General features: G+C 61.0%; 51 protein-coding genes, 2 tRNA genes and 1 pseudogene (2 of these 54 running past the window's edge). 19 read left to right on the top strand and 35 right to left on the bottom strand.

What is annotated here, in order from left to right; all coding sequences use genetic code 11:
- Together phoB and ABD847_RS05240 are read right to left on the bottom strand one after the other, a co-directional pair.
- On the bottom strand, nt 1-603 hold the 5' portion of the coding sequence (gene phoB / locus ABD847_RS05245) for a phosphate regulon transcriptional regulator PhoB (RefSeq protein ID WP_345010753.1). It extends 87 nt beyond the left edge of the window; the window shows 603 of its 690 coding nt (coding positions 1-603); its start codon is at nt 601-603; its stop codon lies beyond the left edge, outside the window.
- Nucleotides 604-706: 103 nt separating this feature from the next.
- A complete protein-coding gene (locus tag ABD847_RS05240) occupies nt 707-1165 on the bottom strand; it encodes a GNAT family N-acetyltransferase (RefSeq protein ID WP_345010751.1) in 459 nt (152 codons plus the stop codon).
- Between the two features lie 164 nt (nt 1166-1329).
- Between ABD847_RS05240 and rdgC the strand changes: the two genes are divergently transcribed.
- A complete protein-coding gene (gene rdgC / locus ABD847_RS05235) occupies nt 1330-2238 on the top strand; it encodes a recombination-associated protein RdgC (RefSeq protein ID WP_345010749.1) in 909 nt (302 codons plus the stop codon).
- A 104-nt stretch (nt 2239-2342) separates the two neighbouring features.
- Here rdgC and ABD847_RS05230 read toward each other — a convergent pair whose 3' ends face one another.
- Complete coding sequence (locus tag ABD847_RS05230; protein ID WP_345010748.1) at nt 2343-2744, bottom strand: hypothetical protein; 402 nt, start codon at nt 2742-2744, stop codon at nt 2343-2345.
- A 249-nt stretch (nt 2745-2993) separates the two neighbouring features.
- Here ABD847_RS05230 and trhP point away from each other — a divergent pair, with 249 nt between their 5' ends.
- From trhP to ABD847_RS05195, 7 genes and pseudogenes are all read left to right on the top strand, one after another.
- Nucleotides 2994-4361 (top strand): prephenate-dependent tRNA uridine(34) hydroxylase TrhP, encoded by a 1368-nt coding sequence (trhP, locus tag ABD847_RS05225; RefSeq protein ID WP_345010747.1) that lies wholly within the window; start codon nt 2994-2996, stop codon nt 4359-4361.
- 2 nt (nt 4362-4363) lie between these two features.
- Nucleotides 4364-4609 carry a YfhL family 4Fe-4S dicluster ferredoxin gene (locus tag ABD847_RS05220; protein WP_345010746.1) on the top strand — a complete coding sequence of 82 codons (246 nt, stop codon included), beginning with the start codon at nt 4364-4366 and terminating at the stop codon, nt 4607-4609.
- Nucleotides 4610-4632: 23 nt separating this feature from the next.
- On the top strand, nt 4633-4878 hold the full coding sequence (locus ABD847_RS05215; RefSeq protein ID WP_345010745.1) for a GrxA family glutaredoxin: 246 nt from the start codon (nt 4633-4635) through the stop codon (nt 4876-4878).
- A 64-nt stretch (nt 4879-4942) separates the two neighbouring features.
- Nucleotides 4943-5299, top strand: a complete 357-nt coding sequence (locus ABD847_RS05210) for a DsrE/DsrF/TusD sulfur relay family protein (RefSeq protein WP_345010744.1) — start codon at nt 4943-4945, stop codon at nt 5297-5299.
- A 96-nt stretch (nt 5300-5395) separates the two neighbouring features.
- Complete coding sequence (gene suhB / locus ABD847_RS05205) at nt 5396-6199, top strand: inositol-1-monophosphatase (RefSeq protein WP_345010742.1); 804 nt, start codon at nt 5396-5398, stop codon at nt 6197-6199.
- Nucleotides 6200-6346: 147 nt separating this feature from the next.
- Nucleotides 6347-6865 carry an RBBP9/YdeN family alpha/beta hydrolase gene (locus tag ABD847_RS05200; protein WP_345010740.1) on the top strand — a complete coding sequence of 173 codons (519 nt, stop codon included), beginning with the start codon at nt 6347-6349 and terminating at the stop codon, nt 6863-6865.
- A 99-nt stretch (nt 6866-6964) separates the two neighbouring features.
- Nucleotides 6965-7927, top strand: a pseudogene (locus ABD847_RS05195) (IS1595 family transposase).
- 48 nt (nt 7928-7975) lie between these two features.
- Here ABD847_RS05195 and pnp read toward each other — a convergent pair.
- The 14 genes from pnp to rlmE form a co-directional block, all read right to left on the bottom strand.
- Nucleotides 7976-10129 (bottom strand): polyribonucleotide nucleotidyltransferase, encoded by a 2154-nt coding sequence (gene pnp, locus ABD847_RS05190; RefSeq protein WP_345010738.1) that lies wholly within the window; start codon nt 10127-10129, stop codon nt 7976-7978.
- 185 nt (nt 10130-10314) lie between these two features.
- On the bottom strand, nt 10315-10584 hold the full coding sequence (rpsO, locus tag ABD847_RS05185) for a 30S ribosomal protein S15 (protein WP_345010737.1): 270 nt from the start codon (nt 10582-10584) through the stop codon (nt 10315-10317).
- 109 nt (nt 10585-10693) lie between these two features.
- On the bottom strand, nt 10694-11659 hold the full coding sequence (truB, locus tag ABD847_RS05180) for a tRNA pseudouridine(55) synthase TruB (protein ID WP_345010736.1): 966 nt from the start codon (nt 11657-11659) through the stop codon (nt 10694-10696).
- 2 nt (nt 11660-11661) lie between these two features.
- Nucleotides 11662-12063, bottom strand: coding sequence for a 30S ribosome-binding factor RbfA (gene rbfA / locus ABD847_RS05175; protein WP_345010734.1), 402 nt, complete (start codon nt 12061-12063; stop codon nt 11662-11664).
- 53 nt (nt 12064-12116) lie between these two features.
- Nucleotides 12117-14777 (bottom strand): translation initiation factor IF-2, encoded by a 2661-nt coding sequence (gene infB / locus ABD847_RS05170; RefSeq protein ID WP_345010732.1) that lies wholly within the window; start codon nt 14775-14777, stop codon nt 12117-12119.
- 16 nt (nt 14778-14793) lie between these two features.
- Nucleotides 14794-16293, bottom strand: a complete 1500-nt coding sequence (gene nusA, locus ABD847_RS05165) for a transcription termination factor NusA (RefSeq protein WP_345010730.1) — start codon at nt 16291-16293, stop codon at nt 14794-14796.
- A gap of 14 nt (nt 16294-16307) precedes the next feature.
- The gene (rimP, locus tag ABD847_RS05160; protein WP_345010728.1) at nt 16308-16766 is read right to left on the bottom strand and encodes a ribosome maturation factor RimP; all 459 of its coding nucleotides are present in this window, start codon (nt 16764-16766) and stop codon (nt 16308-16310) included.
- Nucleotides 16767-16952: 186 nt separating this feature from the next.
- A tRNA-Met gene (locus ABD847_RS05155) sits at nt 16953-17029 on the bottom strand.
- A 64-nt stretch (nt 17030-17093) separates the two neighbouring features.
- A tRNA-Leu gene (locus ABD847_RS05150) sits at nt 17094-17179 on the bottom strand.
- 10 nt (nt 17180-17189) lie between these two features.
- Nucleotides 17190-17528 (bottom strand): preprotein translocase subunit SecG, encoded by a 339-nt coding sequence (gene secG / locus ABD847_RS05145; RefSeq protein WP_345010726.1) that lies wholly within the window; start codon nt 17526-17528, stop codon nt 17190-17192.
- A gap of 289 nt (nt 17529-17817) precedes the next feature.
- Complete coding sequence (gene glmM / locus ABD847_RS05140; RefSeq protein WP_345010723.1) at nt 17818-19149, bottom strand: phosphoglucosamine mutase; 1332 nt, start codon at nt 19147-19149, stop codon at nt 17818-17820.
- Nucleotides 19150-19157: 8 nt separating this feature from the next.
- The gene (folP, locus tag ABD847_RS05135; RefSeq protein ID WP_345010721.1) at nt 19158-19997 is read right to left on the bottom strand and encodes a dihydropteroate synthase; all 840 of its coding nucleotides are present in this window, start codon (nt 19995-19997) and stop codon (nt 19158-19160) included.
- A gap of 54 nt (nt 19998-20051) precedes the next feature.
- Nucleotides 20052-22031, bottom strand: a complete 1980-nt coding sequence (gene ftsH / locus ABD847_RS05130) for an ATP-dependent zinc metalloprotease FtsH (protein ID WP_345010719.1) — start codon at nt 22029-22031, stop codon at nt 20052-20054.
- Nucleotides 22032-22074: 43 nt separating this feature from the next.
- Nucleotides 22075-22704: a 23S rRNA (uridine(2552)-2'-O)-methyltransferase RlmE gene (gene rlmE, locus ABD847_RS05125; protein WP_345010717.1), complete on the bottom strand. Its 630-nt coding sequence runs from the start codon at nt 22702-22704 to the stop codon at nt 22075-22077.
- A 94-nt stretch (nt 22705-22798) separates the two neighbouring features.
- Between rlmE and yhbY the strand changes: the two genes are divergently transcribed.
- The gene (gene yhbY / locus ABD847_RS05120; RefSeq protein ID WP_345010715.1) at nt 22799-23095 is read left to right on the top strand and encodes a ribosome assembly RNA-binding protein YhbY; all 297 of its coding nucleotides are present in this window, start codon (nt 22799-22801) and stop codon (nt 23093-23095) included.
- Nucleotides 23096-23159: 64 nt separating this feature from the next.
- Here the strand turns inward: yhbY and greA are convergent, their stop codons facing one another.
- The 4 genes from greA to grpE all read right to left on the bottom strand — a co-directional run bounded on the left by greA (nt 23160) and on the right by grpE (nt 27683).
- Entirely contained in the window at nt 23160-23636 is a 477-nt protein-coding gene (gene greA, locus ABD847_RS05115) for a transcription elongation factor GreA (protein ID WP_345010713.1), read from the bottom strand.
- 183 nt (nt 23637-23819) lie between these two features.
- Nucleotides 23820-24959 carry a molecular chaperone DnaJ gene (gene dnaJ, locus ABD847_RS05110; RefSeq protein ID WP_345010711.1) on the bottom strand — a complete coding sequence of 380 codons (1140 nt, stop codon included), beginning with the start codon at nt 24957-24959 and terminating at the stop codon, nt 23820-23822.
- Nucleotides 24960-25040: 81 nt separating this feature from the next.
- Nucleotides 25041-26960 (bottom strand): molecular chaperone DnaK, encoded by a 1920-nt coding sequence (dnaK, locus tag ABD847_RS05105; protein WP_345010709.1) that lies wholly within the window; start codon nt 26958-26960, stop codon nt 25041-25043.
- 144 nt (nt 26961-27104) lie between these two features.
- Nucleotides 27105-27683, bottom strand: a complete 579-nt coding sequence (gene grpE, locus ABD847_RS05100; protein WP_345010707.1) for a nucleotide exchange factor GrpE — start codon at nt 27681-27683, stop codon at nt 27105-27107.
- A 159-nt stretch (nt 27684-27842) separates the two neighbouring features.
- Between grpE and nadK the strand changes: the two genes are divergently transcribed.
- Nucleotides 27843-28727: an NAD(+) kinase gene (nadK, locus tag ABD847_RS05095; RefSeq protein ID WP_345010705.1), complete on the top strand. Its 885-nt coding sequence runs from the start codon at nt 27843-27845 to the stop codon at nt 28725-28727.
- A gap of 89 nt (nt 28728-28816) precedes the next feature.
- Entirely contained in the window at nt 28817-30484 is a 1668-nt protein-coding gene (recN, locus tag ABD847_RS05090) for a DNA repair protein RecN (protein WP_345010704.1), read from the top strand.
- A 133-nt stretch (nt 30485-30617) separates the two neighbouring features.
- Here the strand turns inward: recN and udp are convergent, their stop codons facing one another.
- The 6 genes from udp to ABD847_RS05060 all read right to left on the bottom strand — a co-directional run bounded on the left by udp (nt 30618) and on the right by ABD847_RS05060 (nt 39356).
- Nucleotides 30618-31388: a uridine phosphorylase gene (udp, locus tag ABD847_RS05085; RefSeq protein ID WP_345010703.1), complete on the bottom strand. Its 771-nt coding sequence runs from the start codon at nt 31386-31388 to the stop codon at nt 30618-30620.
- Nucleotides 31389-31593: 205 nt separating this feature from the next.
- Complete coding sequence (locus ABD847_RS05080) at nt 31594-33483, bottom strand: DEAD/DEAH box helicase (RefSeq protein WP_345010701.1); 1890 nt, start codon at nt 33481-33483, stop codon at nt 31594-31596.
- A gap of 137 nt (nt 33484-33620) precedes the next feature.
- Nucleotides 33621-34052, bottom strand: coding sequence for a hotdog fold thioesterase (locus ABD847_RS05075; RefSeq protein WP_345010699.1), 432 nt, complete (start codon nt 34050-34052; stop codon nt 33621-33623).
- 27 nt (nt 34053-34079) lie between these two features.
- Entirely contained in the window at nt 34080-35540 is a 1461-nt protein-coding gene (modF, locus tag ABD847_RS05070) for a molybdate ABC transporter ATP-binding protein ModF (protein ID WP_345010697.1), read from the bottom strand.
- 101 nt (nt 35541-35641) lie between these two features.
- Nucleotides 35642-38713 (bottom strand): D-2-hydroxyglutarate dehydrogenase YdiJ, encoded by a 3072-nt coding sequence (gene ydiJ, locus ABD847_RS05065; protein ID WP_345010695.1) that lies wholly within the window; start codon nt 38711-38713, stop codon nt 35642-35644.
- Nucleotides 38714-38846: 133 nt separating this feature from the next.
- On the bottom strand, nt 38847-39356 hold the full coding sequence (locus ABD847_RS05060; protein ID WP_345010693.1) for a GNAT family N-acetyltransferase: 510 nt from the start codon (nt 39354-39356) through the stop codon (nt 38847-38849).
- Nucleotides 39357-39543: 187 nt separating this feature from the next.
- Between ABD847_RS05060 and ABD847_RS05055 the strand changes: the two genes are divergently transcribed.
- The 6 genes from ABD847_RS05055 (at nt 39544) to ABD847_RS05030 (ending at nt 46521) form a co-directional block, all read left to right on the top strand.
- Entirely contained in the window at nt 39544-40464 is a 921-nt protein-coding gene (locus tag ABD847_RS05055) for an aminoimidazole riboside kinase (RefSeq protein WP_345010690.1), read from the top strand.
- A gap of 271 nt (nt 40465-40735) precedes the next feature.
- Entirely contained in the window at nt 40736-42220 is a 1485-nt protein-coding gene (locus ABD847_RS05050; protein ID WP_425568399.1) for a carbohydrate porin, read from the top strand.
- Nucleotides 42221-42300: 80 nt separating this feature from the next.
- Nucleotides 42301-43671: a sucrose-specific PTS transporter subunit IIBC gene (locus tag ABD847_RS05045; protein WP_345010688.1), complete on the top strand. Its 1371-nt coding sequence runs from the start codon at nt 42301-42303 to the stop codon at nt 43669-43671.
- Nucleotides 43671-45098, top strand: coding sequence for a sucrose-6-phosphate hydrolase (locus tag ABD847_RS05040; protein WP_345010793.1), 1428 nt, complete (start codon nt 43671-43673; stop codon nt 45096-45098). The genes ABD847_RS05045 and ABD847_RS05040 overlap by 1 nt, the downstream gene beginning before the upstream one ends.
- 8 nt (nt 45099-45106) lie before the next feature.
- Nucleotides 45107-46147 (top strand): LacI family DNA-binding transcriptional regulator, encoded by a 1041-nt coding sequence (locus ABD847_RS05035; protein WP_345010686.1) that lies wholly within the window; start codon nt 45107-45109, stop codon nt 46145-46147.
- Nucleotides 46147-46521: a hypothetical protein gene (locus ABD847_RS05030; RefSeq protein ID WP_345010684.1), complete on the top strand. Its 375-nt coding sequence runs from the start codon at nt 46147-46149 to the stop codon at nt 46519-46521. The genes ABD847_RS05035 and ABD847_RS05030 overlap by 1 nt, the downstream gene beginning before the upstream one ends.
- Here ABD847_RS05030 and ABD847_RS05025 read toward each other — a convergent pair.
- The 4 genes from ABD847_RS05025 to ABD847_RS05010 form a co-directional block, all read right to left on the bottom strand.
- A complete protein-coding gene (locus tag ABD847_RS05025) occupies nt 46518-46772 on the bottom strand; it encodes a TIGR02647 family protein (RefSeq protein WP_345010682.1) in 255 nt (84 codons plus the stop codon). The genes ABD847_RS05030 and ABD847_RS05025 overlap by 4 nt on opposite strands.
- A 185-nt stretch (nt 46773-46957) precedes the next feature.
- Nucleotides 46958-48034, bottom strand: coding sequence for a choice-of-anchor A family protein (locus ABD847_RS05020; protein ID WP_345010680.1), 1077 nt, complete (start codon nt 48032-48034; stop codon nt 46958-46960).
- 187 nt (nt 48035-48221) lie between these two features.
- Entirely contained in the window at nt 48222-48686 is a 465-nt protein-coding gene (locus ABD847_RS05015; RefSeq protein ID WP_345010678.1) for a GNAT family N-acetyltransferase, read from the bottom strand.
- A 19-nt stretch (nt 48687-48705) separates the two neighbouring features.
- Complete coding sequence (locus ABD847_RS05010; RefSeq protein WP_345010676.1) at nt 48706-49131, bottom strand: GNAT family N-acetyltransferase; 426 nt, start codon at nt 49129-49131, stop codon at nt 48706-48708.
- A gap of 126 nt (nt 49132-49257) precedes the next feature.
- Here ABD847_RS05010 and ABD847_RS05005 point away from each other — a divergent pair, with 126 nt between their 5' ends.
- A complete protein-coding gene (locus tag ABD847_RS05005) occupies nt 49258-50076 on the top strand; it encodes a shikimate 5-dehydrogenase (protein ID WP_345010674.1) in 819 nt (272 codons plus the stop codon).
- A 149-nt stretch (nt 50077-50225) separates the two neighbouring features.
- Here the strand turns inward: ABD847_RS05005 and ABD847_RS05000 are convergent, their stop codons facing one another.
- The 4 genes from ABD847_RS05000 to ABD847_RS04985 all read right to left on the bottom strand — a co-directional run bounded on the left by ABD847_RS05000 (nt 50226) and on the right by ABD847_RS04985 (nt 56491).
- Complete coding sequence (locus ABD847_RS05000; RefSeq protein ID WP_345010672.1) at nt 50226-51938, bottom strand: dipeptidase; 1713 nt, start codon at nt 51936-51938, stop codon at nt 50226-50228.
- A 19-nt stretch (nt 51939-51957) separates the two neighbouring features.
- Entirely contained in the window at nt 51958-54171 is a 2214-nt protein-coding gene (locus tag ABD847_RS04995; protein ID WP_345010670.1) for a pyridoxal phosphate-dependent decarboxylase family protein, read from the bottom strand.
- Nucleotides 54172-54456: 285 nt separating this feature from the next.
- Nucleotides 54457-55653, bottom strand: a complete 1197-nt coding sequence (fabV, locus tag ABD847_RS04990) for an enoyl-ACP reductase FabV (RefSeq protein WP_345010668.1) — start codon at nt 55651-55653, stop codon at nt 54457-54459.
- Between the two features lie 70 nt (nt 55654-55723).
- Nucleotides 55724-56491, bottom strand: coding sequence for a hypothetical protein (locus ABD847_RS04985; protein ID WP_345010666.1), 768 nt, complete (start codon nt 56489-56491; stop codon nt 55724-55726).
- A 55-nt stretch (nt 56492-56546) separates the two neighbouring features.
- On the opposite strand from ABD847_RS04985, the gene radD reads away from it, so the two are divergent.
- Nucleotides 56547-57671 carry the 5' portion of a DNA repair helicase RadD gene (gene radD, locus ABD847_RS04980; protein WP_345010664.1) on the top strand. The gene runs 645 nt beyond the window's last position, so only the first 1125 of its 1770 coding nucleotides appear in the window; its start codon is at nt 56547-56549; its stop codon lies beyond the right edge, outside the window.

Raw genomic sequence — 57671 nt, 5'->3', positions numbered from 1 at the left:
ACGTCGAATGTGCACATCCACGGTTCTGTCTTCCACGTAGACGTTGGTGCCCCAGACATTATTTAGCAATTGCTCACGGCTGTACACCCGCTCCGGGTGAGTCATGAAGAAATGCAGCAGACGGAATTCGGTGGGCCCCATCTCCAGCACCTGCTCGTTGGCGGTGACACGGTGGGAGACCGGATCCAGCTTCAGCCCTTGAACCTCAATGATCTCTTCGGTGCTGGTGGGCACGGCGCGGCGGATCACCGCCTTTAAGCGCGCTGTCAGCTCCTTGGGGGAGAAGGGCTTGGTGATGTAATCATCGGCGCCGGCATCCAGCCCCCGCACCTTGTCCTCCTCCTCGCCCCGGGCGGTGAGCATCACCACCGGGATCTGGCGGGTCACCTCATCCTGTTTGAGCTGCTTGATAAACTGGATACCGCTGCCACCGGGCAGCATCCAATCCAGCAGGATCAGATCCGGGAAGGGCTCCTTGAGGGCCGCCAGACCCTGTTGATAGTCCTCCGCCTCCATGGGCTCGAATCCCTTTTGCTCCAGCACGAAGCACAACATCTCCCGGATCGGGGCTTCATCTTCGACGATCAGTACTTTTTTTGACATGTTTTACGCCCTGGATAGCCTTTCCTTGATTTGCCAGCCGCATTATTAGAACTTTTTGTGACAGTTTTATGATATCGACAAGACAAACAGGTTTCAGCAGGCGTTAAGCCAGTGCGCAGACGGTGGCAACTAATTTCGGAGGGCACTCCATCAGCAGTTCAGGCAGCCCGGTGAGGGGATCTTTTTGCTCCCCGCAGCTGGTGAAGCCGTGATGGCGATAGAAGGCGATGATGTCGCTGTTACGGCTGCACACCCGCAGCCACAGGTAAGGATGGCCGGACTTGAGTTGCCCGAGCATGGCGGCGCCCAAGCCATGGCCCTGAAACTCCGGATGCACATACAGAGCCAGCAGTTCGTCGGCCTGCAGGGCGGCAAAGCCCTTGATCTGGCCAGCCTGCTCCAGCACCCAAATCTCGCTGCCAGCCAGGAAGCGATCCCGCATGGCCTCCTGATGGGGCCACCAGAGGGCCGCCGGCAACTCGTCATAGGCATGTAACGAGGCCTGCAGCCAGATCTCCAGCAGCACAGGCATATCCTCTTGACGATGCGGACGGATCACCATGACAGGCCCTCCTCCATGACTGATCCAAGTGTAAATTTGCCATTTGCCCCCCCGCCTGTTTCGCCCCGAGCCCCTGTGAGCCAGCTCCACTTTTTCTGTCCGGAATGCCGGGAGGATCACAAAGCTGATAGAATGGCGCGATTTCAACGAAAGCCGAGGCCGTCATGTGGTTTAAAAACCTGCAGATCTATCGTTTCACCCGTCCCTTCGAACTCACCGCCGAGGCACTGGAGCCCCTGCTCAAGAACCTGCTGTTTGTGCCCTGCGGCAGTCAGGAGATGAGCAAGTTCGGCTTCGTCAGCCCCTTTGGCCGGGAGTCGGATCTGCTGGTGCATGAGGCCCAGGGTCAACTGCTGCTGTGCGCCAAGCGCGAAGACAAGTTGCTGCCCGGCCCCGTGGTCAAGGAGGCCCTGCAGGAGCGCATCGATCAGCTGGAGGCCGATCAGGGCCGCGCCCTGAAGAAGAAGGAAAAGGAGGCCCTCAAGGACGAGGTGCTGATGCAGCTGCTGCCCCGCGCCTTCACCCGCACCAGCCAGACCCATCTGTGGATCAATGCCCAGGACAACTACCTGGTGGTGGACGCCGGCTCCGCCAAGAAGGCCGACGATGTGCTCAGCCTGCTGCGCAAGGCCATCGGCTCCCTGCCGGTGGTGCCCCTCTCGCTGACCGATCCCGCCGAGATCACCATGACCGAATGGCTCAATGCCGGCGCGGCCCCCGGCAGCTTCGTGCTGGAGGATGAAGCCGAGCTGCGCTCCGCCCTGGAGCACGGCGGCATCATCCGCTGCAAGCAGCAGGATCTCACCACTGAAGAGATCAAGGTGCACCTGCTGGCGGACAAGCTGGTCACCAAGCTGGCCCTCAACTGGGCCGAGACGGTGAGCTTCGTGCTGGGGGATGACCTGGGGATCAAGCGCCTCAAGTTCTCCGAGGAGCTGCGGGAGCAGAACGATGACGTGGTCTCCGAAGACAAGGCGGCACGGCTGGATGCCGACTTCAGCCTGATGACAGGCGAATTGGGCCGCTTCATCCCCGAGCTGATCACCGCCCTGGGTGGTGAAAAGGCCGAGTAAAGCCTGACAGCGGTGCCGGCCATCGGCACCGCTAGCCCCAGGCGATGGCATGACAATGCTAATCAGGAGACAGACAATGCTTTCCTAACCTCCCGCCGTTTATCCTACACCCGCAGCTGATTCAACCTATCGGCCTGCTGCGTCAGCAACTTACCATCACTTGCAAAACGAGACTTGACCACATTGACCCACTGCACGCCTGTCTCGTCAGCATGCCGATATTCAATTTGCAATACGACGCGGCCACAACGCCACCATCCCACCCCGACACCAATCACAGTCAAGCTGCAAGCCATGCTGATCAGCCACAGCGGTGCCCACTGTACCTGCTGCATCGCCAGCCAGATGGCGCCGGAAAACACCATCACCCAGAACAGGATCTGGCCGAGATTATCCAGCCATGTTAGCTGCTTAACCCTAGCGCCCCGAATCCTCGCCAGTGGGTAGCAATCCTTCCTAAAATGAAACGCCCTGTCATCCAGGGTAAAGTCGCAGGCTTTCAACATGCTTAACATTCCCATGTTTAATGATTGATGTGCCGGACTAGTCACGGCTTAAGTCATTGCCCCAGGCGCAAGACATCGCTGCCAAACAGCAAAAAAAACATCCTCTTATGGGTCCCACAAGCTAACCCACGGTGTGTCGCGGTGCAATGGCAAAAAGCTGGCATGGCCTAGCCCCTCGAGGCTACAATTCGCCGCCGGCCCCATCAGGTGGGGCCATCCTGACCTGTGATCAGACCCAAGAGAGACAATATGTTCAGACCCGAGTTGCTTTCTCCGGCGGGAACGCTGAAGAACATGCGCTATGCGTTCGCCTATGGCGCCGATGCCGTCTATGCCGGCCAACCCCGTTACAGCCTGCGGGTGCGTAACAACGAATTCGACCACGAGCACCTGCAGCTGGGCATCGACGAGGCCCATGCCCTAGGCAAGAAGCTGTACGTGGTGGCCAACATCCAGCCCCACAACTCCAAGCTCAAGACCTTCGTGCGCGACATGCGCCCCGTGGTGGACATGGGCCCAGACGCCCTCATCATGTCCGACCCCGGCCTCATCATGCTGGTGCGGGAGCACTTCCCCCACATGCCGGTGCATCTGTCGGTGCAGGCCAATGCGGTCAACTGGGCCACGGTGAAGTTCTGGGAGCAGATGGGCCTGGAGCGGGTCATCCTCTCCCGGGAACTCTCCTTGGATGAGATCGAAGAGATCCGTCAGCAGTGCCCCGGCATCGAGCTGGAGGTGTTTGTCCACGGCGCCCTGTGCATGGCCTACTCAGGCCGCTGCCTGCTCTCCGGCTACATCAACAAGCGCGACCCCAATCAGGGCACCTGCACCAACGCCTGTCGTTGGGAGTACAAGGTGCACGAGGGCAAGGAGGACGACGTCGGCCAAATCGTCCACAAGCAGGAGCCGATCCCGGTGCAGGTGCAACCCACCCTGGGGTTGGGCCAACCCACGGATCAGCTGGTGCTGCTGGAGGAGAAGAACCGCCCCGGCGAGTTCATGACGGCGTTTGAGGACGAGCACGGCACCTACATCATGAACTCACGGGATCTGCGGGCCATCGAGCACGTGGAGCGCCTCACCAAGCTGGGGGTGCATTCGCTGAAGATCGAGGGCCGCACCAAGTCCTTCTACTACTGCGCCCGCACCGCCCAGGTCTATCGCCAGGCCATCGACGATGCGGTGGCCGGCCGCCCCTTCAACCGGGATCTGATGAAGACCCTGGAGAACCTGGCCCACCGGGGCTACACCGAGGGCTTCCTGCGCCGCCACGCCCACAGCGACTATCAGACCTACGACTACGGCTACTCGGTCTCCGACAGCCAGCAGTTTGTCGGCGAGATCACCGGCCGCCGCGCCGACGGCCTGGTGGAGGTGGCGGTGAAGAACAAGTTCCTGCTGGGTAACCGCCTGGAGCTGATGACCCCGCAAGGCAATCTCACCTTCGATCTCGGCCAGCTGGAAAACCGCAAGGGCGAGCAGATCGAGGTGGCCCCCGGCGACGGTCACACCGTCTACCTGCCGGTGCCCCAAGAGGTAGATGTGAACTTCGGCATCCTGCTGCGCAATCTGGACGGCGACGCCAATACCCGTCAGCCCCACCAGAAGGCCGGCTGACGATGGCGCTGCTCATCACCGACAAGTGCATCAATTGCGACATGTGTGAGCCTGAGTGCCCCAATCAGGCCATCACCATGGGGCCCAAGGTCTACGAGATAGACCCGGCCCGCTGCACCGAGTGTGTCGGCTTCTATGAACACCAGACCTGCATCGCCGTCTGCCCCATCGACTGCATCATCTGGGACCCGCAGCATCCGGAAAGCCAGGAGGCATTGTGGGAAAAATTTGTTACGCTGCACCCCTAGTGCTGCAGCCTAAGGAGTAAACAATGGAAAAAGTCACCATCTACGGCAAACCCATGTGTCCCTACTGCGACATGGCCGTCTCTGTCTGCCGCCAGAAGGGCTTCGAGTTCGAATACATCGACATCTTTGCCAAGCAGATGAGCATCGCCGATCTGCACGACATCGTCGGCAAGCCGGTGCGCACCGTGCCGCAGATCTTCGTCGGCGACCAGCATATCGGTGGCTACACCGACTTTGCCGCCTGGCTGACCGAACAGGGACAAGCCTGAGATCAAGGTTTTACCCTGCCACGCCAGGCTATGCTTTGAGGCTCCTCTTCATGGAGCCTTTTTTATGTCCCAACAGATCCTGATCGTGGCCAGCGGCGCCCCTTATGGCAGCGAGGCCCTGTTTAACGCCCTGCGTCTGGCCATCGCCCTCAAGGAGCAGGATGCCGGCCTGACCCTGCGCCTGTTCCTGCTCTCGGATGCGGTGACCGCTGCCCTGCCGGGCCAGAAGCCGGCCGAGGGCTACCACCTGCGGCAGATGCTGGATATCCTCACCGCCCAGGACGTGCCGGTGAAGCTGTGCAAGACCTGCAGCGATGCCCGTGGCATCAGCAGCCTGCCGCTGCTGGAAGGCGTCGAGATCGGCACCCTGGTGGATCTGGCCCAATGGACCCTGGCCGCCGACAAGGTGCTCACTTTCTAGCCGCCCCTTGCCACTTAATCATTGTCATAGCTGCGGTCACTCCGTATAATGCGCCCGCCCACAAAACCCGTTCTTTAACATCTGGTGAGTCAATTTATGCATCCCATGCTGAACATTGCTGTGCGCGCGGCGCGCAACGCAGGACAAGTCATTGCCAAGAACTTTGGCGATCAAGCCAACGTCCAGACGGCTGAAAAGGCCAAAAACGACCTGGTTACCAACGTGGACCGCGAAGCCGAACAGGCCATCGTCTCCACCCTGCTCAAAGCCTATCCCGACCACAGCATCATCGGCGAAGAATTCGGCGTTCAAGGCAATGCCGACTCCGACTATCAATGGATCATTGACCCGCTGGATGGCACCACCAACTTCGTCAAGGGTATCCCCCACATCGCCGTCTCCATCGCCCTGCGCGTCAAGGGCCGCACCGAAGTGGGTGTGGTATTCGATCCCTTGCGCAACGAGCTGTTTACCGCCAGCCGTGGTAACGGCGCCCAGCTGAACGGCTACCGCATCCGCGTCGGCCAATCCAAGAGCCTGGACGGCACTGTGCTGGCCACCTCCTTCCCCCACCGTCACCGCCACTATCTGGACGCCTACAAGAAGATGTTTGATGGCATCTTCAGCGAGTGCGCCGATATCCGTCGTGCCGGTACCGCCAGCCTGGATCTGGCCTACGTGGCCGCCGGCCGTGTCGACGGTTACTGGGAAATGTGCCTCAAGCCTTGGGATCTGGCCGCCGGCGAGCTGATCGCCCGGGAAGCCGGTGCCCTGGCCACCGACTTTGTCGGCGGACACAACTTCTACAGCAGCGGTAACATCGTCTGCGGCAACCCGCGGGTGGTGAAGTGCCTGCTGGCCAAGATCCGCGAGGATCTGCCGGAGTCCCTGGCCAAGTAAGCCAAGCGACACTCGGCGCCAAGCAGTGAGGCCACCTTAGGGTGGCCTCACTTATTTCATATGGAAATTAAATAGTCATTTATTATATTTAATTTGCCTTATCACTTCAGGCAGACTGGTCGCTCATTCCAATGAGGGCCTACTGCCATGCATCATCTTCCCATACTGCTGGTTCCCGGCTACCAGGACAGCGGCCCAGACCACTGGCAAACCCATTGGCATGCCGCCCACCCGGATTGGCAGCGGGTGCACGACCAGGATTGGGAGACGCCGGATCTGGCGCAGTGGTGTCAGGTGCTCTGTCGGCATCTGGCCCAGAGCCCTGTCCCGCTGCATCTGGTGGCCCACTCCTTTGGCTGCCTGACCAGCCTGCAGGCCGCTGCACAGCTGCCCCACAAGATTGCCAGCCTGTTTCTGGTGGCGCCCCCCGATCCGTTGCACTTCGCCATCCCGGATGAGGCGCTATCCACACCACCTTGCCCCACCAGCCTACTGCTGTCGGATAACGATCCCTGGCTGGCCGCTGACCGCGCAGCGCAACTGGCCGGCCGCTGGCGGCTGACCCCGCAGCACCTGGGTAGCCAGGGCCACGTCAATGCCGACTCCGGCCACGGCCACTGGCCAGAGGGCCTGGCGCGCCTAGCGGCGCATCTGCGCGGCCTCTAGTCCACGACCGCGCCGCTACCGATGAAAAAAAAGGCTATGTCCCAGTTATATGTTGGAAGGCTAATCTTGAAGTAGGTCATCACCTTGAGGGCCTCATTCATGGATACCCAAGCCTTTCAACATTTACTGTCTCTTTTCCCGCAGCTCACCTTGCGTCAGCGTCGTCTGGCGCAAAATGAACTCTCAACACCCCATCCCGTCACCTCACTTGTCACCCAACTGCCGGCTTGCAGCTGTTGTCCCCATTGCCAGGCCGATGCTGCCCAATTGGCACCTTGGGGGTGGAGTCGAGGATTACGCCGTTATCGGTGCAAGCAATGCTTGCGCACCTGCTCGATTCTCACCAAGACGCCGATGGCCAGACTGCGCAAGACTGAGTGCTGGGAGGAGTATGCTCAGGCACTCATTGACGGGCTCACCGTCCGACAAGCCGCTGCCCGTTGTGGGGTTTGCAAAAACACCGCCTTCTTGTGGCGTCATCGTTTTCTGAAAGCCATGGCGAGCCATCAAGCGACACGGGAAGAGGGTATCGTCGAGGTAGATGAAACCTTCTTCCTCGAATCGTTCAAAGGCCAGCGAGGATTACCCCGCCCAGCACGCCACCGTGGGGGTAAAGGGCGAACCAGAGGAACTGGACCCGATTACATCCCGGTGATGGTGGTGCAGGACAGGGCCGGTCATTTGGCAGACTTTCAATTAGAACGACTGGATGCAAGGACAGTCAGGCGAGTGCTACAGCCGTTGATAGCCCCGGATGCGGTACTCTGCAGCGATGGCGCTGGGGTCTATACCAGCTTCAGCCAGCGACAAGGGATAACACATCAGGTCGTGCACAACCGGATAGGGGAACGAATCGTGGGCGCATATCACATCCAGCATGTGAACGGGTACCACAGACGGCTGAAAGAGTAGATGCAGCGATTCCATGGGGTAGCGACGCGCTATCTGAGGAATTATCTAGGGTGGCGGAGGATGCTGGAGCGCTATGGACGAAAGGCTGATATCCCCCATTGCTTGCATGAGGCGCTGGGACGCCCCATGCAACACGTAATTGGGACATAGCCAAAAAAAAGCCCATCCAATTGGATGGGCTTTCTTCATGCGGGAATATTACTCCTCGCTGGGGGCCTCGGCGGCCGCTTGGGCCTCTTCGGCGACCGGCGCGGCAGCCTGGGGATTTTCATCCCGCACCGCTTCCTTGATGGACAGACGGACACGGCCCTGGCGATCCACTTCCAGCACCTTGGCACGTACCACGTCACCCATCTTGAGGAAGTCGTTGACGTCCTTCACGCGTTCTTCGGTGATCTGGGAGATGTGCACCAGACCATCCTTACCGGGCAGGATGTTGACGAAGGCGCCGAAGTCAGCCAGACGCACCACCTTACCTTCGTAGACGCGACCCACTTCCACCTCGGCGGTCAGCGCCTCGATACGGCGGATGGCTTCCTTGGCAGCCTCACCGTCCACGGCGGCAATCTTCACGGTACCGTCATCATCCAGCTCGATGGTGGTGCCGGTTTCTTCGGTCAGGGCACGGATCACGGAGCCACCCTTGCCGATCACGTCCTTGATCTTTTCAGGATTGATCTTGATGGTGTGGATGCGCGGTGCGAAGGCAGAGATTTCGGCACGAGACTGAGGCATGGCTTCGTCCATCACCTTCAGGATGTGCAGACGGGCATCACGGGCCTGCTTAAGCGCCACTTCCATGATTTCCTTGGTGATACCTTCGATCTTGATATCCATCTGCAGGGCGGTCACCCCGTTGGTGGTACCGGCCACCTTGAAGTCCATGTCGCCCAGGTGGTCTTCATCACCCAGGATGTCGGACAGCACGACAAAGTCATCGCCTTCCTTCACCAGACCCATGGCAATACCAGCCACGGAGGCCTTGATGGGCACACCGGCATCCATCAGCGCCAGAGAGGAACCACACACGGAGGCCATGGAGGAGGAGCCATTGGACTCGGTGATTTCAGACACCACACGCACAGTGTAGGGGAACTCGTCCTGGCTCGGCATCACAGCGGCGATACCGCGCTTGGCCAGACGGCCGTGGCCGATTTCACGACGCTTGGGTGAACCCACCATGCCGGTCTCACCGACACAGTAAGGGGGGAAGTTGTAGTGCAGCATGAAGCGGTCGACGCGCTCGCCAGACAGTTCGTCCAGGATCTGCGCGGCACGTTCGGTGCCCAGGGTGGCGGTCACCAGCGCTTGAGTTTCACCGCGGGTAAACAGGGCGGAGCCATGCACTCGCGGCAGCAGACCGGTACCCACGGACAGGGCACGGATCATCTGGGGATTACGACCGTCGATCCGCGGCTCGCCACGCAGCACACGGCCACGGACGATCTCGCTCTCAAGGGTGTGGAACAGCTCACCGGCCAGCTTGGCATCGACAGTCTCATCGGCTGCCACCAGTTGATCGATCACCTTCTGCTTGATGGCGGCGATGGTTTCGTAACGCACGGCCTTCTCGGTGATGCGGTAGGCTTCGCCCAGCTCGGCGGAGGCCAGCTCGGCAATTTTGGCCTTCAGCTCGGTATTCACCGCAGGGGCCACCCAGTTCCAGGGCTTGGCACCGGCCTCGGCAGCAAATTCATTGATGGCCTGAATGGCGGTCTGCATCTGCTCGTGGCCGTAGACTACGGCACCCAGCATGACGTCTTCCGGCAGAACTTGCGCCTCGGACTCCACCATCAGCACGGCAGACTCGGTACCGGCCACCACCAGATCCAGCTGGCTGTCTTTGAGCTCATCCGAGGTGGGGTTCAGCAGGTACTGGCCATTGGCATAACCCACACGGGCGGCACCGATGGGGCCGTTGAACGGGATACCGGACACGGCCAGGGCAGCAGAGGTACCCAGCATGGCGACGATGTCGGTCGGCACCTTGGGGTTGGCAGAGACCACGGTGGCAATCACCTGTACCTCGTTGAGGAAACCTTCCGGGAACAGGGGACGGATAGGACGGTCGATCAGACGGGCGATCAGGGTTTCGCCTTCGCTGGGACGGCCCTCACGCTTGAAAAAACCTCCCGGAATACGACCGGCGGCGTAGGCACGCTCCTGATAGTTCACGGTCAGCGGGAAGAAATCCCGGCCCGGAGTGGCTTCTTTTTTGCCGACAACCGCCACGAAAACAGCGGTGTCATCCATGCTCGCCATGACGGCGCCTGAGGCTTGACGGGCCATGACCCCGGTTTCCAGGGTGACTGTGTGTTGACCGTATTGGAAGGTTTTTACAATAGGATTCACTTGAATTTCCTTTATCTGTGTTTGGTCGCTTAATTTAGCGCACCAGTATAGCCTAACGCCGGCAAAAGGTAAGAGCATCAGGCCGTAAGACTTTGCGCCCGCGCCCAATACCAGGACGGGCTACAGATGAAAAAAAGGAGGCCTGAGCCTCCTTTTTACGAATAGCAGCTTGTGCTTGTCGTCGATTAACGACGCAGACCCAGCTTCTGGATCAGAGCAACGTAACGAGCTTCGTCCTTACGCTTCAGGTAGTCCAGCAGCTTGCGACGCTGGGAAACCATGCGCAGCAGACCACGGCGACCGTGGTGGTCCTTGCTGTGCTCGGAAAAGTGACCTTGCAGATGGTTGATCTGGGCGGTCAGCAGGGCAACCTGAACTTCCGGTGAACCGGTGTCGTTGGCGCCACGAGCGTGTTCAGCAACGATTTGTGCTTTGGTTTCGGCGTTTAGTGACATAGTCATTCTCCAATTCATTAAAACTTACTTGAGTAATTTTGGCCGATCACTAATTCAGCCAAAAAAGGGCAGCGGATTTTCCCACACTCCCATGGGCAAGGCAAGCCGTTCAGGCCGACTCGTCTTCCTCGTCACCACCGATACGCACCAGGCGACGCGGCGCCACCTTGCCATCGTCATCAATCTCGCCGACGCCGATGAACTCGCGCTCCTCGCCCACCGTCATGCGAACAAAGCCTTCCAGGGGCACCCCGGGAACCTGCACCGCCTGCCCCTGATTGACATAGCTGGCCACGATGGCCGACATGTTCACCTCGGGCAGCGCCGCAACCGCCGTGTCCATCGGCAGCAGCAGGGGATCCAGCTGCTCCCGGGGCGGCGTACCGGCTTGCTTGCAGCGGGCAAAGAGAGTCTCCAGCTGCTCCAGGGTCAGCATGCGTTCCGCAGGATAGGTGGCCACCTGACTGCGATGCAGGGCCACCACATGGGCGCCGCAACCCAGCAGCTCACCCAGATCGTCGATCAGGGTGCGAATATAGGTACCCTTGGAGCAGTGCACATCCAAGCTCAGGCTGTCGCCGGTGAAAGTGAGCAGCTTGAGATCGTAGATGGTGATAGGGCGCGCCTCGCGCTCCACCACTACCCCCTCACGGGCATACTCATACAGCGGCCGGCCGTTGTGCTTGAGCGCGGAATACATGGAGGGCACCTGCATGGTCTCCCCCATGAAGCGCGGCAACAACGCGGCTAACTGCTCCGCCGTCACGCTCACGGGACGCCGGCTGATCACCTGACCATCGGAGTCGCTGGTATCGGTACGCACCCCCAACTGAGCCGTCACCTGATAGCGCTTGTCGGCATCCAGCAGGAACTGGGAAAACTTGGTGGCCTCCCCCAGGCAGATGGGCAACATGCCGGTGGCCAGGGGATCCAGGGCGCCGGTATGGCCAGCCTTGGCCGCGTTATAGATACGCTTGACCTGCTGCAGGGCATCGTTGGATGTGATGCCACTGGGTTTGTTCAGCAGCAGTATGCCGTGCACATCACGGCCCTTGAAACGACGTCGTCGAGACATCTTTACTCTTCTTCCTCCTCGCTCTGACCGGCGTCCTGGTGCAGGCGCTCGTCTTCGCGAATCGTGTTGGTCACCAGGTTGGACAGGCGCATGCCCTCAACCAGGGTCTTATCATAGGCAAAGCGCAATTCGGGCACCACCCGCAGTTGCATCGCCTTGCCTAGCAAAATTCGGACATAGCCTGCCGCGTCTTCCAGCACCTTCAGGCCCGCCTTGATGTTCGGCTCATCATCAAAGAGGAAGGTGACAAAGATCTTGGCGTGCTGCAAATCGCGGCTTACTTCCACATCGGAGACGGTGACCATACCGATACGGGGATCCTTGATCTCCCGCTGCAGTATCAGGGCGACTTCCCGCTGCACCTGTTGCGCCACCCGCCGGGAACGGCTGAATTCTTTGCTCATGGTGAATTCCTGACAAAAAGGGGGCCGTTAAGCCCCCTGTTTTTGGCTCTGGATTACAGCGTACGCTGGATCTCGATGGTCTCGTAGACTTCGATCTGGTCGCCGACACGAACGTCGTTATAGTTCTTCACGGCGATACCACACTCGTAGCCATTCTTGACCTCGGGCACGTCATCCTTGAAGCGACGCAGGGATTCCAGCTCGCCTTCGTAGATGACCACGTTGTCACGAAGTACCCGGATGGGGCTGCTGCGCTTGACGGTCCCTTCGGTAACCATACAGCCAGCCACGGCACCAAACTTGGGCGACTTGAACACGTCGCGCACTTCGGCCAGACCGATGATCTGCTGCTTGTACTCCGGTGCCAGCATACCGCTCATGGCCTGCTTCACTTCGTCGATCAAGTCATAGATCACGGAGTAGTAGCGCAGATCCAGGTTCTCGGACTCAATGATGCGGCGAGCAGAGGAGTCGGCACGCACGTTGAAGCCCAGGATGATGGCATTGGACGCCGCCGCCAGGCTGGCGTCGGTTTCGGTAATGCCGCCGACACCGGAGCCGATGATCTTCACCTTCACTTCGTCGGTGGAGAGCTTCAGCAACGAGTCGCAGATCGCCTCGGTAGAACCCTGAACGTCGGCCTTGAGCACCACATTCAGCTCGGAGACTTCGCCTTCGGTCATGTTGGAGAACATGTTTTCCAGCTTGGCCTTCTGCTGGCGCGCCAGCTTGACTTCGCGGAACTTGCCTTGACGATACAGGGCCACTTCTCGGGCCTTCTTCTCGTCACGCACCACGGTCGCTTCGTCACCGGCTGACGGTACGCCTGACAGACCCAGGATTTCCACCGGGAAGGAAGGACCGGCTTCCTTGACGTCTTGGCCCAGCTCGTCACGCATGGCGCGCACCCGGCCGTATTCCAGACCGCACAGCACGATATCACCCTGACGCAGGGTACCTTCTTGTACCAGCACGGTAGCGACCGGACCACGGCCCTTGTCCAGGCGCGATTCGATGACCACACCGGACGCCATGGCATCCTGTACGGCCTTCAGCTCCAGAACTTCCGCCTGCAGCAGGATGGAGTTCAGCAGATCGTCGATGCCCTGACCTGTCTTGGCAGACACCTGCACGAACTGGGTATCACCACCCCACTCTTCTGAGACGACACCGTAGCGGGTCAACTCGTTCATCACCCGATCCGGGTCGGCTGCGGGTTTGTCGATCTTGTTCACCGCCACCACCAGCGGCACGTTACCGGCCTTGGCGTGTTGGATAGCCTCAATGGTCTGCGGCATGACGCCGTCGTCCGCGGCAACCACCAGTACTACGATATCCGTGGCCTTGGCACCACGGGCACGCATGGCGGTAAAGGCCGCGTGACCCGGGGTGTCCAGGAAGGTGATCATGCCGTTGTCGGTTTCGACGTGGTAGGCACCGATATGCTGGGTAATGCCACCGGCCTCGCCTGCGGCGACCTTGGCCTTACGGATATAGTCCAGCAGAGAGGTCTTACCGTGGTCGACGTGACCCATGATGGTTACCACGGGGGCACGGTGTTGTGCCTCGGAGGTGGAATCACGGTCTTGCAGTACGGCTTCTTCCAGCTCGTTTTCACGACGCAGAACCACCTTGTGGCCCATCTCTTCGGCCACCAGCTGGGCAGTTTCCTGATCGATCACCTGGTTGATGGTCGCCATGGCGCCCATCTTCATCATCACCTTGATGACCTCGACCGCCTTGACCGCCATCTTCTGAGCCAGCTCGCTCACCGTGATGGTCTCACCGATCACCACATCGCGGTTAACCGGCTGAGCCGGCTTGTTGAAGCCATGCTGCATCGAGCTGGGGGTATTGATGCGCCCACGCTTGCCCTTGGCACGGCCACGGGCCCGGTCTTCACGATCACGACGGTCATCGTCATGGCCCTTCTTGGCCTTGGCCACGGCCGGACGGCGGCGCCCCCGAGATTCATCTTGGCGCTCGCGTTCCGCTTCGGCTTCCTTGACAAAGGTCGAGGTATTACCCGCCTCGTCATCGGCCTCTTCAGCCTTCTTGCGCGCGGCTTCCTCTTCGGCCCAGCGGGCGGCATTCTCTTCGGCCAGACGGCGGGCTTCTTCGGCCTTACGTTCGGCTTCGGCTTCCGCCTTGCGTTGAGCTTCCTGCTCCTGCTGGCGCTTGAGCGCCTCCTCTTCCCGCTTGGCCATCTCGTCTACCTCTTTATGAACCTTCTTGGGAGGCTCATTCTTGGCCGCAGCGCTCTTACGCGCCTGTTCCTGGGCCTTGGCCTGCTCAGCCTTGGCGCGGGCTTCTGCCGCTGCCGCTTCCTGACGGGCCTTCTCTTCCTGAGCCTGACGTTCAGCTTCCTGACGTGCACGCTCTTCTTCTTCCTGCCGCTGGGCGTCGTCCACTACGGAGCGACGTACATAGGTCTTGGACTTGCGCACTTCCACCTGAACAGACTTGTTCTTACCACCCGCGCCCTGGACACTCAAGGTGCTTTTGGTTTTACGCTGCAGGGTCATCCGCTTGGGCTCGGTGTCGCTGTCGCCACCATGCTGCTTCTTCAGATGGGCCAGCAGATTCTGCTTCTCATCTTCGCTCACCACATCATCTACAGACTTGGTGATACCGGCCGCAGAGAACTGCTGAAGAAGACGCTCCACCGGGGTGTCGATATCCTGGGCAAGTTGTTTTACTGATACTTCTGCCATTCATTACCTCCGCAGATTATTCGGCCTGCTCACCGAACCAACAGATGTTGCGAGCTGCCATGATGAGTTGGCCCGCCTTCTCTTCGGTCATTCCTTCGATCCCCATCAGATCGTCGATGCCTTGCTCAGCCAGCTCCTCCAGGGTACCCACCCCGCGGGCGGCCAGCATGTAGGCAAATTCACGGCTAAGGCCGGCCAAGCCAAGCAGATCGTCTGCCGGCTCCACCCCTTCAAAGGATTCTTCCTGAGCCAGTGCCTTGGTAGACAGGGACTGCTTGGCACGCGCCCGCAGCTCTTCCACCATCTCCTCGTCCAGACCTTCGATGGACAAGAGCTCATTCATCGGCACATAGGCGATCTCTTCGAGGGTAGAGAAACCTTCCTCGATCAGCACATCGGCGAATTCGTCATCGATGTCCAGAGCCTGGGTGAACAGGTTGAGGATGCGATCCTTCTCGGCCTGGTGCTTCTGTTGCATCTCTTCGACCGTCATGACGTTGAGTTCCCAACCGGTCAGCTGGGAAGCCAGACGGACGTTCTGCCCGTTGCGGCCGATGGCCTGCGCCAGGTTGCTGGCCACCACGGCGATGTCCATGGTGTGGTTGTCTTCATCGACAATGATGGAAGCCACATCGGCCGGTGCCATGGCGTTGATGACGTACTGAGCGACGTTGTCATCCCACAGCACGATATCGATGCGCTCACCTGCCAGTTCCCCTGAGACGGCCTGCACCCGAGCGCCACGCATGCCCACACAGGCACCCACGGGGTCGATACGGCGGTCATTGGTTTTCACGGCGATCTTGGCGCGGGAGCCGGGATCACGGGCTGCACCCTTGATCTCGATGATCTCTTCACCGATTTCCGGCACTTCGATGCGGAACAGTTCCTTGAGGAAGTCTGGATGAGCGCGGCTGACAAACAGCTGACTACCACGGGCTTCCGGCTTCACCGCCGCCAGCAGGCCGCGGATACGATCCCCTGGACGGAAGGTTTCGCGGGGCAGCATGTCGTCACGGTACAGTACGGCCTCGGCATTGCTGCCCAGATCCAGAATGATGCTGTCGCGGTTAACCTTCTTCACCACACCCGTGATGATGCTGCCTTCTTGATCCTTGAACTGCTCGACGACCTGAGCGCGCTCTGCCTCACGGACCTTCTGCACTATGACCTGCTTGGCAGTTTGGGTGGTGATACGGTCAAAGGTGATGGACTCGATTTGATCCTCAACAAAGTCACCCACCTGGATCTCGGGCTCGTCGACCCGCGCGGCGTCCAAGGTGATTTCGCGGAACGGGTTCTCCAGCACACCCTCGACATCCACCACTTCCCAGCGGCGGAAAGTGTCAAAGTCACCGGTCTTGCGATCGATGGCAACACGGACTTCGATGTCGCCTTCATATTTCTTCTTGGTGGCGGTGGCCAGGGCAGTTTCCAGCGCCTGGAAAATTTTCTCGCGGGGAACGGCCTTTTCATTGGAGACCGCATCGACCACTAACAGAATTTCTTTATTCATGTCCGATTGCCTCGTCAATCAAAGTTAGGAACCAGATTGGCTTGTTGAATGTTGGCAAACGCCAGCATCTCGTCTTGTCCATCGACGGTCAGGGTGATAGTTTCCCCATCGACCTGCTTGATTACACCTTTGTATTTACGGCGATTGTTCATCGCCATACGCAATGTCACCGAGGCCACCTCACCCAGATAACGGGTAAAATGGGCCAATTTGAGCAGAGGGCGCTCCATGCCCGGAGAGGATACCTCCAGGTAGTATTCGGTGCTGATGGGGTCTTCCACATCCAGCACAGCGCTGACCTGATGGCTCACCTCGGCACAATCTTCTACCGTGATGCCATCGGCATGTTCGATGTAGACCCGCAGAGTCGAATGCTTGCCGGCACGAACGTATTCGATGCCCCACAATTCGTAGCCGAGCGCCTCCACTGGCGGTTCGAGCATCTGAGTCAGGCGTTGTTCTAACGTAGCCAAAGCCACCCTCCGTAAATAAAAAAAGGGCCATATAGCCCAGTGAATACAGTCCCGTCACGGACCGTGGAAATCAGATAACAAAAAAGCCCCGATATTCCAATCGGGGCTTCTTCACTGGACCCTGATTACCACTCCAAGAGTGGCCGTCCTGCAGCAAGTGCACTGCAACAGCCATGGACGAGAATTTGGTTGCGGGGGCAGGATTTGAACCTACGACCTTCGGGTTATGAGCCCGACGAGCTACCATGCTGCTCCACCCCGCGTCCGATTCATGCGAGATTATAATTGCCTGACCATTTGGCTGCAAGCCAGACAACTCTCTACATTTGGTGCCGAGCGCGGGACTTGAACCCGCACGCCAGATAGGCACTACCCCCTCAAGATAGCGTGTCTACCAATTCCACCAGCTCGGCAAAACTTGCTTTAGTTGGGCACATCCGTGTTCTGCGCTGCAGAATCTTGGACTGCCACAGGAGCCACCTGCTCGGCTTGCGCCTGATCCAGGTTACTCCAATCCTCTGCCGGCTTGAGCTTTTGATTGGTCATGGCGCCCAGCACCAGACTAATCACAAAAAACACAGCCGCGAGGATGGCGGTGGTTCGAGTGAGGAAATTACCTGAACCAGCCGAACCAAAAACCGTATTCGAAGCACCGGCACCAAAAGAGGCACCCATGCCGGCTCCCTTACCATGCTGGATCAACACCAAGCCGATCAAGGCAAGTGAGATCAACAGATACAGCACCAGGAGAATTTCGTACATTTGCTTACCCTGTCTTAACGTGGTCAACTCAGTGACCGAGGTGTTTATTCTACCATCCTTGCAAGCCACCTAACTCGGCTTGAGGTCCCCAGAACACCTGGTTGATAGCCCAGACAGGCTGGCAGTTAGCCGCTCCGCAACACCGATGGAGCACTCATCAAGAGCCTCCCCTGCTGGAGCGGGGCTAATACTAGCCAGCCTGATGGTAGGACACAAGCAGAATTTTGAATTTCTGGTTTGTTTGGGCAATTTCTCAACAAAACAAACAATTGTGTGTATTTTCGCAGCGTTAAAGCGAGCGCACTACCGCCGCTATGCTCTCAGCCAACGCCTTAACCAGGGCGGCCTCCTCCCCTTCCACCATGACGCGGATCAAGGGTTCGGTACCGGACTTGCGCAGCAGCACCCGACCTCGCCCGGCCAAGCGCTGCTCTGCCTCCCGCACCGCCGCCTGTACCTGAGGTGCAGCGACAGGATCCTGCCCCTCCTTAAACTGGACATTCACCAGCACCTGGGGAAACAGCGGCACCAGCTCACGCTGTTGCGCCAGTGACATGCCCTGCCGACGCACCGCCCGCAATACCTGCAAGGCCGCGACAATACCATCGCCGGTGGTGGTCTGATCCAGACAGATGAGGTGGCCGGAGTTCTCGCCGCCTAGCCGCCAGCCCTGCTCCTGAAGCAGCTCCATGACGTAGCGGTCACCCACCTTGGCCCGTACGAAGGGAATGTCCAGATCGGCCAATGCCAATTCCAGACCCAGATTGGACATCAATGTGCCCACCACGCCCCCCTGCAGGACGCCGCGCGCATGGCAATCGCGAGCAATCAGGTACAGCAGCACATCGCCATCCAGCAAGTTGCCTTGATGATCCACCATGACGAGGCGATCCCCATCCCCATCAAAGGCAATCCCCATGTCGGCCTGCTCCGCCAACACCCGCTCGACCAGGGCCTGGGGTGCGGTTGACCCCACCCCGGCATTGATGTTCAGGCCATCCGGACTGCAGCCCATGGCGATCACCTCGGCGCCCAGCTCCCGAAAGACCAGCGGCGCAATGTGATAGGTGGCGCCATGGGCACAGTCCACCACCAACTTGAGGCCATCCAGACTCAGCTCACTGGGAAAGGTACTCTTGCAGAACTCGACATAGCGACCCGGTGCATCATCCACTCGGCTGGCCTTACCTAGTTGCGCCGCTTCAACACACTGCAGCGGTCGATCCATGGCAGCTTCAATGGCCTGTTCAACCTCGTCCGGCAGCTTGGTGCCATTGGTGGAGAAAAACTTGATGCCGTTGTCGTAATAGGGGTTGTGGGAGGCACTGATCACCACGCCCGCTTCGGCGCGGAAGGTACGCGTCAGATAAGCCACCGCCGGCGTCGGCATGGGGCCTAACAACACCGCCTTGAGGCCTGCCGCAGACAGGCCCGCTTCCAGTGCCGCCTCTAACATGTAACCCGAGATTCGGGTGTCTTTGCCAATCAGTACCTTACGAGTACCTTGCTTGGCCAGTACCTGACCAGCGGCCCAGCCCAGTTTCATCACAAAATCAGGCGTGATGGGGCTGTCACCTACCTTGCCGCGGATACCATCGGTACCGAAATATTGTCTGCTCATGCTGCTCCTTACTGCTTGCTGCACTCTTGGGCATAGTCAAAGACCCTGAGGGCATCGCAGGTCTCTTTGACATCATGGACACGGATGATACGCGCACCAGCCTGAGCCGCAAAGAGGGCCGCCGCCAAACTGCCAGCCAGGCGCTCATTTACCGGACGGTCTAGCAGATTGCCGATCATGGACTTGCGTGACATGCCCACCAGTAAGGGACAGCCCAGCTCGAGGAAGCGGGCCTGCTGACCCAGCAAGCGATAGTTTTGCTCCAGGGTCTTGCCAAAGCCATACCCAGGATCCAGCAAGAGACGACCACGCTGGATACCGGCAGCCTCACAAGCCTGAATGCGGGCTAACAAGAAGTCGTATACCTCTGCCAGCATGTCGCCATAGTGCGGCGCTATCTGCATGGTCTGCGGGTCGCCCTGCATGTGCATCAGGCACACCAGCACCTCAGGATCAGCAGCAGTCGCCTCCAAGGCTCCGGGTAGCCGCAATGCACGAATATCGTTCACCAGATGGATACCCGCACGGCAGGCCGCCCTGATCACCTCAGGCTTGGAGGTATCGACGGAGACCATGACATCCAGCTCGGCCAACACGGCCTCGGCCACAGGAAGCACACGCTCCAGCTCTTCCTGCACGGCGACCTCCGCCGCGCCAGGTCGTGTTGACTCACCACCTATGTCCAGCAGGGTTGCCCCCTCGGCACACAGTCGCGCCGCATGTCGTAGCGCCGCGTCTTTTTGCCGGTAACTGTTGCCATCGGAAAATGAGTCTGGGGTAACATTGAGGATCCCCATCACCTGGGGCCGACTCAGATCCAGCTCACGCCCCTTAGAACGTAACAACATGCGAAATCTCCAAAACAAAACCCCGGGAATCCCCGGGGTTTATTAGACAGCCAATCAGGCGTTACTATCGCTGGCCTTGGGTGGTGTCGGCTCGGTGTCAATGGCCGCCTGCTCCGGTTCATCCCGCACCTGTGTCTCCTGCTCGGCAGACACGTCGGTTTCGCTCTGGGACTCGCCACCGTTGCCCGTCATGGAAGAGTCGTCGGAAGAGCGCTGCTCCATGGGCGGACGCACCTCCCGCCGCGCCATCAGATCATCGATCTGCTTGGCGTCTATGGTCTCATACTTCATCAGGGCATCCTTCATCGCATGCAGGATGTCGAGATTTTCGTTGAGTATGTGCTTGGCTCGGTCGTAGTTACGGTTGATCACATGCTTGATCTCCGCATCGATGAGACGCGCGGTATCGTCCGACATGTGCTTGGCCTTCGCCACGGAGCGGCCCAGGAAGACCTCCCCGTCTTCATCGGCATACAACAAAGGCCCCAACTCTTCAGACATGCCCCACTGGGTCACCATCTTGCGTGCCAGTTCGGTGGCGCGCTCGATGTCGTTGGAAGCGCCTGTGGTCATCTTCTCACGACCATAGATGATCTCTTCGGCCAGACGACCACCGTACAGGCTGGAGATCATGGACTCGAGATACTGCTTGGAGTGGCTCCAGCGATCCTGCTCCGGCAGGTACATGGTGACACCCAGGGCTCGCCCGCGAGGAATGATGGAGACCTTGTAGACAGGGTCGTGCTCAGGTACCAGACGACCGACGATGGCATGGCCGGCTTCGTGATAGGCCGTCATCTCCTTCTCGCTGTCGGTCATGACCATGGACTTGCGCTCGGCACCCATCATGATCTTGTCCTTGGCGCGCTCGAACTCCGTCATGCCCACCAGGCGCTTGTTGCCCCGTGCGGCAAACAAGGCAGCCTCGTTCACCAGGTTGGCCAGATCCGCACCGGAGAAGCCAGGTGTCCCCCGCGCAATCACGGCGGCATCCACATCGTCCCCCAGGGGAACCTTACGCATGTGCACCTTGAGAATTTGTTCACGGCCACGGACATCCGGCAAGCCCACCACCACCTGGCGGTCGAAACGCCCCGGACGCAGCAAGGCCGGATCCAGCACATCGGGCCGGTTGGTGGCCGCGATGACGATCACCGCCTCATGGCCCTCAAAGCCGTCCATCTCCACCAGCATCTGGTTGAGGGTCTGCTCACGCTCATCGTGCCCACCGCCCAGGCCGGCACCACGTTGGCGACCGACCGCGTCGATTTCGTCGATGAAGATGATACAGGGCGCCGACTTCTTGGCCTGCTCGAACATATCCCGCACCCGGGAGGCACCGACCCCGACAAACATTTCCACAAAGTCGGAACCAGAAATCGAGAAGAAGGGCACCTTGGCTTCGCCGGCAATGGCCTTGGCCAGCAACGTCTTACCCGTACCCGGCTGACCAACCATCAAGACCCCCTTGGGGATCTTGCCACCCAGCTTCTGGAAACGGGAGGGGTCCTTGAGGTAATCCACCAGTTCTTTCACCTCTTCCTTGGCCTCATCACAGCCGGCCACATCGGCAAAGGTGGTCTTGATCTGATCTTCACCCATCAGGCGAGCACGGCTCTTGCCAAACGACATGGCGCCCTTGCCACCGCCGCCCTGCATCTGGCGCATGAAAAACACCCAGACACCGATCAGCAACAGCATGGGGAACCAGGAGATGAAAATCGATGCCAACAGGCTGGGTTCTTCTGGCTTGACGCCTCGCACCCGCACATTGTGCTTGAGCAGATCGTTGATCAGCTGTGGATCCTGGGTAGGGATGACGGTGATGAAGGACTCCCCGTCCCGCTTCACACCACTGATCATCTTGCCATCGATGCGAGCCTCGCGGATCTGATCTTGGGAGACCTCCCGCACGAACGTCGAGTAATCCATCTGGCGGCCGGAAGAATCGCTGGGGCTGAAGCTCTGAAACAAAGACATCAACACCACGGCAATGACCAGCCAAAGGATCAGGTTTTTCGCCATGTCACTCAAATCATTAACCTCATAACTGATGGCTGCGAACGCTCAAAGGTTACTACAGTTTAAAACCTGTAGCTACAATGTAGACTTCCCGTGAACGAGCTCTGGATGAATCCGGCTTTCTGCTCTTCACCACGGTAAAAAGGGACCTGACTTCCTTGAGATATTCCTCAAAGCCGGTGCCTTGGAACACCTTGACAACAAAGGCGCCGTTAGGTGCCAAGACCTGCCGACACATATCCAGCGCCAATTCCACCAGATACATGGATCTAGGCTGATCCACACCCAGATTGCCGGACATATTGGGCGCCATGTCTGACAACAGGACATCCACCTTCTCATCCCCGACGCGCTCCAGCAAAGCCGCCAGCACGGCTTCATCCCGAAAGTCGCCTTGCAGGAAGTCAACCCCGGCAATGGGATCCATCGGCAAGATGTCACAGGCCACCACGCGGCCCTTGCTGCCAACCTGCTCCACGGCAAACTGGGACCAGCCACCGGGGGCAGCCCCCAGATCCACCACCGTCATGCCCGGCTTGATCAGCCGGTCGCGCTGCTGGATTTCATCAATCTTGAACACGGCCCGGGAACGTAGCCCCTGCTTCTGTGCCTGTTGCACATACTTGTCATCGAAGTGTTCTTTGAGCCAGCGGGAGGAGCTGGCGGAACGCTTTTTCTTACTCATCTAAACTCACGCCAAGCCATAAAGGCTATTAGTATTAAGGGGCAGATGGGGGTAGAATGTACCGCTTTCAACCCGGATAACGAAGAAAATTCCCATGACTCTCACGACCAAACAGAAGCAATATCTCAAGGGCCTGGCACACAGCCTCAAACCTGTGGTACTGCTGGGTCAACACGGCCTCACCGAAGGGGTACTGGCCGAAATTGACGCTGCCCTGGCCCACCACGAACTGATCAAGGTGAAGGTCAGCGCACCGGATCGCGAGACCAAGCAACTGATCAACGCAGCCATAGTGCGGGAGACCGGCGCCAACCAGGTACAGGCCATGGGTAACATGCTGACCCTGTACCGCCCGGCTCAGGAACCTAAGCTGGTGCTGCCGAAGAAATAATCTGTTCTGTCACGCATGACAAAGGGGGCCTTGGCCCCCTTTGTCATGGCCGTCATCATAGGGCTTAACGGTATTCCACCGCCAGGATTTCATATTCCACATCACCGGCCGGTGTCTTGATGTTCACCACATCGTCCACCTCCTTGCCGATGAGGCCACGGGCGATGGGCGAATTAACGGAGATGAGACGCTCCTTGATATCCGCCTCGTCATCGCCAACGATGCGATAACTGATCTCCTCCTCGGTATCGCAGTTCATCAGGGTCACTGTCACCCCAAACACCACTCGACCGGTTTGCGGCAACTTGCTGATGTCGATGATCTGGGCATTGGAGAGCTTAGACTCGATCTCCTGAATGCGGCCTTCACAGAAACCCTGTTGCTCGCGGGCCGCATGATACTCGGCGTTTTCCTTCAAATCACCATGGGCACGTGCTTCCGCAATGGCGGCGATGATCTGCGGTCGCATGACCGTCTTGAGGTGTTCGAGTTCCTGGCGCAGCTTCTGAGCCCCAGTCACTGTCATCGGCGTCTGACTCATAATCAACACTCGTTTAGCTAGTCAACGAAATAAAAAAAGACTACTCGGCGCCAAAGCACCGAGTAGCGTCGCGGTGTGACAGACTTGCCCGCCGCATGGCGGTGTCGTCACCTTGTTGGATAAGCGCCAGTGTAATACGAACACCGGCACAATTCATCCCCGGGATCGGCGGGGCCCCTCGCCTCAGCTGGTGAGATCGTCAAAGAAACGCTTCACGCCCTCAAAGAATCCTTCGGCCTTGGGTTTGTGAACCTTGGCCTCGGCACCACTGATAGACTCTTCCAGTTGGCGCAGCAATTCCTTTTGCGACTCGCTCAGGTTAACGGGCGTTTCTATCACCGTCTTGCAGATGAGATCCCCTTCCACGCCGGAGCGCAGCGAACGAACCCCCTTGCCACGCATGCGGAACATGCGGCCAGTTTGGGTTTCTGGCGGTATCTTCAGCTTCAGGCGCCCCTCCAGGGTCGGCACCTCCACCTCGCCACCCAGGGCGGCATTGGTGAAGCTGATGGGCACCTCGCAGTACAGGTTGTTGCCATCGCGGACGAAGATGGGGTGCTCCTTGACGTGCACCTGGACGTACAGATCCCCTGCTGGTGCGCCATTCTCCCCCGCCTCGCCCTCGCCCGCCAGGCGAATACGATCTCCGGTATCGACACCGGCCGGTATCTTCACCGACAGCGTCTTGGTCTTCTGATAGCGCCCCTCGCCATGGCACTTGCGGCAAGGGTCGGTCACTATCTTGCCCTTGCCACGACAGTGCGGACAGGCCTGGGTGACGGCAAAGAAGCCCTGACGCATCTGCACCTGACCAGAACCGTGACAGGTTGGGCAGGTCTGCGGCTGGGAACCCGGCTTGGCACCGGAACCATGGCACTCGTCACAGCCCACCAGGGTCGGCACCTTGATCTCTTTGCTGATGCCGCGCACGGCCTCTTCCAAAGAGAGCTCCAGGTTGTAGCGCAGATCCGCGCCACGGGACGGCCGCTGGGCTCGCCGGGCACCACCGCCACCGAAGATGTCACCGAACACATCACCGAAGATGTCACCAAAGTCGGCGCCACCAAAGCCGGCACCGCCACCGGCGCCCATGTTGGGATCCACCCCGGCATGGCCGAACTTGTCATAGGCGGCCCGCTTCTGCGGATCGCTCAGGATCTCGTAGGCCTCTTTGACTTCCTTGAACTGCTCTTCGGTGTCGTTGCTGCCCCGGTTGCGATCCGGGTGCAGCTTCATGGCCAAGCGCTTATACGCCTTCTTGATATCCTTCTCGTCGGCGCTGCGCTCAACCCCGAGAACCTCATAATAATCGCGTTTGGACATACTCTAAAATCTCTGCCTTGTGGATACACAGACGGGCGTTGGTTGCCCAACGCCCGTATCCGCTACCGGACCCGGCAACGATTATTTCTTGTCGTCTTTAACTTCTTCAAACTCAGCATCCACCACATCATCGTGGGCGGCGCCCTGGGCCTGGCCGGCATCACCGGCCTGGGCCTGTTGCTGAGCCTGTTGCTGCGCCAGCTCCATCAGCTTCTGCGCCGCCATCATCAGCGCCTGTTGCTTGGCTTCGATCTCGGCCTTGTCATCACCACGGATGGCACCGTCCAGATCGGCAATGGCCGCCTCAATCTTGCTCTTCTCATCCGCCGGCAGGGCGTCACCGGCTTCGGTGACCTGCTTGCGGGTGGCATGCACCAGAGCATCGGCCTGGTTGCGCGCCTGCACCAGCTCCTCAAACTTCTTGTCCTCGGCGGCGTGGGCGGCGGCTTCGCTGACCATGCGCTGGATCTCCTCGTCAGACAGACCAGAGGAGGCCTGGATGGTGATCTTCTGCTCCTTGCCGGTCTCCTTGTCCTTGGCGGACACGTGCAGGATACCGTCGGCATCGATGTCGAAAGTCACCTCGATCTGCGGCAGGCCACGGGGTGCCGGGCGAATGCCTTCCAGGTTGAACTGGCCCAGTGACTTGTTGTCAGCGGCGCGCTTACGCTCCCCCTGCAGCACGTGAATGGTCACGGCAGACTGGTTGTCTTCGGCGGTGGAGAACACCTGAGACTTCTTGGTCGGAATGGTGGTGTTCTTCTCGATCAGGGCGGTCATCACACTGCCCATGGTCTCGATGCCCAGGGACAGCGGGGTGACGTCCAGCAGCAGCACGTCGTGCTTCTCACCGGCCAGCACGCCACCTTGGATGGCGGCACCCATGGCCACGGCTTCGTCCGGGTTGACGTCCTTGCGGGGTTCCTTACCAAAGAAGTCGGAAACCACCTTCTGTACCATGGGCATGCGGGTCTGACCGCCCACCAGGATGACGTCGTCGATCTCGGACACGGACAGACCGGCATCCTGCAGCGCGATGCGCACCGGCTCCATGGACTTCTTCACCATGTCTTCCACCAGGGACTCCAGCTTGGAGCGGGTCACCTTGATGTTCATGTGCTTGGGACCGGTGGCATCGGCGGTGATGTACGGCAGATTCACGTCGGTCTGCTGGGCAGAGGACAGCTCGATCTTGGCCTTTTCGGCGGCTTCCTTCAGACGTTGCAGGGCCAGCTGATCCTTGCGCAGATCGATGCCTTGCTCACGCTTGAACTCGTCCACCAGATAGTTGATCAGGCGGTTGTCGAAGTCTTCCCCACCCAGGTGAGTATCCCCGTTGGTGGCCAGCACCTCGAAGGTCTTCTCGCCATCCATCTCGTCGATTTCGATGATGGAGATATCGAAGGTACCACCGCCCAGGTCATACACGGCAATCTTACGATCGCCCTTGACCTTGTTCACGCCGTAGGCAAACGCCGCAGCGGTCGGTTCGTTGATGATGCGCTTGACCTCCAGGCCAGCGATGCGACCGGCATCCTTGGTGGCCTGACGCTGAGCGTCGTTGAAGTAGGCCGGTACGGTAATGACGGCTTCGGTCACCGGCTCGCCCAGGAAGTCCTCGGCGGTCTTCTTCATCTTCTTGAGCACTTCGGCAGAGATCTGCGGCGGTGCCATCCGCTTGCCCTTCACCTCAACCCAGGCGTCGCCGTTGTCGGCGCGGGTGATGGTGAACGGCATGATGCCGATGTCGCGCTGCACTTCTTCGTCTTCGTAACGACGACCGATCAGGCGCTTGATGGCATACAGGGTGTTCTTGGGGTTGGTGACAGCCTGACGCTTGGCCGGCTGACCCACCAGGATTTCACCGTCATCGGAATAGGCGATGATTGACGGTGTGGTGCGGTCCCCTTCGGCGTTCTCAATAACACGGGCATGATCCCCGTCCAGAATGGCCACGCAGGAGTTGGTCGTACCCAGGTCAATACCGATGATTTTACCCATTTCTATTCTCCGAAATTCTTTATGCTTGATTCGCAATTGCACTGTGGCGGTGACATCCGGCGCTGTCGCATTGGCGCTGTCACCCGGCCTTGTCTGCTATATGGGGGTGTCTTTTACCCCTTCAAGGCCCAGGGCCAAAAAAACTTACGCCTGGGTGTCTACGCTGGGTGACTTGGCCACCATCACCATGGCCGGGCGCACCACACGACCGTTGAGCTCGTAGCCCTTCTGCATCACGGCGATCACCGTGTTGGGCGCCACCTCGGCGTTCTCAATCATGCTCATGGCTTGATGCTGGTTGGGATCGAATGGCTGACCCTGCGGGTTGATGGCCTGCACGCCAAACTTGGCCACCGAGTTCTGCATGGATTGCAGGGTCAGCTCCACCCCTTCCAGCAGGGGCAGCAACACCTCATTGGCCTTGTCACCGGCCTCCAGGGCGCGCTCCAGATTGTCGATCACCGGCAGCAATTCACCGACAAACTTCTCCAGCGCAAACTTGTGCGCCTTCTCCACATCCTGGGCGGCGCGGCGGCGGATGTTCTCCATCTCGGCCACGGCGCGGACGGCACGGTCCCGCTCTTCGGCGGCAGCGGCTTCGGCGGCTTCAAGCTTCTCCAGCAGCGCCTGCATATCAAACTCCACCTCGGGCACCGCCTGTTCGGCCTGCTCCAACTCGGGTTGCGCCTGCTGTTGCTCCATCGCTTGGTCCTGATTGTTCATGATGACTCCCACTTACCTATTTCAAGTTGCAGCTATTATGGGGATGAAGATCCCGCTTTCAAGGCCAGGGCGAAAATCCGCAGCGTTTGCAGCAGGCTTGCGGTGGTATCGGCCTTTGGCGCTATACTGGAGCCCCACTGGTTTTGCGAGCATTGCATTATGGCTCAAGCCTTTAACACCATTGCCCTCATCGGCAAGCCCCAACATGCCGGCACCAACGAGACACTGCAGGCCCTGCACGATTATCTGCGCGCACTGGGTTATCCCGTCCTGGTCGAGAGTCGCGTGGCCCGCCAGCTGGGCGTGGATCCCGCCTGTGCCCGGGATCTGGTGCAGTTGGGGGAAGAGGCTGATCTGGCCATAGTGGTGGGGGGCGATGGCAACATGCTGGGGGCCGCCCGGGTGCTGGCGCGCTTCGATGTGGCCGTGCTGGGGGTAAACCGGGGTAACCTGGGTTTTTTGACCGATCTGACACCGCAAGACTTTGCCGAGCCGCTGAGTCAGGTGCTGCAAGGACGTTTTCAGACCGAGTATCGCTTCTTGCTGGAGGCCGCAGTGCACCGCCACGGCGAACGCAAGGCAGCCAATACGGCACTCAACGAGGTGGTGCTGCATCCGGGCAAGGTGGCCCACATGATTGATTTTGCCGTCTACATAGATGACAACTTCATGTACAGCCAACGGGCTGACGGCATCATAGTCGCCACCCCCACCGGTTCCACCGCCTATGCCCTCTCTGCCGGCGGACCCATCCTCACTCCCGGGCTCAATGCCCTCTCATTGGTGCCCATGTTCCCCCATACCTTGAGCTGCCGCCCCATCGTCATCGATGCCGACAGTCAGGTGAAACTGGTGGTGTCACCCGACGATCAGGCTGAACAACTGCTGCTGAGCTGCGACGGCCACGTCAACCTGGCGGTCAACCCCGGCGACGAGATACTGATCGCCAAGGCGCCCCACAGACTGCGGCTGCTTCACCCTGAAAATCACAGTTATTTCAACGTACTAAGAAGTAAACTCAGCTGGGGTAGCAAGCTGTTCTAGTTCGCCTCACCCTGTGCACTTTTCGCGCTTTACTGTATTGATAAACAGTATATACTGTTTGTCAATACAGTATTGTTCGCAGGTGCCGCATGCTGACTCAACTCACTATCCATAACTTCGCCATCGTCAAATTCCTCGAGCTGGATCTGCAGTCCGGCATGACCAGCATCACGGGGGAGACCGGCGCCGGTAAATCCATCGCGATTGATGCCTTGGGCCTGGCCCTGGGCGGTAGAGCCGAGGCCAGCATGATACGGCCAGGATGCGACAAGACGGAAATCAGTGCCCGTTTCAACCTGTTGCGCAACCCGCCGGCTCGCCGCTGGTTGCAACAGCAGGAGCTGGAGACGGAAGACGAGTGTCTGCTGCGGCGGGTGATCACGGCTGAGGGCCGCTCCCGCGCCTACATCAACGGCACCCCGGTGCCGCTGGCACAACTCAAGGCCCTGGGTCAGCTGCTTATCAACATCCACGGCCAACACGCCCACCAATTGCTGATGCGGCCCGAACAACAGCTGGCCATACTGGATGCCTATGCCGCTCACACCAGCCTGCTGGAGGAGGTGCGCCAGCATCACCAGAGCTGGCGCCAACAACAACAGACGCTGCTGCGCCTGCAGCAGGAGGCCGAACAGCGGCAGGCCCGCCGTCAGCTGTTGGAGTATCAGGTGCAGGAGCTCGACGAGTTTGCCCTGCAGGACGGGGAATTCGCCACCATCGAGGCGGAGCACAGCCGCCTGGCCAACAGCGGTGCCCTGGTGGCGGACTGTCAGTACTGTCTGGATGGCCTGCACGACAATGATGAATACACGGTTTTAGGTCAGCTCAAGGCCCTCATTCGTCGCCTGGAGCAGATGCAGAGCCTGGATCCGGCCCTGCAGCCGGCCTTGGGGCTGCTGCAGGAAGCCCAGATCCAACTGGATGAGGGCTATGACGAGCTGCGTCACTATCTGGATCGGCTGGAGCCGGATCCCGAGCGTTTCGCCCAATTGGAGAGCCGTCTCACCAAGACACTGGACCTGGCCCGCAAGCACCAGATCAAGCCGGCCGAGCTGGTGGCCCACCATGCCGGCTTGCAGGCCGAGTTGACCAGCTTGCTGGCCTGTGATGAGCAGCTTGAGGGCCTGCAGGCCGGTCTACAGGCCAGCCTGAGTGCCTACCAAGCCGCCGCCGGTCGCCTCAGTGCCAGCCGTAGCCGCTATGCCCAGCAACTGGGGGAGCAGATCAGTCAGCATATGCAACAGCTCAACATGCCCCAGGGCCGTCTCGTCATCGACATCAGCCCGGCGGCCGATCGACACCCCAGCCCGCTGGGTCAGGATCTGGTGCAATTTTTGGTGGCAACCAACCCGGGACAACCCTTGCAACCCCTGGCCAAGGTGGCCTCCGGCGGCGAACTCTCCCGCATCAGTCTCGCCATCCAGGTGATCACCGCCGAGCGCATCGCCACCCCCAGCCTCATCTTCGATGAGGTGGATGTGGGGATCAGTGGTCCCACCGCCGCCGTGGTGGGAAGGTTGCTGCGCCAGCTGGGCCAATCCACCCAGGTTCTGGTGGTCACCCACCTGCCCCAGGTGGCGGGTCAGGGACATCACCATTTCCTGGTGGCCAAACAGCACGATGGCGAGCAGACCCAGACCAGCATGGCCGCCCTGGACCTCAGTGGCCGGCTGGGTGAGCTGGCCCGCCTGCTGGGGGGCGATCAGATCACCGACAACACCCTGGCCAATGCCCGTGAGCTGCTGGCCCAGGCCTAGCCTGGCGGAGAATCCGGTATAAAGTCCGGCGGCAGATGTCAGCGTGATTGGCATGATCGATCGGACAACAGTGATAAAAAAACAGGGTGCGCACTGCACCCTGTTTTTTTGGATTGGCAAATGACGGCTGGCCTTAGACCGCGCCGGTCACCAGTTGACGGGCCGCCGCGATGACGATGGCCACCGCATCCCCTTCGGTCTTGGCCAGGGTCACCGCATCCGGGATCTCCTGGCCGGTACGATTGACGATCACCCCCGCCACACAGCCCGCTTTGAGCCCCTGACTGGCACACATGGTCAGCAGGGTTGCCGATTCCATCTCGTAGTTGAGCACGCCCATGGCCTGCCACTGCGCCATGGAGCCGGCAAAGCGCCGGGTCACCCGACCGGAGAAGGTATCGTAGCGCTCCTGGCCCGGATAGAAGGTATCGGAGGAGGCGGTAACACCCACGTGGGGCTCACACCCCGCAGCCTGGGCGGCCGCCACCAGGGCGGTGGTACAGGCAAAGTCGGCAACCGCCGGAAACTCCAGCGGCGCAAAATGCAGACTGGCCCCATCCAGGCGTACCGAACCCGTAGTGACGATCACATCCCCCACCGCCACATGGGGTTGAATGGCCCCCGTGGTGCCCACCCGCAGGAAGGTGCGAACACCCAGCTGGGCCAGCTCTTCCACCGCGATGGAGGTGGAGGGTCCACCGATGCCGGTGGAGCAGATCACCACAGGCACCCCAGACAGTTCCGCCAGATAGCTGGTGAACTCACGATGGCTGGCCAGAAAGCGGGGATTCTCCATCCGCTCGGCGATACGCTTCACCCGTTCCGGATCCCCCGGCACTATGGCCAGGGTGGCGCCGGCCAGATCGGCCTGTTGCAAACCTAAATGAAATACGGCGTGACTCATGATACGTAGCTCCTTATGTGGCGCCCGCCCCGGCTTACCGGCTGCTCAGTGGCCGGCGGACAGCGGGTGCACTCATGATTATGTGGGACCCCATGGCAGGTAAAAGTGCGGTAAAACGCTTTTATTTCAATTTATTAGAATAATAGCCTGCTGAATCAAAACAAAAAGCCCCCGGCAAGCGGGGGCTCTTGTCTAACAAGGGGGCTTAGCGGTCGTTGCGGCCGCCCTTGTCAAACTTGCGCGGACCCCGCTTGAAGTCGCCCCGGTCGTTACCGAAGGGCCGCTCCCGGCCTTCGCCACGACCACGCCCGTCACCACGACCGCGACTGTCGCCACCGAAGGGCTTGCCGCCAAACGGCTTGCCACGGCGCTCGCTGCGCTGGGGCAGCTCACCGGTGAAGACGCTGATCTCCAGCGGACGGCCACAGACCCGGGCCTTCTTCAGCACATCCATCACCTCTTCCGGCATGCCTTCGGGCAGATCCACGGTAGTGCAGGTGTCGAAGATTTCGATATGGCCAATGTAGGAGCTGTCGATGTCCGCCTCGTTGGCGATGGCACCGACGATCTGGCCTGGCTTGACGCCGTGCTCATAACCCACTTCGACACGGTAGCGTACCGTGCTCACCTCAGGATGGTCCTTCAGCGGACGCGGGCCAGTGCTGGGCTGCTTGCGTTCACGACGCTCGTGGCGATCGTCACGCTCAAAGCCGCGCTCACTGTTGCGATCTCGGCGATCGTCCATGTTGCGCTGAGCCGGCTCAGGCTGGCTTTCGTCCATGAACAGGGGCTCGTCCCCCTTGACCATCTTGGCCAGGGCGGCACACAGATCCAGCGGATCCGTGGTGTCGTCCTGCAGGAACTCGGCCACCACTTCCTGGTACTGTTCCAGATCGTCCGACAGCAGGGTGTCGCGGATCTGTTGCTTGAACTGCTCCATCCGGTGACGGTTGATGTCCTGGGCGGTGGGCATGTGCATCGGCTCGATGGGCTGACGGGTGGTGTGCTCGATGGCACGCAGCATGCGGCGCTCGCGGGGAGCGACGAACAGGATGGCATCCCCGCTACGACCAGCACGGCCGGTCCGGCCGATACGGTGTACATAAGATTCGGTGTCGTAGGGAATGTCGTAGTTCACCACGTGGGTGATCCGCTCCACATCCAGACCCCGGGCAACCACGTCGGTGGCCACCAGAATGTCCAGTTGGCCGCCCTTGAGCTTCTCCACGGTGCGCTCACGCAGCTTCTGCGGGATATCGCCGTGCAGGGCCTCACAGGCATGACCACGGGCGGCCAGCTTGGTGGCCAGCTCTTCCGCCGCCGTCTTGGTACGCACGAACGCCAGCAGGGCATCGTAGGGTTCCACTTCCAGCAGACGGGTCATGGCATCCAGCTTGTGCAGACCGGAGACCATCCAGTAGCGCTGACGCACGGTGGAGGCGGTGCTGGTCTTGGCCGCGATCTTCACCTCTTTGGGTTCCTGCAGGTGGCGGTGGGCCACACGGCGGATCACATCGGGCATGGTGGCGGAGAACAGGGCGATCTGACGATCGAAGGGGCACTGCTCGATGATCCACTCCACATCGTCGATGAAGCCCATGCGCAGCATCTCATCGGCTTCATCCAGTACCAGGGCACGCAGGGCGGACAAGTCCAGCTTGCCGCGGCGCATCATGTCCATCACCCGGCCAGGGGTCCCCACCACCACCTGGGCACCACGCTTGAGGGCACGCAGTTGGGTGTCGTAGGAGGAGCCGCCGTAGATGGGCAGCACATGGAAGTCCGGCAGGTACTTGGCATAGCTTTGGCACGCCTCGGCCACCTGAATGGCCAGCTCCCGGGTCGGGGCCAGCACCAGCACCTGGGTGGCGGTATCGCTGGCGTTCAAGCGGGAGATGAGCGGCAGGGCGAAGGCGGCCGTCTTACCGGTACCTGTCTGGGCTTGGCCCAGCAGATCGCGGCCTTCCAGCAGCGGCGGAATGGCGGCGGCCTGGATGGGGGACGGGGTTTCATAGCCTACGTCGTTCAGGGCGCGCAGGATAGGTTCAGCCAGACCCAGTTGTTCAAAGCTGGGCAGGGTCTCGTTCTCAGACATATTTTCTTCCGTTAGACAGTGTCGTGGGGCGGGCGCTGTAGCGGCAGAAAAACATCTGGAGTCGCTGGCTGGCCCGAAAAAGGGGGGCGATTATAACCATAACCCTCCGCCTTGTCGTTAAAAATGTGACATTAATCTCAGCGCTTCGGTTTGTTCTTCAGTACGGCCAGGGTCAGACGGCTGATACAGATGAGCCGCTGAGCCTCATCCTCCAGCCGGATCTGCCACACCTGAGTGGTGGCCCCCAGGTGCAAGGGGGACGCCATCCCGGTCACGAGTCCCTCACGCATGGCCCGCAGGTGGTTGGCATTGATCTCCAACCCCACACAGCAGTGCGTCCGCGGCACCGCCAGGTTGCCCGCCACCGACCCCAGGGTCTCCGCCAGCACCACGGATGCGCCGCCATGGAGCAGTCCCATGGGCTGATGCACTGTGGGCCCCACCGGCATGATCCCCACCAGGCTGTCGTCACTGACTTGGGTATAGCGTATTCCCAGATGAGCCACTAGGGTATTGGCGGAGCCGGCATTGAGCCCGTCCAGGGTAAAATCGCGCTGCCAAATGGCCATACTCTCTCCTTATATAGGTGCTTTTTTCTACTCGTGCGTTTCGGTGTGCAGGGCCAGTTGACGATAACCATAGCCGCCCTGCCCGTCCGACTCGAAGCTCAATCTGTGGGTGATGCCTTCCGGCGCATCCTCGGCATGGTGCGAGACAAACAGCACCTGGCTGCGGCCCGCCGCCATCAGCCGGCCCACCCAGTGGCGCACCAGATGCCGGTTGATGGGATCCAGTCCCTGCAGGGGTTCATCCAGGATCAGCAGCGGCGGATGCTTCACCAGGGCGCGGGCAATCAGCAGCAGCCGCTGCTGGCCAAACGACAGGCTGTGAAAAGGGCGTCGCGCCTGGTCACTGAGCCCCAGCAGTGCCAGCCAGCGTCGAGTCAGAGACAGCTCCAGATCCCCCGGCGTCTGATACAGGCCGATGGAGTCATAAAAGCCCGACAAGATCACCGCCTCCGGGGTGGTCTGCACCCGGTATTCCAGGTGCAGCGCCGGACTCACCAGGCCGATGTGGCGCTTGATGTCCCAGATACTCTCGCCGCTGCCTCGCCGCCGACCAAACAGGGTGACCTGGTTGCAGTAGCCCTGGGGATGATCCCCCGTAATAACCGACAGCAGGGTCGACTTGCCGGCACCATTGGGCCCGGTGATCTGCCAGTGCTGGCCAGGCAGCAGCGCCCAATCCAGACCCTGGATCACCCTGTGCTCATCATAGCGGATGGTCAGCTGATGCAGCTCGACCAGGGGCAGGCCTGGTGCAGCGGCGGGTTGGGCCGGCGGAGGCAGGCTGCAGGGCGCCTGCTGCTCCAGCAGCTGCCATTGCCGCACCTCGGCGGAAGCCATGACAGACTCCCGCGCCCCCGTCAGCAGCAGTTGGTTATCCCCCAGCACGCCCAGATGGGTGGCACAGGGCGGCACCTCGTCAAAGCGATTGAGGATGAGCACCAGCCCCTGCCCTTGTCGATGCAAAGACTGCAGCCGCTCGGTCAGCTCGCGACGGGCCTGGGCGTCCAGGCCGTCAAAGGGCTCATCCAGAACCAACCAGCGGGGCGCCTGCAGCAGGGCGCGGGCCAACAGCAGCTTGCGCCCCTCGCCGCTGGAGAGTACCCGAAACGGACGCGCCAGCAGCGGCAAGAGACCCAGTTCCGTCAGCAGCCGCTGCCCCGGGGAAGTCTGAACGGCCGCCGCTGGCAACAGCTCCCCGGCCAGCCAGCCCGCCTCCTCCCCGTCGGCCAGCATGTCGGTGTTGCGGCGCTGCCAGTCCTGATCGACCAAGGCCTGCTGCTGCTCGAAGCTCAAGCGCAGCGCCTCGGGTGCCGGCGGCGCCTCACCCGCCAGCAACGGCAATTCGCCGCACAGGGCGCGGGCCAGGGCCGTCTTGCCGCTGCCATTGGCACCGACAAAGGCCCAGCATTGCCCAGGGGCCAGGGTCAGTTGGGGGATCAGCAGCTGGTGCAGTGAACTCAAGGCAAAGCGGGCGGCAGACCAATGCAAGGTAGAGTCTCCTATGATGGTAACGCCCTATGACTACGCCCGGGGCAGGGCCAGTGCAAGATATGGGACAAGAAAAAGGCGCGGTAGCCGCGCCTTTTGCCTTAGAGCAGCCCCAGCAGGGCCTGCAGCGGGTGCTTGAGCTTCTCCCCCTCCATCCGCTTGACCTGGCTGCGGCAGGAGTAGCCGGTCACCAGGCAGCGCTCCTTGGGCCGCGCGGCCAGGGCCTGCTGCCAGCTCATGGCATAGATGGCCTTGGAGTCCTCCAGGTGGCCGGCATCGTGTCCGTAGGTGCCGGCCATGCCGCAACAGCCCACCGCCACCGGCTTGAGTTCGGCCCCCAGATGCTCGAACAGCTTGGCCCAGTCGCCGTGGCTGGAGGGCACCGCCGTCTTCTCGGTGCAGTGACCAAACAGATGGTAGGGTTCAAAGCGGCCCAGCTGACGCTGCGGAATGGCGTGAATGGCCCCCTTGAGCCACTCCTGGGGCAGCAACACCTGGAAGTCACCCCGGGCATCCCCCAGGGCGCGGGCATATTCGTCCCGGTAGCACAGCACCATGGCCGGATCCGGCCCCACCATGGGGATGCCCAGGTGATGCAGGCGATTGAGCAGTTGGGCCGCATTGGCCGCCGTCTTGGCGAAGGCCCGCAGGAAGCCCTTGATATGCTGGGGCTTGCCATTGGGCTTGAAGGGCATCAGCAGCGGCTGATAGCCCAGCTTTTCGATCAGCAGCACCAGATCCCGCACCACGGGAGCATCGTAATAGGAGGTGAAGGGATCCTGCACCACCAGCACCACCTTGCTACGCTGGGCCGGGCTCATGGCCTCCAGCTTGGCCAGATCGAACAGGCGGGCATCGTGGCCGGCCAATGACTGCTTGAGGGTCGGCTGGCTCAGCAGGGGCACGTCCACCATGCCGACTGTCTTGGCGGTGACATCCTGCACCCACTGCTGCTGCAAGAAGAAGTTCACCACCCCCGGCGCCTTGGCCATCAGGGGGGCGTAAGACTCCACGGTGGCGACAAAGTAGTCCTTCACGGGACGCAGATAGCGCTGGTGATACAGCTGCATGAAGCGGGCGCGGAAGGCCGGCACGTCCACCTTGATGGGACACTGGCTGGAGCAGGCCTTGCACGCCAGGCAGCCTTGCATGGCCTCCATCACCTCGTGGGAGAAGTCGTACTGGCCGCGACGGCGGGCCAGGGTGTTCTTCACCTTGTCCACCAGCTCCTTCCAGCGCAGGCCGCCGGCCAGCTGGGCATCCGCCTCTTCGCTGAGCACGTTGACGCCCTGATTCTCCAGCTGGCGCAGCCATTCGCGCATCAGACCGGCCCGCCCCTTGGGCGAATGAATGCGATCCCCGGTGAGCTTGAAGCTGGGACACATGGGCGAGTGCTGCTCGAAGGTGAAGCACAGGCCGTTGCCGTTGCACTCCATGGCCTCGCGGAAACTGTCGCGCACCACCACCGGGATCTGGCGATCGAAGTGGCCGCGCTTCACGGCATCCACCGATACCAGCTCGGCGTCACTGGCCAAGGGCGTGCAGATCTTGCCCGGGTTCAGACGGTTGTCCGGGTCGAAGGCCCCCTTGATCTTGCGCAGCTCGGCAAACAGGCTGTCGCCGAAATAGGCCGGACCGTACTCGGAACGAAAACCCCGGCCGTGCTCACCCCACATCAAACCACCGTACTTGGCGGTGAGGGCCACCACCTGATCGGAGATCTTGCGCAGGGTCACCTCCTGCTCGGGATCGCACAGATCCAGCGCCGGCCGCACGTGCAGCACGCCGCAGTCCACGTGACCGAACATGCCGTAGTGCAAGCCATGGCTGTCCAGCAGGGCGCGGAACTCCATGATGTAATCCGCCAGGTGCTCAGGCGGCACGGCCGTGTCCTCGGTGAAGGCGACCGGCTTGGCACGCCCGGCGGTATTGCCCAGCAGGCCCACCGCCTTCTTGCGCATGCCGTAGATGGCCTCCACGCTGGCCAGATCGTCACAGCACTGATAACCGATGACCCCGGCCTCGCCGGCCGCCATCTGCGCATCCAGACGGGCGCACAGGGCCGCCACCTTACGCTGCTGCTCGGCCGCGTCGTCACCGGCAAACTCGACAATGTTGATGCCCTGCATCGCCTGTCCCGGCACGTCGGCGATCAGATCCTTCACCGAGTGCCAGATGATGTCGCCACGGGCCAGGTTCAGCACCTTGGAGTCCACCGTCTCCACCGACAGCGCCTCGGCGGCCACCATGACATTGGCATGGCGCAGGGCCGCCTCGAAGCTCTGGTACTTGACGTTCACCAGGGTACGCAGGCTGGGGATGGGAGTCAGATCCAGGGTGGCCTCTGTGATGTAGGCCAAGGTACCTTCGGAGCCGCACAACAGGCGGGAGAGATCCAGACCGCGGGGCAGCTCGCCCTCGGCGGGCAGATAGGCATGCTTGAGGTCATAGCCGGTGAGGAAGCGGGTCAAGGGCGGGAAGGTGGCGTCGATCTCGGCGCGCTTGCCCTCCACCGAGGCCAGCACCTGGCGGTAGATGGCCCCTTCCCTATCGTCCTGGGCCAGCTTGGCCTCCAGGGCGTCACCACGCAGCGGACCGCACTCCAGCACGGTACCGTCCATCAGCACGGCGGTGACCGCCAGCACATGATCCGAGGTCTTGCCATAGACCAGGGAGCCCTGGCCGGAAGCATCGGTATTGATCATGCCGCCGATGGTGGCACGGTTGCTGGTGGAGAGTTCCGGTGAGAAGAAGAGGCCATGGGGCTTCAACGCCTGATTGAGCTTGTCCTTGACCAGGCCCGCCTGCACCCGCACGGTACGGGCCTCGGCCTCCAGGCTCAGCAGGGCCGTCATGTGGCGCGAGAGATCCACTATGATGCCGTCGTTCAGGGACTGGCCGTTGGTGCCGGTACCACCACCACGGGGAGAAAACTGGATCTGGGCATGCTCGGGTTGACTGGCCAAGGTCATCAGCCGGGCCAGATCCTGGGTGTCCTTGGGAAACACCACGGCCTGGGGCAGCCACTGGTACACACTGTTGTCTGTCGCTACCACCAGACGGCTGGCATAGGCGGTCTCGATATCACCGACAAACCCGGCGCGCTCCAGCGCCGCCACAAAGGCCTGATACTGAGGCTTGATTCCATCCTGAAGAGAAAGTCTTGGGATCATGACTGCATACTTCCCGCAATAAGGCGACCGTCCGCGGCCCCTGCACGCTATAAAGGGCGGATATTGTATAGCAGGGCCACGGCACGGGCCAAAGCAAAAGTGCGGATGGAGTCAAACGCAGCAAACGATTGCGCTAAGGGGCCGCCTGTGGCGCAAAGCGCGCCAGCAACAGTTGCCAATAGCCCAGGTTGATCCAGCGCTCCGCCTGACAGCCCACCTCGTTGAAATGAGCCACCTTGCGAAACCCCAGCTTCTCATGCAGGCGAATGCTGGCGGCGTTGGGTAGCGGAATGGCGGCCAGCGCCTGATGAAATTGCTGTTCCCGCAACTGACCGATCAAGGCCCGATAGAGTTGGCTGCCCAGATTCTGCCCCCGCACCGACGCATCCAGATAGACGCAGGTCTCCACCGTATAGCGAAAGGCCGGTTGCTCACGCCAGGGCATGGCACAGGCATAGCCCAGGGGCTTGTCCAGCTCGCAGTACACCAGCCATGGCAGGCGCGGTGTCCAGGCGGCGATATGCTCCGCCATGCGATCCGGCTCCAAGGGGTCCCGTTCCCAGCCACCCCCGCTCTGAGACTGATAGGCATCATAGATCTGGCTCAACTGCTCGGCATCCTCGGGTTTGACGGCACGGATCATGGCGGCTCCTGACGGGGATCTGGACTCGTTATGAGTATGGAGCGCCGCCGCGCCCCTGCCTCGACCGGCACAGGAAAGGCCATCAAGGCGTGAGTCAGATCACATCAGACGCAGGATCCACAGAGAAAGCGTGATCCGCTAAACCGATTTAGCTATCTTTAACAAAACTGCACAGTGAGGAAACAACATGCAAAACACCATCTGGGTGCTGGGGGATGCGGTGATCGATCTCGTGCCCGACAGCGATGGCCGTTATATCAAATGCCCCGGCGGTGCGCCGGCCAACGTGGCCGTCGGTGCCAGCCGACTGGGGGGCCGCAGCCGCTTCATCGGCCGGGTGGGCCAGGATCCCTTCGGCCGTTACCTGCGTGGGGTACTGCAAGGCGAAGGCGTCGACACCACCCAGCTGTTCGCCGATCCCGACCATCACACCTCCACCGTGCTGGTGGATCTGGACGATTGTGGCGAGCGCAGCTTTACCTTCCTGGTCAATCCCAGTGCCGATCAGTTCCTCACCACCGACGAATTACCCGAGTTTGCCGCCGGTGACTGGCTGCACTGCTGCTCCCTGGCCCTGGCCCGGGAGCCGGTGCGCGGCACCACCTTTGCCGCCATGGCCGCCGTGCACGCCGCCGGTGGTCGCGTGAGCTTCGATCCCAATATCCGTGAAGACGTCTGGGCCGATCCAGCCGAGCTCCGGCCTTGCCTGGAACAGGCGCTGGCCCTGGCCCAGGTGGTCAAGCTCTCCCAAGAGGAGCTGCACTATCTGTGCGGCCCGGTAGCGCTGGAGGCCGGCGCGCGCCAGCTGGTGGCGCGCTTCGGGCTGGAGCTGCTGGTGATCACCCTGGGTGGCGACGGCCTGCTGGCCTGTCATCAGGGACAGCTTCACCGGCTGGCGACCCAGCCCATCCAGCCGGTAGACACCACGGGGGCCGGCGACGCCTTCGTTGCCGGTCTGCTGGCGGGGCTGGCCCAGGCGGGCGAGCTGCCTGACTGGTCGCGCCTCGAACCCATACTGCAGCATGCCCAGCGCTGCGGCGCCCTGGCCTGCAGCGCCAAGGGGGCCATGACGGCCCTGCCGACGGCGGCCCAGCTGGCTGCCGGCTAACCCTTTCCTAGGTGTGTCCTACTCCTTGCCGGGCCTCGCGCCCGGCTTTTTTTGTTTAGCCGGCAAAACAGCTTAGCTGACACGAATCAGCTAGCCACTTGAAACCATTTTCCCGCCGTATCGCCGCAATTTTGCACGAGGGATCACAATTGCTAAAACCAGTTAGCAACTTCATTTGATAATCCCGCATCCAGCCCCTAACCTCCAAACTGCAAAACCGGTTTAGCAAAACAAAAGTAACAAGGCTAACTGACCCTGAAGGAACAACATCATGTTTAGACCCAGTACCCTCGCTGCCGCCATCGCCCTGGCCACCCTGAGCGCCCCGACCCTGGCAGCCAGTACCGCCGACCTGGAAACCCGCCTGGCGGCCCTGGAGCAACGCCTGGCCGAGACGGAAGCTCGTGCCGCCGCAGCAGAAGCCCAGGCCGCCGCCGCCACCAGTCAAGCCCAGACTGCCGCCGACCAGACTCAGGCCACCGCCGCCAAGACCGACGAGCTGAGCAAGAAGACCGAGCTGCTCAGCGGCCTGGAGTTCCACGGCTACGCCCGCTCCGGCCTGCTCATCAACGACCAGGCCAGTGGCAGCAAGGGCGGCCCCTACCTGACCCCGGCCGGCAGCGTGGGCGGTGCCGTCGGCCGTCTGGGTAATGAAGACGACACCTACATGGAGCTGAATCTGGAGCATAAGAGCCACCTGGATAACGGCACCAGCACCCGCTACAAGATCATGCTGGCCGACAGTCAGGAGTCCAGCAATGACTGGACCGCCAGCACCTCCTCGCTGAACGTGCGTCAGGTGTTTGCCGAGCTGGGCAGCCTGCCCTCCTTTGCCGGCAGCCCCACCTTCAAGGATGCCACCCTGTGGGCGGGCAAGCGCTTTGACCGGGACAACTTCGACATCCACTTCCTCGACTCCGACATCGTTTTCCTGGCAGGGACCGGCGCCGGTATCTATGACGTGAAGTGGAACGACAGCGCCCGCAGTAACTTCTCCTTGTATGGTCGGGACTATGGCTCTGTGGATACCCTGGGCACCGTCAACGACGACATTGAAAGCTACACCCTCACCGCCAACAACTACTTCGGCAAGCTGCAGTGGATGCTGAACGGCCTGAAGGCCAAGGATAACGATGCCCGGGTGGCAGACGGCGCCAGCTCAGGGGTGCATACCATGCTGGCCTGGCACGGTGACAGCTTCTACGGTCTGTCCGACGGCTTCTTCAAGCTGGCGGCCCTGTACGGTCACGGCCTGGGCGCCGAGGTCAAGGGCATCGGCAGTGACGGAGCCCTCAACAAGGATGCCGACACCTTCCGTCTGGCCACCTATGGGGTCACCCAGTTCGCCGGCAACTGGCGCCTGGCACCGGCCATCCTGGCCCAATCCAGCACCGACCGCTATGTGAAGGGCGACGACTACAAGTGGGTCACCTTCAACGCCCGCCTGGCCCAGGAACTGACCGAGAACTTCGAGCTGGTGTACGAAGGCAGCTATCAGTACATGGATCTGGATCCCCAGGGCTACAACGACTACCAGGCAGCCAAGGGCAACTTCTATAAGCTGACCTTTGCCCCCACCTTCAAGGCCAGCACGGCGGCCGGCTTCTTCGAGCGCCCCGAGCTGCGCCTGTTCGCCACCTACATGGACTGGGACAAGGAACTGGACGGCTATGCTGACAGTGACACCCTGGGCAGCAACAACTTTGGTAGCGGTGGCCAGTGGAGCTTTGGCGTCCAGATGGAAACCTGGTTCTAACCCGGTCGGGGCGCCGCTATGACGGCGCCCCGTGAACCGTACAAGAAAACGGTACAAGAAGAAGGCAAACGAGGAACAAGATGAACTATCAAGCAACGGTCAATCAGATGCTGCCCCTGCTGGGTGGCAAAGACAACATCGCCAGCGCCGCCCACTGCGCCACCCGGCTGCGTCTGGTGCTGGTGGATGACAAGCAGGTGGACAAGCCTGCCATCGAGAAGCTGGACGGCGTCAAAGGCTGTTTCAGCAACGCCGGCCAGATCCAGATCATCTTCGGCACCGGGGTGGTCAACAAGGTCTATGCCGAATTCGCCGCCCTCACCGGTCTGGCGGAGGCCAGCAAGGAGCAGGTGACCCAGCTGGCCACCCAGAAGCTCAACGTGGCCCAGCGCATCGCCCGCACCCTGTCCAACATCTTCGTCCCCATCATACCGGCCATCGTCGCCTCCGGTCTGCTGATGGGTGCCCTGGGGATGGTCAAGACCTACGGCTGGGTGAGCGGCGACTCCGCCCTCTTCATCATGCTGGACATGTTCAGCTCCGCCGCCTTCATCATACTGCCCATCCTCATCGGCTTTACCGCCGCCCGGGAATTTGGCGGTAACCCCTATCTGGGGGCCACCCTGGGGGGCATACTCACCCACCCGGCCCTGACCAACGCCTGGGGCGTGGCCGGCGGCTTCAAGACCATGAGCTTCTTCGGCATCGACGTGGCCATGATCGGTTACCAGGGCACCGTCTTCCCGGTGCTGCTGGCAGTCTGGTTCATGAGCCACCTGGAGAAGCGCCTGCGCAAGGTGATCCCCAATGCCCTGGATCTGATCCTGACCCCCTTCCTCACCGTCTTCATCACAGGTTTCGTGGCCCTGCTGTTCATCGGCCCCGCCGGTCGCATGCTGGGTGATGGCATCTCCTTCGTGCTGAGTAACCTCATCGGCCATGCCGGCTGGCTGGCGGGTCTGGTGTTTGGCGGCACCTACTCCATGATCGTCATCACCGGCATCCACCACAGCTTCCACGCCATTGAGGCGGGCCTGCTGGGTAACCCGGACATCGGCGTCAACTTCCTGCTGCCCATCTGGTCCATGGCCAACGTGGCTCAGGGTGGTGCCTGTCTGGCGGTCTACTTCAAGAGCCGGGATGTGAAGATCAAGGCCATCGCCGTGCCCTCCGCCGCCTCCTGTCTGCTGGGGATCACCGAAGCGGCCATCTTTGGTATCAACCTGCGCTTCGTCAAACCCTTCCTGGCCGCCCTGCTCGGTGGTGCCGCCGGTGGCGCCTGGGTGGTGGCCAGCCATGTGGGCATGACCGCCGTGGGCTTGACCGGTATCCCGGGGATTGCCATCGTGCAGGCCAACTCGGTGCTGAATTACCTCATCGGCATGGTGATTGCGTTCGGCCTGGCGTTCGTTGTCTCCTACACCCTGCGTTACAAGACGGATAGCGAATGATGTCCGAACTGACATTACTGCATAAGCTCGCCCGGTCGCTGATGACCGGGCAACTCCGCGCCGCGGCCGACCCCCATCGGCCGCATTGGCATTTGGCGCCCCCGGTGGGCCTGCTCAACGATCCTGTGGGGTTCGTGGAGGCCGATGACGGCTACCACCTGTTCTACCAGTGGAACCCCCTGGCCTGCGCCCACGGTGCCAAGTTCTGGGGCCACTGGTCCTCGACGGATCTGGTGCACTGGCAGCACGAGCCGGTGGCTCTGCTGCCCAGCGAGGCCTACGAGCGCAACGGCTGCTATTCCGGCAGCGCCGTGCTGCACCAAGGCCGTGTCCACCTCATCTACACCGGCAACGTCAAGTACGACGACGGTAGCCGCACCGCCTATCAGTGCCTGGCCCGCCAGATCGACGACGGCACCTTCGAAAAGCTGGGCCCCGTCATCGACCTGCCTGACGGCTACACGGGCCACGTGCGGGACCCGAAAGTCTGGCGCCAGGGCGACCACTGGTACCTGGTACTGGGCGCTCAGGATGCCCAGCTCAAGGGCCAGGTGCTTTGCTATCGCGGTGACGACCTGCAGCACTGGCAACTGCTGGGTGAGCTGACCGGCTCTGGCCACAACGGCCTGGGCGAGTTCGGCTACATGTGGGAGTGCCCGGATCTGTTCGAGCTGGATGGCAGCGACGTGCTCATCTGCTGTCCCCAGGGGTTGAGCCCCCAAGGGGATCGCTACCAGAACCTGTTCCAGTCCGGCTACTTTGTCGGCCAGATGGACTACGCCAGCGGTCGCCTGACCCATGGCGAGTTTACCGAGCTGGATCTGGGCTTCGAGTTCTACGCGCCCCAGACCACCCTGACCCGGGATGGCCGCCGGCTGATCGTCGGCTGGATGGGACTGCCGGATGACAACGAGGCCAGCCAGCCCACCCGCGATTATGGCTGGCAGCATCAGATGACCTGCCCACGGGAGCTGCGTCTGGTGGCGGGGCGTCTGTATCAGCAGCCGGCCCGGGAGCTCACGGCCCTGCGCGGCCCCGGCACTCGCTGGCAAGGCCCCGCCGAGGCCGCCCCCCTGCTGGATGGCCGCAGTGCCGAGCTGTTTTTGCAGCCCCAGGGCCATTGGCAGCTGACCCTGGGTGAGTCCGCCTGGCTGGCCTATGTGAACCACACCCTGACCCTGTGCCGCCGCAACTGGCGCACCGGCGAATGGGAGAGCCGCCATTGGCACGGCGAGCTTATGGATCTGCGCCTGCTGCTGGACGCCTCCAGCATTGAACTCTTCATCAATGGCGGTGAGGTGGTAATGTCGTCGCGTTATTTCCCAGGGGAAGCGGTGCCGCTGGGCTGGACGGGCAGCGCAGAGCTACGGTTGGAGTACTGGCCGCTGTCGCCCTGCATGCTAGAATGGGCCACGCCCATGAGCTGAAGAAGCCAGTGAAAAATCAAAAACGTGTCACCATCAGTCGCATCGCCGAGCTGGCGGGGGTCTCCAAGGCCACCGCCAGCCTGGTGCTCAATGGCCGCAGCGATGAATACCGTGTCGCCGAAGAAACCCGCGAGCGGGTGCTGGCCATCGCCCGGGAGCAACACTACCAGCCCAGCATCCACGCCCGCGCCCTGAGCTCGGGCCGCAGCTACACCCTTGGCCTGGTGATCCCGGATCTGATGAACTTCGGTTTTGCCTACACGGCCCGGGAGCTGGAGACCCTCTGTCGCGAGGCGGGTCTACAGCTGCTCATCGCCTGTACCGACGACAACTCGGCCCAGGAGCAGATGGTGGTGGACGCCTTGATCCAGCGGCAGGTGGACGGCCTGCTGGTAGCTTCCAGTGCCTTAAGCGATCAGCTCTATCAGAAGATCAACCAGAGCCTGCCGGTGGTGCAGCTGGACCGGCACATTGGCGAGTCCACCCTGCCCATGGTCATCTCCGATGCCTGCCAGGCCACCGCCCAGGTGACCCAGATGCTTGCCCGCCACAGCCCGGACGAGATCTACTACTTCGGCGGACAACTCAAGCTCTCCCCCAGTCGGCACCGGCTGGCCGGTTATGAGCTGGGGCTCAAGCGCGCCGGCATCACGCCACCGGATCACTGGATCCAGCACAAGGATTTCCAGCCCCGCTCCGGCTACGACATGATGGCCGAGCTGTGCAACCAGTTGGGCCGCCCACCCAAGGCGCTGTTTACCGGCTCCTTCACCCTGCTCGAAGGGGTGCTGCGCTACCTGCAGCAACATCAGCTGATGGAAGCCAATATCTATCTGGGCAGCTTCGACGATCACGATCTGCTGGACTGTCTGCCCCTGCGCATCGACTCCATCGCCCAGGACTGCCCGGCACTGGCCTTCCATGCCTTCAGCCTGATCCAGCAGCTCATCGCCGAGCAGACTCCGGCACAGAATGCTCAGGTGCTGGCGCCGCGGATCCGCTGGCGCAATCCCGCCTCGATTCGTCTGCTCAACGAGGACCGCAGCTGATGAGCCGATATCGGTTGCTGCTCAGCCTGCTCTTGATACCCGTGCTGAGTTCGGCCAGTCAAGCCATGGCCCCCACGGCGCCACTGCCCCTGCCGGCCGACAGCCAGGCAGGGGTCGATCTGTGCGTCAAGCTGGTGGCCATCCGCCTGGGCCGACTGATGGATTTGCATGTGACCCAGCGCCAGGCCCTGCCGGGCGACCGGTTATTGGTGGAAGGCGAAGCCAGACAGAGCCAGCCGCCGGTGGGCTTTGCCTGTGTGATGGAAAGAGAAGAGAAACCAGCGGAGGCGACGCACGTCACCCCCGACTGGCAGCTGGCCAAGCTGGAACTCTACCAGCTGCAAGGGCCGAAGGAACTCAGTACGCCGGATTAACGGCTCGGCTCGCCCAAGGCGTTGATCAGGGGTTGCAGTTGCTCCCGCAGTGTCATGCCAAAGGGGGTGAGATAACCACCGTCGGCGGCGGTCAATATCCCTTTTTGATGCAGGCGATCGGCGGCCTGACGCAGGGCGGGATCGCACTCGTGATGCAACTTGATGCCCTGTTGCAGGTTATCCGGCTCAAAGCAGGACAACAGCTTGAGGTCGTCGACGAAATTGGCACTGATGAGGGGGTTGGCTTGCATGGGCTACTCCTAAAAGACCAGTCAGTTCCCCACCACGCTAGCATGGCCGATGCTGACCAACTGCGCCGCGCATCAAACTTAGCAAGCCCATTCTCCGCCAACCCGCGAGCATCTGGCCAATATGTCTATCCGGCCACAAAAAAAGCGCACCATGTGGCGCGCTTATTCAAGAGTGACGGGCGACATCAGGCCCGGCGTTGCCGCCACCACAAGCCCAGCATGCCCAAGCCCAACAACCAGCCATAAGCCGGTTCCGGCACGGCCGAGGCGATACCGGTTACCGAGCCGGTAAAGCCGGCATCCCGAATGGCACCATACTGGGTCAGATTGTTCACGAATACGCCACCCCAAATTTCATTGCTGTTGGTCAGGTTGGCATAGGGCGCCAGTATGGTGCCACCAAACTGACTGGAGAGGGTCAGGGAGCTGGTATCGATAAAGTTCCAGATAGTATTGGTGGCCAGCTGCTGGGCACTACCGGCCAGGAAGTTGGCATACAGGCTCAGGCTGTCGCCGGTGACGTTGAAGATCAGGGTGCTGACATCGCTGGCCACATCAAACTGGAACTCGCCGTAGGAGGTCAACAGACTGCTGGCACTGCCGGTGAGATCGATGACCGCCACCCCATCACTGCCGGCGGTGGCGGTGAAGGTCACCTTGTTGCCACTGACACTGGTGCTGCCGGTGGCACTCAGGGTGGACAGCTGTTGAGACAGGTCAACGAGCTGGCTCTGGTAGTCGCTGGTGCTGGTGCCCTGGGCGGCCTGCACTTCGGCACTTAACAGGCTGCTCTGGCTCAGATCGCTGATGAGAGGCTGATTGAGGTTGCCCCCGGCGACGCTGCCCGCCACATAGGTGGTGCCGCTGCCGTTGTAACTGGTGTTGCTGCTGCTCCCCAGGATGGCCGAGCTGCCATTATTGATGGTACTGTTGCTGATGGCACCGCCAACCACGGCACCACCGTTTTGCACCGACACACCGCTGGCGCTGCCCTGTACCGTCAGACCGGCATAACTGGAGCTGCCGAGGGTCTGGCCCCAGGCGGCATAGGTTCCGCCACTGGCGCTGCCCCCCACATAGGCGCGGCCCGCCACCTCCTGATAGGAGGTGGTATTGCCAAACACCATGAGGTTGAATTGCTCCAGCAACTGCTGGCTGGAGAGGGCACTGCTGGCCCAGACCGGCAGGGCGGTGACACTGAATAAGCACAGACCCGCCAGACGAGTCGCCTGACGAGACAGCCGCTTGTAGGGGATCGGCATGCGTTCTTCCTTGTGATGAGTCTAATTATGCTGTTCCGACCGGCGTCACCCAGTCGAAGTTAGAGTCTTTGCGTAATATCATAGCGCTAAGTTAACTTTTGCATACCTTTTTTAACCCAATCACATTTTTTGCCCCTGTCCCCGCCTCCCAGGCCAACCCTATTGCAGAAAATTGAACGATGGCGGCCTATCGGCCCTCGCGTTCCAGGCCATAGATACTGCGGGGTTGGCCACTGGGATCATAGCCATCTGCCAGGCGGCGCCAGCCGAACTGCTCATAGAAACCATCATGGTCCGTGGTCAGGTACAAGCTTGCATACGGCGAGGCCGCCAGCCACTGCCCGGCATGTTCCAACAGCCGTCCACTCAGACGCTGCCCTCTGTGTGCTGGTGCCACATACAAGCAGCACAACCAGGGCCAGAGATCGTGCCGGCTGATGAAGTCATTCACGATGAAGCCGTAACAGCCGGCGATCTCGTCTTCGTCCATCAACAGGAAGAATTGCGGCAAGCCAGTTCCACTGGCCGCCGAGTGCTGCACCACATCGCAATAAAAGGGGTAATTACCATCATCCCCCCACTTGTGGTGCAGGTAACGCGCCGCCTCATCCAAACCGGCGGGATACTGATGCACATTGATGATCTGGTACATGACTCGCTCCTGATGTGGCTCAATCGTGCGATGCCAGTTGAAGCCAATAGTAATCACCATGTTCTCCCCTACCCCGCCCCTGGCAGGTAAAGCCCATGGCGCGATAAAACAGCAGGGCCCGTTGATTTCTGGTCAGGCACTTAAGGTGCATGGTGTGATAGGTTTGCCGGGCCGCCAGTAACAGCCGTCGGCCTATGCCTTGATGCAGCCGGTCGGGGGCTACATACAGATGATGAATAAACTGATCCGGCTCGTAGATGCCGATAAACCCCACCACCCGGTTTTTCTCCAGGGCCACCAGTACCCGCTCGCCCTGGGTATCTCGCTCAAAATCACCCAGGGCATACTCCCGGGTATCCAACCAGGGGAACGCGGCGCGGCGCGAGGCCAGGTAGAGGGCCTGCAGCGCAGGGAGCTGTTCAGACTGTCGCTCTGTGATCTCCATATCGCTCCTGGATTGGCAAAAGAGGAAACCTCACTGCGGGCAAGCCAGCCCTTTTCGTGCGATGGCGCTTGGGGCATGGTAGAGATCGTTGGCCAATGCTGGCCGCCCTCACCGTAAGGAGTTCTGATGACCCGGCAGTTAAACAAGGATACTCAGGTCTGCATGTCGCTGGCCGCCCGCCCCAGCAACTACGGCACTCGCTTTCACAACTACCTCTACGATGCCCTGGATCTGGACTATCTGTATAAGGCCTTCACCACCCAGGACATCACAGGCGCCATCACTGGGGTCCGCGCCCTGGGTATTCGCGGCTGCGCCATCTCCATGCCGTTCAAAGAAGCCGTCATCCCGCTGGTGGACGAACTGGATGAGTCAGCCAGGCTCATCCATTCGGTCAATACCATAGTCAATAGCAACGGCCATCTCAAAGCCTACAACACCGATTATCTGGCCATCGCCCAGTTGCTACGGGAGCGCGGGATCCCCAACAGCCTGCCGTTTGCCCTCAAGGGCAGCGGGGGCATGGCCAAGGCCGTGGCCTGTGCCCTGCAACAGGCCGGCTTTACCCAGGGCCATATCATCTCCCGCAATGCCGCCACCGGCCAGGCACTGGCGGATCTCTACGGCTATCACTACCAGGCCGATATGACAGGCATAGCGGCCGAACTGCTGATCAACGCCACCCCGGTGGGGATGCAGGACGGTGCCGAGGCTGATGCCCTGGCTTTCAGCCAGGAGCAGATTGCCCAGGCCCAGGTGATCTTCGAGGTGGTGGCCCTGCCGGCCCAGACCCCGTTGCTCAAAGAAGCCCGCGCCCAGGGCAAGGCGGTGGTGACCGGCGCCGAGGTGTTTGCCCTTCAGGCGGTGGAGCAATTTGTGCTGTACACCGGGGTACGCCCCAGCCATGAGCTGTTTTTGGAAGCCGTTGCCTATTCAAGGGGATGATGGCCTCAACAGGGCTCGTCGTCATGCCCCAGCCCGGGTACGGCGATTGGCAGATGCGCCGGTGACGCCACCGGCGGAGGGGGTTGTCAGCCTTTGGGATAAAACAGACCCGCTCACCGGCGGGTCTGTATGTACCTAGGGCAGACGCCTCACTCGGCGCGGTCCTCCCGACACACTTGCCTGTCGTAACTGATGGGCCCCTGATAGTAACCCGCCTGGCGCAACCAGGGCTCGGGATAGTCAATCTTCTGCATGGTCACCGTCGGGTTAGTCAGACATCCATCGTTATATTTGACGATCAATTGGTTTGCCAACGACCACCAGGCCTTGCGCACAGCGTCGGCATGCTCGCAGCAAAAGCCGGTGAGCTGCTCCGGTGTGGGATTGCCCTCATCTTGGTTAAATTCTGCGATCTTCCCATAAGCCACAGCCTCAAGCTTGGCCTGCACGGCCTGCAGATCCGGCATCATGTAGCCGTACTTGAGGGTGGCGAAGTTGGCAACGAAGTTGAACGCCCACCAGGCACTCTCCATGTCGAAGTCGAGCAGGTTCATCCGCTGCACACAGTCGGGCAGTTTGGTGACGCCACAATAAAAGGGCAGCAGACAGTTGGCCGCCGGACGATCCAGCCCAACCCAGGCAATGCCACTCAGCGCCTCGGGCAGACCAGCGCGGGCCTGATTGATCCACATCATGCCACATCGGTAAATGGAGAGCGGCCGCTCCCACGCGCCTTTGGGGGCATAGACGTTTATCTCAAAGGCATTGCCCTGATCCGGATTGTTCTCATAGCGTGTCGGATTACTCCAGGGGCCCGCCCCCGCGCCTCGGGTCAGATCGAACTCGGTGCCCTCGTAGTGATCGCGGTAGATGGCCGCGACATCGGCCACCGCCAGCTTGCGATCGGGCACAAGCGTAAACGGATAAGCCCGGGTGTAACCGTTCTCGACCCAGGCGGGTAAGTTGGCGGAGGGTTTTGCCTTGGTCAGCGCGCGCCAGACCCGGCGCAGCGAATAATAGGGATGGCTGTACTCGCCGAAACTCACCGTGGGCAACCAGTCCAACAAGGGACTGATGGCGGGATCCCACCACCCCAGCGCCTCACAGACCTCATGCAGGTTCTCCGAATACATGAAGTCATCCGAGTCAGTGAGCACCTCCCGGATGCGGAACTGGTTGGCCGCAACAAAATAGCCGTTGTCCGGTACCCGCTGAGCCACCCAGAGCCCGTCGGTCCCATCCATGTCATAGCCGCACATCTCCATGACCCAGGCTTCGTCGGTATCGCCGATCAGCAGGGTCTCGCCGGTGCCGTAGTAACCGTAGTCGGCGATGAGCTGGCCCATCAGTTGAATCGCCTGGCGCGCATTGCTGCAACGCTCCAGGGCCACCCGGGACAATTCGGCAGAGTAAAACAGCCGCATGCCCGGCTCCGGCGTGGGATGCACCTTGGCGCCACAGGTACACTCGCCAATCATCAGCCGCTTTTCATTCATCACCCCGTAGCTGGAATCAAAATAGGCGTAGGTGGATGCCACCTGGGGAATGCTGCCAAGCGGAATGCTGTCGTACAGATCCCGCGCGGCCTTCTCTTCCTCGGTGAGCTGATAGCCGGGGCCACGGGATCCACCTATGTAGCGGTAGAGTTCGCTGGCGTTGTAGAGCCGCCCGCTGACAGGGTCTGTCATGGGGCCCAGGGCGGCATTATCGTAGTAAACCGGTCGAGTATCCCGGGCGGGAGCATGACCCGAGGTAGCGGGCACCTGGATTAGGCGCTCATCGGAAACATCGTCGTCCGAGTGGGCTATGATGACCGACCCATCCAGGGTGGCATGCTTGCCGACTGCCATGGTTGTGCACATGGTGTTCTCCTTGCCTGAGTTATTGGTAAGCGGGCAGTACCGCCGCCACCGCCGTCCGAAAAGCCGCAATCAATTCCGGGATGAAGTTGCCCTCCGCCGTGGCGGTGAGCCAGGGGCACATGGTGGTGGAGGAAAGAAAATGCATGGTCGGCAACTCGGCGGCCGGCACCTCGACCCCCAGCCGCCGCATGTAGGTTGCGACGAAATCATCGCCGTACTCGTCCGGCGTAAAATCCGACGTGGTGATGATGAGATTGGGGATATCCATCTTGTCGGCTGAGGTCTGCGAGGGACGCACGCTAAGCCTGAGGAACACATCCTGCATGAATTGGTTGGCCAGATCGGCACTCGGGTTGAGCCGGCCCTGGCATTTAAAATTCAGGCCATAGGTGATGATGATCTGATCTGAACCCAGCTCCTTGAGCAAGGCCATGGCCTCGGCATCCTGGATAAGCGCATTGTTTTGCACCGGCACGATCCGCGTCTTGATGAAATCCATCTGTGCCGCTATCTGTTCCGGCGACAGACCGGCTCTTTCTGCCGGGATCTGCTGCACCGGGACGACAACAAAGTCATCCCATGCCTCGGCCATGGTGATGATGGCGGAATAGAAGCGCTTACTGTTAAACAGGGCTTGCCCCAAAATCTTGCCGTAACCGCTGCGATCCGGGCGAATGATCCTGTGGCTCAGGTAGACGGCAGTCGGCGCGGCACCAGGCTTGGATCCCTCGACACCATAGACCCCCATGTTGGCGTCCAGCCCATCGCTGTGATAGACCTCCGGCGCCAGGAAGGCCACCAGATTGCGCATGGCCCCGTTGCGGTAACAAAGCCCCCCGGCCGGATAGGGTATGTAGCCCGCCTTGTGGGGATCTATGGTGACCGAATCCGCCTGGGCAATGGCCTGGTACTGGGCGGTGACATACTCGCTCATCGCCAGCACAGGCGTTACCTGTTCGGCGACATCGCCGGCTGGCGTCGGCAAGCGCTCGACCGAGCCCCTGAGCAGGCTGGCAAAGTAACCCCCCCAGGCGCCATCCACATGGATCACAAACTCCAGGCCCCGTTGCCGGAATTGCTCCCGCAATTGGATGACCTCCGCCAATGGGTCGACCGCACTCTCCTCGGTGGATCCCAGCACCACCACCACCATCAAGACAGGCTGCTTTTGTTGCAGGCAGGCTTCGAGCTCGGCTTCCAGACTGGCCCCCCTGCCAGAGCGAACCGTCATTCGGGCCATCTCATCCACTGGGATGTTGACGAACTGGCTCTTGCCGATGCCCAGAATGGCGGCGTTCTTCGGCCAGGAGTAGTGCTTGGTAGCCGGCCCCATGACCACGGGCACCGCCGTACCTTCCGTCAGGCGCAATACCCGTTCCTGGATCCCCGTGCTTTGCAGCAAGTAGGGATCCAACAGCTGGGTCAATTGGGACGAGGTGATGCCACAAGCCGAGGCTATCTGCTCCGGCAGGCTGAGGACCTCATCCTGGTGCAGGTTGAACAGGGTCCAGGCGTCTTGCTCAACCAGTATTCCGACACTGCCATCACATAACGTGACCCGTATGTCCTGAGCGTGGGGTTGCAGCAGCGGCTCCGCCTGCAGGGCCATCTTGAGCGAGAGGGGGTAATACTTGAGATTCCTGGCCGCCCACATGGCCTCCAGGTTGGCGACCGAACCATCGCAGGTAATATGGCCCCAGGGGGGGACAGGATTCTGCTCGTCGGTATCGAAGCCGAGCATGCGACACAGATCCTGACCCACCTCATGTTCCAGCTGTGCCGTGACCGGCGAGGCCTCCAGCGCCACATTATTCTGGTTGTAGAGCATGGCGGCAAAATAGCCCAGCAGCCCCGGCATGGTCAGATCCCAATTCATATGGGCCTGATAACGGTAGCTGAAAAAGGGCACAGAGCTGCCAAGTGCGGCCAGTAACTTATTGAACTCACACTCCATTCTGTCGACAGCCAGATCATAATCCTGATCTTTGCGCGCAGCCGTCACATAGGCGGGATCATCGAACAGCGTCTCCCGCACAGCGCAGTTCGCCTCGATGGCTGACTGAATGAGCCGGGTGAACAAGGCTTTGTTCTCGGCCTTAGGCCCCAAGAACCAGGCGGCCAGCGAGTTGGTGCCCGCGCCACTCAGCGTCAGTCGCGCCTCCGGCGACTGGCGGGTCAAGAAGGCCTTCATCTGGTCGGTAAACAGGGTGTGGCGCCGCAGGTGCCTTGTCATCTTTCGTTCTCCTCGCATATTGGTGAATCAATGAGCTAAACGGCATTGGCATATACCATCTGAGTTAGGACCAACAGCGTGTAGGAACGAGTCCGGGCAGATGTGGACACAAAAGGATCCATATGCGACAGGTAGCATAGTCCTAGAAGACCTAAATAATGGGATGTGGGTAGGCTTTCGGTGACTGAGTGTAGATATGACAGTGGCAAGAAGAGCCGCCGATCTGGCAAAGGATCGGCAACAAAAAGGCCCGCAAAAGCGGGCCTTGTCTGATTGGGGTGCCGATTAGAGGTTGATCACCTCGAACTGCACGTCTGGGTTGACGTCGGCATCGTAGTCCACGCCGTCCCAACCAAAACCGAACAGCTTCAAGAACTCGTCCTTGTAGCCCTGGTAGTCGGTGAGCTGGTACAGGTTGCCGTCGTTGATCTGCGGCCACAGATCACGGCAGGCCTGCTGCACTTCGTCCTTGAGCTCCCAGTCGTCCATGCGGATGCGGCCCTGCTCGTCGGTGGGGGTCGCCGCGCCGCTGTAGAGCCGGGTGGCGAACAGCCGCTGGATCTGCTCCAGGCACCCTTCGTGCAGGCCCATCTGCTTCATGATCTTGAAGGACATGGAGATATACAGCGGCATGACCGGGATGGCGGCGGAGGCCTGGGTCACCACGGACTTGAGCACCGCCACATAGGCTTCCCCGCCCTTGGCGGCCAGCTGGCTGCCGATGGCGCGGGCGGCGCGGTCCAGATCTTCCTTGGCGCGCCCCAGGGTGCCGTGCCAGTAGATGGGCCAGGTCAGATCCGTGCCTATGTAGCTGTAGGCCACGGTCTTGGCGCCATCAGCCAGCACGCCGGCGTCGGCCAGGGCCTGCATCCACAGCTCCCAGTCTTCACCGCCCATCACCTTGATGGTGTTGGCGATCTCTTCCTCGTTGGCCGGCTCCACCTCGGCTTCGATGATGACGTCCTTGTTGGTGTCGATGGCGGTGGTCTTGTACACCTCGCCGATGGGCTTCAGGGCACTGCGCACCAGCTCACCGGTATCCGGCAGCTTGCGCACCGGGGAAGCCAGGGAGTAGACCACCAGATCGATTTGGCCCAGGTCCTGCTTGATCAGCTCAATGACCTGCTCGCGGCAGGCGTTGGAGAAGGCATCGCCGTTGATGCTCTTGGCATACAGACCGGCTTCCTTGGCCGCCTTGTCGAAGGCAGCGGCATTGTACCAGCCGGCGCTGCCGGGCTTCTTCTCGCTGCCGGGCTTTTCGAAGAAGACACCGAGGGTGGCGGCACCTGAGCCGAAGGCGGCCTCGATGCGGGAGGAGAGGCCGTAACCCGTGGAGGCACCGATCACCAGCACCTTCTTGGGACCGTTCGCCAGGGGGCCCTTGCTCTTGACGTAGGCGATCTGTTGACGGACGTTGGCCTCGCAGCCGGCCGGGTGAGTGGTGGTGCAGATAAAGCCACGTACCTTGGGGGTAATGATCATGGTCGCTTCTCTAATTGAAATGGGTAAACGCGCGGGATCATACACGATTTGCCGGCCAAGGGTTGTCGGATCAGTCCGCAGTTTTACCTGCCTGCAGGGGACCCAGGCTCTGCAGGCAGAGGCGACGATAAGAGTCAGGCCCCATGCTAGCCAAGCTGGTGCGGATCTGCTGGCGCACCCCCTCGGGCAATGCGGTAGACAGAGCCAGGTAGAAGGGGATGCTGGCCGGGTCGCGATAGCGCACCACAAAGCGTTCGCGAGGCAGGTTTTCCTGGCGCAGGGCACTTTCGAAGATCAGATCCGGCGCCAGCAACAGATCCAAACGATCCGATTCAAGCAGCCTCAGCCCCTGACGAATGCTACGCACCGACCGAGTCTCACTGGACATAGTGGCCAGCTGGCGGCAGAGCTTCCAGCACACCGAGCGCGCCTGCCCGACTCTAAGCCCGGTCACAAACTGCAGATCGACCTCCTGCATGCCATGGGCAGCCACCAAGTAATCCTGCATGGTCAGCACGGGACCCAGGTAGTCGTAGCCGGGCTGCTGGGGTACCCCTCCTTCCGGGCTGGGAACCAGCATCATTTGGGCCTCACCCCGATCAAACCGTGCCAGTAGGCGATTGATGGGATACGGCCGCAAGTCGAAATACAACCCTTTGCCAGCCAACTGCTGATAGAAGGCGGGATCGCAGCCCTCTGGCGTCCCGTTGACCGTGAAATAAAACGGTGCCTCGTCCAGCACTGGCACCTCAATGGACGGCACTATCGGAGGCGTACCGCCAACCAGCGAGCTCACCCCCCAGAGCAGACTGTAAAATGGAGACTTACTAATGGCCATTGCCGCCACCGTCTGTAAAATATGACAGCTTGAGTGTAATCCGTAGCCACCGACCATGCCCGCCGTCATGACCACCCTGAGCCTGCGCCCCTATCAGCATGCCGCCGTCCAGGCGGTGCTGACCCATTTTCGCCGTCATCCCGAGCCCGCCCTGGTGGTGCTGCCCACCGGGGCCGGCAAGAGTCTGGTGATCGCCGAGCTGGCGCGCCTGGCCCGGGGCCGGGTGCTGGTGCTGGCCCACGTCAAGGAGCTGGTGGCGCAGAACCATGCCAAGTTCGCCGCCCTGGGGCAGCAGGGGGCGCGCTTTGCCGCCGGGCTGGGGCTCAAGCAGACCGGGGAGCAGGTGATCTTCGGCTCGGTGCAGTCGGTGGCCCGCAACCTGGCGCGCTTCGACTTTGCCATCTCCTTGCTCATCATCGACGAATGCCACCGCATCGGCCCCGACGAGGAGAGCCAGTACCGCCAGGTCATCAGTCACCTGAGGGGGATCAACCCGGCCCTCAAGGTGCTGGGGCTTACCGCCACCCCCTATCGGCTGGGGGAAGGCTTCATCTACAACCTGCACCACAGGGGCATGGTGCAGAGCCGCGAACCGCGGCTGTTCCACACCTGTGTCTACGAGCTGCCCCTGCGCCAGCTCATTCGCCAGGGCTACCTGACGCCGCCGCGGCTAATCGATGCCCCCCTGGTGCACTACGACTTCAGCCGCCTGCCCCCCCGGCAAAACGGCCTGTTTGACGAGGCAGCCCTCAATGCCGAGCTCAAACGCCAGGCCAGGGTGACCCCGGCCATCGTCCGCCAGGTGCAGGAGTATGCCCAGGAGCGCCAGGGGGTGCTGATCTTCGCCGCCACCGTGCGCCACGCCCAGGAGGTGGCCGGCCTGCTGCCCGCCGAGCAGACGGCCCTCATCACAGGCGACACCCCCCAGGCGGAGCGGGATGCGCGGCTGGCGGATTTTCTCGCCCGCCGACTCAAATTTGTGGTGAACGTGGCGGTGCTCACCACCGGCTTCGATGCCCCCCATGTGGATCTCATCGCCATCTTGCGTCCCACCGACTCGCTGGCCCTCTACCAGCAGATGGTGGGCCGCGGCCTACGGCTGTTCCCGGGCAAGGACGAGTGCCTCATCGTCGATTACGCCGGCAACCGGCACGATCTCTACGCCCCCGAACCCGCCGAC

Origin of the sequence: Pseudaeromonas paramecii (assembly GCF_039540575.1) — a bacterium.
GTDB classification, from domain to species: Bacteria; Pseudomonadota; Gammaproteobacteria; order Enterobacterales; family Aeromonadaceae; genus Pseudaeromonas; species Pseudaeromonas paramecii.
This window is presented reverse-complemented; position numbering and strand designations above follow the sequence as displayed.

Excerpts from the sequence above, each read along its gene's own strand:
- rdgC (WP_345010749.1), top strand. The coding sequence starts at position 1,330 with ATGTGGTTTAAAAACCTGCAGATCTATCGTTTCACCCGTCCCTTCGAA.
- suhB (WP_345010742.1), top strand. The coding sequence starts at position 5,396 with ATGCATCCCATGCTGAACATTGCTGTGCGCGCGGCGCGCAACGCAGGA.
- ABD847_RS05220 (WP_345010746.1), top strand. The coding sequence starts at position 4,364 with ATGGCGCTGCTCATCACCGACAAGTGCATCAATTGCGACATGTGTGAG.
- secG (WP_345010726.1), bottom strand. The coding sequence starts at position 17,528 with ATGTACGAAATTCTCCTGGTGCTGTATCTGTTGATCTCACTTGCCTTG.
- ABD847_RS05060 (WP_345010693.1), bottom strand. The coding sequence starts at position 39,356 with ATGATCCGTGCCGTCAAACCCGAGGATGCCGAGCAGTTGAGCCAGATC.
- grpE (WP_345010707.1), bottom strand. The coding sequence starts at position 27,683 with ATGAACAATCAGGACCAAGCGATGGAGCAACAGCAGGCGCAACCCGAG.
- truB (WP_345010736.1), bottom strand. The coding sequence starts at position 11,659 with ATGTCTCGACGACGTCGTTTCAAGGGCCGTGATGTGCACGGCATACTG.
- recN (WP_345010704.1), top strand. The coding sequence starts at position 28,817 with ATGCTGACTCAACTCACTATCCATAACTTCGCCATCGTCAAATTCCTC.
- ABD847_RS05020 (WP_345010680.1), bottom strand. The coding sequence starts at position 48,034 with ATGCCGATCCCCTACAAGCGGCTGTCTCGTCAGGCGACTCGTCTGGCG.
- ydiJ (WP_345010695.1), bottom strand. The coding sequence starts at position 38,713 with ATGATCCCAAGACTTTCTCTTCAGGATGGAATCAAGCCTCAGTATCAG.
- ABD847_RS05080 (WP_345010701.1), bottom strand. The coding sequence starts at position 33,483 with ATGTCTGAGAACGAGACCCTGCCCAGCTTTGAACAACTGGGTCTGGCT.
- ABD847_RS05040 (WP_345010793.1), top strand. The coding sequence starts at position 43,671 with ATGTCCGAACTGACATTACTGCATAAGCTCGCCCGGTCGCTGATGACC.
- ABD847_RS05240 (WP_345010751.1), bottom strand. The coding sequence starts at position 1,165 with ATGGTGATCCGTCCGCATCGTCAAGAGGATATGCCTGTGCTGCTGGAG.
- folP (WP_345010721.1), bottom strand. The coding sequence starts at position 19,997 with ATGTTGTTACGTTCTAAGGGGCGTGAGCTGGATCTGAGTCGGCCCCAG.
- ABD847_RS05025 (WP_345010682.1), bottom strand. The coding sequence starts at position 46,772 with ATGCAAGCCAACCCCCTCATCAGTGCCAATTTCGTCGACGACCTCAAG.
- ABD847_RS04985 (WP_345010666.1), bottom strand. The coding sequence starts at position 56,491 with ATGGCCATTAGTAAGTCTCCATTTTACAGTCTGCTCTGGGGGGTGAGC.
- nusA (WP_345010730.1), bottom strand. The coding sequence starts at position 16,293 with ATGAATAAAGAAATTCTGTTAGTGGTCGATGCGGTCTCCAATGAAAAG.
- ABD847_RS05215 (WP_345010745.1), top strand. The coding sequence starts at position 4,633 with ATGGAAAAAGTCACCATCTACGGCAAACCCATGTGTCCCTACTGCGAC.
- glmM (WP_345010723.1), bottom strand. The coding sequence starts at position 19,149 with ATGAGCAGACAATATTTCGGTACCGATGGTATCCGCGGCAAGGTAGGT.
- dnaJ (WP_345010711.1), bottom strand. The coding sequence starts at position 24,959 with ATGTCCAAACGCGATTATTATGAGGTTCTCGGGGTTGAGCGCAGCGCC.
- nadK (WP_345010705.1), top strand. The coding sequence starts at position 27,843 with ATGGCTCAAGCCTTTAACACCATTGCCCTCATCGGCAAGCCCCAACAT.
- ABD847_RS05030 (WP_345010684.1), top strand. The coding sequence starts at position 46,147 with ATGAGCCGATATCGGTTGCTGCTCAGCCTGCTCTTGATACCCGTGCTG.
- ABD847_RS05005 (WP_345010674.1), top strand. The coding sequence starts at position 49,258 with ATGACCCGGCAGTTAAACAAGGATACTCAGGTCTGCATGTCGCTGGCC.
- fabV (WP_345010668.1), bottom strand. The coding sequence starts at position 55,653 with ATGATCATTACCCCCAAGGTACGTGGCTTTATCTGCACCACCACTCAC.
- ABD847_RS04995 (WP_345010670.1), bottom strand. The coding sequence starts at position 54,171 with ATGACAAGGCACCTGCGGCGCCACACCCTGTTTACCGACCAGATGAAG.
- rbfA (WP_345010734.1), bottom strand. The coding sequence starts at position 12,063 with ATGAGCAAAGAATTCAGCCGTTCCCGGCGGGTGGCGCAACAGGTGCAG.
- ABD847_RS05010 (WP_345010676.1), bottom strand. The coding sequence starts at position 49,131 with ATGGAGATCACAGAGCGACAGTCTGAACAGCTCCCTGCGCTGCAGGCC.
- ABD847_RS05200 (WP_345010740.1), top strand. The coding sequence starts at position 6,347 with ATGCATCATCTTCCCATACTGCTGGTTCCCGGCTACCAGGACAGCGGC.
- ABD847_RS05075 (WP_345010699.1), bottom strand. The coding sequence starts at position 34,052 with ATGGCCATTTGGCAGCGCGATTTTACCCTGGACGGGCTCAATGCCGGC.
- ABD847_RS05050 (WP_425568399.1), top strand. The coding sequence starts at position 40,736 with ATGTTTAGACCCAGTACCCTCGCTGCCGCCATCGCCCTGGCCACCCTG.
- ABD847_RS05000 (WP_345010672.1), bottom strand. The coding sequence starts at position 51,938 with ATGTGCACAACCATGGCAGTCGGCAAGCATGCCACCCTGGATGGGTCG.
- ABD847_RS05230 (WP_345010748.1), bottom strand. The coding sequence starts at position 2,744 with ATGTTGAAAGCCTGCGACTTTACCCTGGATGACAGGGCGTTTCATTTT.
- ABD847_RS05015 (WP_345010678.1), bottom strand. The coding sequence starts at position 48,686 with ATGTACCAGATCATCAATGTGCATCAGTATCCCGCCGGTTTGGATGAG.
- trhP (WP_345010747.1), top strand. The coding sequence starts at position 2,994 with ATGTTCAGACCCGAGTTGCTTTCTCCGGCGGGAACGCTGAAGAACATG.
- yhbY (WP_345010715.1), top strand. The coding sequence starts at position 22,799 with ATGACTCTCACGACCAAACAGAAGCAATATCTCAAGGGCCTGGCACAC.
- rlmE (WP_345010717.1), bottom strand. The coding sequence starts at position 22,704 with ATGAGTAAGAAAAAGCGTTCCGCCAGCTCCTCCCGCTGGCTCAAAGAA.
- rpsO (WP_345010737.1), bottom strand. The coding sequence starts at position 10,584 with ATGTCACTAAACGCCGAAACCAAAGCACAAATCGTTGCTGAACACGCT.
- dnaK (WP_345010709.1), bottom strand. The coding sequence starts at position 26,960 with ATGGGTAAAATCATCGGTATTGACCTGGGTACGACCAACTCCTGCGTG.
- ABD847_RS05210 (WP_345010744.1), top strand. The coding sequence starts at position 4,943 with ATGTCCCAACAGATCCTGATCGTGGCCAGCGGCGCCCCTTATGGCAGC.
- ABD847_RS05055 (WP_345010690.1), top strand. The coding sequence starts at position 39,544 with ATGCAAAACACCATCTGGGTGCTGGGGGATGCGGTGATCGATCTCGTG.
- ABD847_RS05045 (WP_345010688.1), top strand. The coding sequence starts at position 42,301 with ATGAACTATCAAGCAACGGTCAATCAGATGCTGCCCCTGCTGGGTGGC.
- infB (WP_345010732.1), bottom strand. The coding sequence starts at position 14,777 with ATGGCAGAAGTATCAGTAAAACAACTTGCCCAGGATATCGACACCCCG.
- udp (WP_345010703.1), bottom strand. The coding sequence starts at position 31,388 with ATGAGTCACGCCGTATTTCATTTAGGTTTGCAACAGGCCGATCTGGCC.
- greA (WP_345010713.1), bottom strand. The coding sequence starts at position 23,636 with ATGAGTCAGACGCCGATGACAGTGACTGGGGCTCAGAAGCTGCGCCAG.